Below are 57,671 nucleotides of genomic sequence, written 5' to 3'. Positions count from 1 at the left end.
AAAAAATTCCACTTATTATTAGTGGAACCATTACCGACAATAGCGGTCGTACCCTTTCAGGTCAGACCGTAGAAGCTTTTTGGATTTCCATAGCTCATGCCCAACCCTTGGCTGTAGGACTAAACTGTGCTCTTGGGGCCAAAGAAATGAGACCTCACCTCGAAAGTCTCGCCAAAATAGCGGATTGTTATATCAGTTCCTATCCCAACGCTGGATTGCCCAATGAAATGGGAGAATACGATCAAGATCCCGAAGAGATGAGAGAATACATTAGGGATTTTGCTCAAAATCATTTTGTGAATATCGTAGGGGGCTGTTGCGGAACCACACCAGATCATATCCGCGAAATAGCGACGGCGGTCAAAGATCTTCCACCGAGAAGAAGAAAAAAACCTCAAATATTAAGTCAAATTAGTGGTTTGGAACCCTTGGTCATACGGCCGGAATCAAATTTTATAAATGTTGGGGAAAGAACAAATGTTACCGGTTCCAAAAAATTTGCTCGACTTATTAAAAAAGGCTTGTATGAGGAAGCTCTAGAAGTAGCCAAACAACAAGTAGAAGGAGGTGCCCAAGTCATCGATGTCAATATGGATGAGGGATTATTGGATTCTGAAAAGGAAATGGAGGTCTTCCTTCATATGATGATGTCTGAACCAGATATCGCTCGATTACCCATAATGATCGATTCTTCTAAATTCTCTGTAATCGAGAAAGGATTAAAATGCGTTCAAGGAAAATGCATTGTCAATTCTATTTCTTTAAAAGAGGGTAAAGCGGCCTTTGTTGAACAAGCTAAAAAGGTAAAAAAATACGGTGCAGCTGCCGTAGTCATGGCCTTCGACGAAGATGGTCAAGCCGAAACTACAGAACGCAGAATAGAAATCTGTAGTCGCGCCTATCAAATACTTACCGAAGAAGTAGGTTTTCTACCTCAAGATATCATCTTCGACCCCAATATATTTGCCATTGCCACCGGGATCGAAGAACACAACAACTACGCCGTAAGTTTTATAGAGTCCGTAAAAGCTATTAAAGAAAAATTCCCATTGACCAAAATTAGCGGTGGAGTAAGTAATATTTCATTTTCTTTTAGAGGGAATAATACGATAAGAGAAGCTATGCACTCTGCCTTTCTCTATCATGCCGTCAAGGCTGGCATGGATATGGGCATAGTCAATGCCGGTATGATGGAAGTCTATGCCGATATTCCGGAGAAATTGTTGGTTCTCATAGAAAATGTATTGTTCAACAAAAATAGCAATGCGACGGAAGATCTAGTCACCTTTGCAGATACGGTAAAAAACAAAGGAAAAGTACAGGAAAGAGATCTCAGTTGGAGAGAAACTTCTGTTGAAAAAAGATTGGAATATTCATTGGTCAAAGGCATCACTGAGTTTATAGTTGCCGATGCCGATGAGGCCAGAATAAAATACAACTCGCCACTACAGGTTATCGAAGTAGCATTGATGAATGGGATGAATGTAGTCGGAGACTTATTTGGTGCTGGTAAAATGTTTTTGCCTCAGGTGGTCAAAAGTGCCCGTGTGATGAAAATGGCCGTCAATCATTTGACTCCATTTATTGAAGCGGAAAAATCTGGGGTAGTGCGAGCTAAGGGTAAAATCCTATTGGCTACAGTGAAGGGAGATGTCCACGATATAGGTAAAAATATTGTTGGGGTGGTGTTGGCTTGTAATAATTATGAAATCCTCGACTTAGGGGTCATGGTTCCTGCAGCCAAAATCCTTGAAACAGCTATTGCGGAAAAAGTTGATGTGATCGGACTTAGCGGGTTAATTACACCGTCATTAGATGAAATGGTCCATGTGGCCAAAGAGATGAAACGTCAAAATTTCTCTTTGCCTCTACTTATCGGTGGTGCCACCACTTCTAAAATACATACTGCAGTGAAAATAGCCCCACAATATGACGCCCCAGTGGTTCACGTATTGGATGCTTCTAAAAGTGTATCAACGGTATCTTCTCTCATAGGAAATACTGAGGAGAGCAGGGCTAAATTTCACCAAGATTTGCTTGAAGAGTATGAAGCGGTTCGCCTTCGTCGACAAAATGCCGGTAAAAAGAAAACCATTCCCATTATTCAAGCACACGCCAATAAACCAAAGATCGACTGGGAAACTTTTACTCCCTATGTACCTAAACAACTGGGAATCCAGGTTTTTAAAGATATTGACCTCAACGATATCAGACCCTTTATTGACTGGACACCCTACTTCCAAAGTTGGCAATTAAAAGGAAAATATCCAGAAATATTCAATGACCCAGTGGTAGGTCAAGAAGCCAAAAAAGTGTTTGATGATGCCCAAGAGATTTTAACCCAAATGATCGATCAATCTTGGGTCAAAGCCAATGCTGTCATAGGTATCTTCCCAGCACAGAGCAATGAAGATGAGGTTTGGATTTATGATGAAAATGACCCATCGGTAGTCAAAGAAAAATTGATCTTTTTACGTCAGCAATTAAAGAAAGCCAAAAATCTACCCAATAGAAGTTTAGCGGACTTTATTGCCCCAAAAGAAAGTGGCAAAATGGATTACATCGGTGGATTTGCTGTGACTGCAGGTATCGATATTGAAAAACAATTGCGGAAGTACAAAGAGGTCGACGATGACTACAGTAGTATAATATTCAAGGCCTTAGCAGATAGATTGGCCGAAGGTTTGGCCGAAATGATGCATCACAAAGTGAGAACAGAAATATGGGGATATAGCCAAGAACAGTTGTCCAATGAAGATTTAATTCAAGAGAAATATCAAGGAATTCGACCAGCACCTGGTTACCCAGCTTGTCCCGACCATACAGAGAAAACAAAATTATTTGACCTTTTAAATGTGGAGGAAAATACTGGGATTAAATTAACTGAATCTTTTGCTATGTATCCAGCTGCAGCGGTATCGGGTTGGTATTTTTCTCATCCAGAATCTACCTATTTTGGCTTGGGGAAAATAGAAAAAGATCAAGTAGTTCCCTATGCCCAACGAAAAGGATTTTCCTTAGAGGAAATGGAAAGATGGTTGAGCCCTGTTTTAGCCTATGATATTTAATTCATACCTAAACTAAAATTTCCTGGTATTTAGAAACCAGAAGTCATATTTAAGAATTTCTATCTAATGCCCATTCATTATAAAAACGTGAAAGGGCATTATTTTTTGGATTTATACCAAAGGTAATTCATATTATATGTTAAAATTTTTAAGGTCAATAAACGATATGTAGGTCTTCATTTTAATTTTCGTATTACTATATTGTGCGATATATATATGCCCAACAATGAATATCAAAGAAGGACATTGTAGACTAGGGCAAATTGTTAAAATAATATCATCAATGAATACAAAAATTTTAGTTTTTTTCGCTTGCTTTTACATGGTTACCAGTTGCAGCAGTCTCAAAACAACGAGTACCGATCCAGCTTTATTACCCCCATTGTCTCATCCTGGTGAAGGAGGTTATGTCAAAGGGGAATTGATCTATTCTTTAGACAACCGCCCCACACCACAAGTACATGCTTCAACCATTGTAGAGACACCGTCCGGCATGGTCAGCGCATTCTTTAGTGGTAGTCATGAAAAAAATCCCGATGTGGGAATCAGAGTTTCCCGATTGGAAAATGGGAAATGGACCTGGCCAGTTGAAGTCGCCAATGGTGTTGAAAGCAAAGACAAAAGATATCCTTGTTGGAATCCCGTGCTATTTTTACCCGAAAATGGGCCTTTAATGTTGTTCTACAAAGTAGGGCCTAGTCCAAAAACTTGGTGGGGTATGGTTATCACCTCCAACGACGATGGTAAAACCTGGTCAGAACCGGTAAAAATGGGTGAAGATCCCAAAATAGGCCATCTCTTAGGCCCGATTAAAAACAAACCCATTCAATTGGCCGATGGCAGTATTATCAGTCCTACCAGTATAGAATACGATGGCGATGACAATGAGTTATACTGGCAGGTTTACTTTGAAATAAGTCGTGATATGGGCAAAACTTGGGAAGTGGTAGGTCCTATAAACGACGGCGTAGAATTTGACGCTATTCAACCGAGTATCCTCACTTACCAAGATGGAAGCATGCAGGTCATCTGTAGAAGTAGACAAGATGTACTTACACAATCTTGGTCCAAAGATGGAGGTATGACATGGAGTAAGATGGAAGCAGTTTCTCTTCCCAATCCCAATTCTGGTACCGATGCGGTAACATTAGCTGACGGAAGACAATTGCTAATCTACAATCACAGTACCAAAAAAGGAGCAGAACCCAAGGGAAGAAATATTCTAAATCTTGCTATTTCTAAAAATGGTAAAAAATGGAAACCAGTCATGACCTTGGAAAATGTTCCCATCGATGACGGCTATGCTTATCCAGCCATTATTCAATCAAAAGATGGTTTGGTTCACATTACCTATACCTATAATCGAAGATCAGTGAAATATGTAGTCATTGATCCCGATAAATTATAATTTTACATATAATTAAAAAATAATAGCAAAATGATGAATTCATCGGTCAGAATTAAGTGGTATGCTCTAGGCTTATTTTTCATCCTAAGTGGAAAAACTAATCATGCTCAAAGTACATCATCTAATCTGCCCAATGTAATCATCATCTTAGCAGATGATATGGGGTATGGCGACGTATCTGGACTTAATCCCAGAGCCAAAACCTATACCCCAAACATCGATCTATTGATCCGACGAGGATTGACCTTTAGTACTGCTCATGCCAGTGCTTCAGTATGCACCCCTTCTCGATATGGGTTATTGACTGGTCGATATGGCTTCCGGTCAGATAAAGCGGCCAAAGGAATTAGTGGATTTCACGGTCCAGTAATCGAAAATTCAAGATCTACATTGGCCAATGTCTTTAGTAAAGCTGGTTATCAAACTGCCTGTATAGGAAAATGGCATTTGGGATTGGAATGGTCTACACTAGATGGCAATTCCATGGCTAGTTACGATAACAATACAGGCACCTCAAATATAGATTTTACAAAACCTGTGAAAAATGGTCCCAATCATCATGGATTCGATTATTCCTTTATTCACCCAGCCTCCTTGGATATGCCTCCCTATGTATTTTTGAGAAATGGCATGGCAACAGACCATAAGATATGGCTTACCAACCAAGTCTATCCATCTAGCCAAGAGGACACTGAAGTTTCTTGGGACAAAAAACATACCCAAGAAGGCGATGTTTATTGGAACAAGGGTGTATGGTGGCGTAAAGGTGAAATAGCAGCCTCATTTAAAGTTGAAAATTGCTTGTCGGAAATTAAGGAAGAAGGAATAAATTTTATAAAAAAACAAAACTTCATAAATCAAACGAAATCCGAAGACTCTCAACAGCCCTTTTTTCTATACCTGCCACTCACTGGCCCACATACCCCATGGTTGCCAGAAGATAAATACAAAGGCAAATCCGCTCTGGGAGACTATGGAGATTTTGTATTAAATATCGATGGAATAGTTGGAGAAATATATCAAACCTTAGTAGACTTAGATATCGATGAAGAAACTATAATCATTTTTACCAGTGACAATGGCGCTTATTGGCCTGAAGAAGAAATCATCGCCCAATCTCACGACTCCAATTGGGGCAGTAGAGGGCAGAAAGGCGATATTTGGGATGGTGGACATCGCATTCCATTAGTCATGCACTGGCCAAATCACATTGCCGAGGGTCAAACCTATGATGGACTGATCAGTTTAACCGACTTTTACGCTACTTTTAAAGAACTCACCAATCAAGCAATGGAAGTCAATGAAGGTGAAGACAGCTTTAGCTTCCTTTCTGTTCTATTCAATGGCCTCCCATCCAACCGCAGTTCTATGATTCACCATTCGTCCAAAGCCATGTTTGCCATTCGCGACCGCGGCTGGAAACTAATCGATGGACAGGGTTCAGGTGGTTTTACAGAGTCCTCATCTGAAGTGGGTGGAACTTCAGCACCGGGACAACTATATTGGATAGAATCGGATAATATAGAATCCAATAACTACTATCTTGAAAAACCGACTAGAGTGGCCGAATTAAAAACCAAACTTACCCAACAAATTGAAAGCGGTAGAAGTAATTAATTCTATATTCAATAATAACTATAATTGAATGGTTCTCGATGTGACAGAGAGGACGAAAAAGAATTGCATATTTCAAACCTATGCCTGAGATAGAATCTATCCAGTTTTTCCAGTGAATTGTCTCGTTGAAATTTAAAATTTACAGGAATTACCTATTGAATCAATCCACCAACCGGCAGGCCACTTGGAACTTCTTTGGGTATAGTTTTATCAAATGTCGTATCATTTAAAGTATTGAGAAAAGAAATAATTCTAGACATATCCTTAACTCTGATAGTACCGGACACTGCCAGACTATCGATACTACCTTGCGCCACATGATGATTTATACTTTTTTTAAAGGTAATATCCTCATAAAATTCCATGACTTCTTGCAATGTTTTTATACTTCCATTATGCATATACGGAGCCGTATACCTAAGATTGCGAAGAGTGGGCGTACGAAAAGCAAATTGCGACATCCATCCTGAATCCACTGTGTTCAGCTTACTATTCTCTGCTACTCCAAGGACATGAGGTTTAAAGTCAGACAGCATGGGGCCATGATGACAGTCAATACAGCCCACTTTGGTAAACAACTCTAAACCCTCCTTTTCTGACAAAGATATGGCCTCCTCATCCCCTCGCATATATTGATCAAATCTAGAATGATTAGTGACTAGACTGCGCTCAAATACAGCAATGGACTTTGTCACATTCTCCATTGTAATTCCCGTTTTGTCCTCAGGGAATGCCACCATAAATAAAGAATCATATTTAGGGATGGATTTCAATCTTTTCACAATTTCTACCATCAATTCACTCTTAGTAAAATTCTGTCCTCTCATTTCTTCCATAGCCATCATTGGCTCTAAGACCTGTGCCTCCAACCCCTCTGTCCTCATATCCCAAAACATAGGAGCAGAAGATGGTTGATATTTCACTCCTATTTCAATTCCGTTAAAAGCAGTATTGAGTATGGTTGGTGCATTTCGCTTAACCAGAGGAATGGTATTGGGCTGTCTAAATCTTCTACTATGACCCAATCCTCTACCATTGACCCCAATTGACAGATCCAAAAATTCCGCATATCCCGTACTGGGATGATGACAGGTAGCACAGGCTACGTCTTTGTTTCCCGATAGAATAGGATCATAAAAAAGTAATTTTCCGAGTTTCAATTTTTCCGGTGTAAATGGATTGTCCTCAGGATGGACTACTTTATTGGGCAAGGCCATCAACTTGGGTTTGGACAATGTTGACTTATTAACAATTTCGCGTTCAGAATGTGGAGAAGACTCACCATTACAAGAAGAAACAGCGAAAATTATTGCTGATACAAAAAGGTATAATATATAGTGAATCCCGTATCTCATAAATAAAAATAAAAAAAGACTAGCTTATTTCACTACATAATATAGCAGTAAATTATTGCAAACTTCATTGTTTTCCCCATTAGAACTTTGAGTAAAATCTTTTGGAACACATTTTAAAATTCCGAAAAGAAAAAGTGTATAGCCAGATATACTTCTATATAAGTTTTTTACTACACTGAATGTATAATTTAGTTATACCATATGCTTTTGGAATAATACAATCCCTACATCAGTCCCAATTTCTTATAGAGTGTATGGATGTTTACTTACCAATTGAATTCCTCCGACCCTTTAGGACTTATTCTCAGGAAGGCATTGAATTCATTGGGTTTCACCCTATTCCATTAGACTAGGTCCTTTCAGGACTTTCCTCTTCTGATACGACTTACTTTTTATAATGACTGAAAAGATTTTGAATAACCGAATGAAATTGCCCTTTGGGCAGCCTTCTTATTTAATTGTTCTGAATTCCACCAACTTGATCCAAAAACCCTCATCCGTCTATGCAGGAATTCTCAAATTAACTATGCATCATTGCGACCATAAACAAGTATCACAACATTAGTTGAAAGAGATATAGATGAATCCTAAGAAGACAGAATTACAATCTGAGATAAAATTCACCTTTATTTAATCTTCATTGATTTATATATGATGTAATGGAAAATTACTTTTTCTTGGATCCATACCCTATTACCACAACTTCTTCCTTGGAATTACTTTCCTCTTGAAGCGTGACTTTAATTTGGGTTTTGTCTGATATCGTAGTTTCTACGGTTTTGTAACCGGCATAAGAGATTTCTAATACATCACCCACCTTCAATTCCAATGTAAAATCACCAGTATAGTCGGTAGCAGCACCTATGTTTTTTCCTTTTACTATTACATTTACACCAGTTAAAGGCTCTCCTTTTTCATTTAACACCTTTCCTGAAATTTCAATACCAGGTGTTACTTCTTCCAAACCAAAGGACGAACCGCCATCGCTAGCATAAACTATACCGTTGAGTGAAGAAAGGGCAAAAATGCAGAGCAAAGTGAATATTGCTTTAGAAAAATTATATTTGGCAGAATTAATTAATTGAGTGAATTTTTGAATATTGCTAGAATTTAGTCTTCCTATTACCATCTTAATATCTTATTGAGTTCATATAATTGGACAAACAGTCTATGTTTATGCCTGCAATATTATTATTATTTCTATTTTATACAAAATATTAACTAATTAGTTTCAGGCTAAGATTTTTAGCCAATTTATATTTCAAATGCCTATATTTATTTTCAATTATTCACACTAATGTTTGTTAACATTTGTTGATATTAATTATCATTTCTATAACATATTGTGAACGATTCTCTTGAGATAAGGCTATTTAGCATTAGCTAGATATTCAAAATTGAATTTCACATAAGAGAAAATGTGAAAAATATTAAGTGGAGATAGATTGAATTATATTTTATTGGATAGCGGGGTATCGTCCGTCCCTGCACAATGATACAGACTCTTTATATCCAAACAATTTAGGATAAGTACCGCTACGCTTAAAACAATAGCCAATGGAAGAATTGAATAAAATTAAGGCTGAAGAAACATAAGTAAATCTTTTCCAGCTCTTTCTTCGGGATAATCAAATCCCAATATTTTGGCTATAGTTGCGGCTATTTGATTACTATACAATTGTTGAATAGTGTTTATTTCTCCTTTCGAAGCTATTTTTGGTCCTATGGCAGCAATCCAAACTTCATCCGATCGTGGTATGTTAGATTTGCCGTGATGCCTCCATTGATCAATAGGTTGTACGCCGCGTCCGTGATCGGTAGTGATCAATAGAGTAGTCTGATCCTTGTAGAATGGATCCGATTGCAATGTTTTCCAAAGCTGAGATAAAAGATCATCGGTACGTCGAGCAGCCTTAAGGTATTCATCGTATTTACCTTCGTGTGCAAAGTCATCCGTTTCTCCATAGGCAATATATAGCAATTTGGAACGGTGATTGACCAAATGAGACATTGCCAATTGATGGGTAAAACCATCCAATCGCACCGACTCCCATAATTTTGGGGTTTGATGTTGCAGTTGATTGATAAGTTTTTCCTCTTCAGTATAGGGATCTACCACATCTTCGTATCCTGCATTTACAGGAATTCCGCTTCTCATTTCATTAATTATATAAGGAAAAACATCCCAACTTGCAAATGCGGCTACTTTACCTTGAAATCCCGCTTGGTTATGTACATATTCAAGGACAGTAGTGTTTTCATTATTGATTTTATCGTTGCTGTTGATGCGATTATCATCGGCAAATCCACAAAGGATTTCACTGTAGCCCGGATAGGAAAACCACTGATTATTGGTCAAATTCACATGATTACCAAAGACGCGATTGCCATATAACTGTCCTTCCAACCCTATGGTTTTCCACATAAAAGGCATAAGAACCTGTCTTCTCGATTGAGGATTGTCCCTCCAAAACAAAGCCTTTAATTTGGCAGTATCACTCACATATTCGGTATGATTGATAAGGCTTGGGTCAGCTCCAGAAAACAATTCTTGCCATCGCAATCCATCCAATGTTACCAAAACCACCTTCGGATCAATAGAATCTTCGACAGATACTTCTTCTTTCGATGTACAGGCTTGGATGAGTACCAAACATAATATAGTAGCTATATATCGGAGATTACAATTACTTTTCATTGTCCTGGCAATTTGATGTAACTAAATATACCATTTTTTTACATGGCTGGGAAGCTATTTATGCTGTATTTATAAAGCCTGTTATAAGAATTGAAACTCACAAAAATCAAAATAACTAGAAAATGAAAAAATAAACCATTGATAAGAAACTAAGATTTCCCAATTTTATTTCAAATCAAAATACAACATTATAACTATCTATATATCATATTATTAGACCTGAGTCTGAATATAGCAATATAAATTTGTAACCTAAATCCTCTTAATCTGTAAACAATAACTCTGTCATTAAATGAAACGCTGTCAGTAAATAAGTTCTTGGAAACGAGAATTTGTATCAAATAAGAAGGGGTATTTGAGTCAAAAAATAGTAAACAAAAAGCATATCGCATGTCTATAATACAATGTAATGACTCAAATCACCACAGCCAGGACCACATACATCAAAACGGTGTAAAAGTCATAAGATATACCCTTATACGAATTACATTTATAATTAACGGTAATCTTTCGATTTATTAGAAGTTTTACTTCGTTTAAAATACTCGCCGTAGCTACGGCTATGCCTGTGTTTTTAGCCTCGTCAAACTTCAAATACTCTCGAAATCTTTTCCGTCATTATAAAATGTAATTCGTATTACTTGTTTCGATCCCTAAAAATAGACCGGATTAACCAAGGATGGGAGACAGACACCACTTATATACCTATGGCTAAAGGCTTTATGTATTTAACAACTGTTATTGATGTACGTTCTAGATATGTTGTAAACTGTTCATTATCAAACACTCTGGATAAAGAATGGGCAACATAAACCATTCAAGAATCAATAGAAAAACATGGTTGTCTAGGAATAATAAATACAAATCAAGGAATACCTCTGAATTATTCAGGTCAACAGTATTGTCTAATGGAAAAAATTGTCAAAGAATAAAAGAGTAAGAGCAACAGATAATGCATTTATAGTACGATTACGGAGAACGGTAAAATATGAAAAAGTCTATTTAAATCCATCATCAAATAGAAGAAAATTATACCATAAGTTAGACGAAAATTTTAAGTATTACAATGGAAATAGGTGACATTAAATGGTAGGGGATAAAAGACCGATAGTTCTTTTCTTAAAGAAACTTAAAGTAGCTGCTTAGCCATTTAGTTTACAACATTACAACAGCCTTAAAAAAATCTTGTGAGGGATATTTTGGTCATTGAAATGTGGAAAACTAATGCTATATTTTTATATTAGAATCTTAAATTTACTGTCTATGTCTTGGGGGAAGGAAGATATAACCAAAATTAAGGGAACGTTTAAGAAAGTTAATAAAAATGGTTTTAGACAGGAAAGGAATTAAACTGTTTTGGTTAGTTGAACAATTGGAAATGAGTTATAATATCTACCCTCATTTGCGCAAAATAAATAACTTATACAAGATTGCGGAAATTCTTAATGTGAGCGATAAGGAACTTCTAGTCTCTACAAACCTGAACAAGAAAACAAATGAAATCAAGCGAAATACAACAAAACGTTCAAAATGTAATCGACAACTTCTCGAAGGAGGATTTTGTATTTGATTTACTTATTGCCTACGGCATATCAAAAACCTCGGTTACTCGACTGAGAAAAGGCGATTACAACCTGTCAAAAGTTGATGGCGAAATTCTGTACAAAAAGAAAATCTACTTTAAAGTAGAAGCCACAGGACAACTACTCAATTGCATTGACGAAATTTCAAAAGAAGAACGCATCTTAAAACACAAACCAAGATTTGCGATTCTGACTGACCATAAACAACTTGTTGCAAAGGATTTGCGATTAGGCAAAAACTTAGACATTGAAATCAAAGAATTGCCCAATTATTTTGACTTCTTTTTACCATTAGCAGGTAGCGAGATTTATAATTCTGCAAATAACGATGAAGCAGACAGAAATGCATCATATAAAATGGCAGATTTATATGACTTGCTTGTCGAGAAAAACCCTGAAATCTATAACTCAAAAGAAAGTATTCATCATCTGAATATATTCTTATCGCGTTTGTTGTTTTGCTTCTTTGCAGAAGATACCGAAATATTTAGCGAAAACAGTATTTTCACCAACACGCTTGCTCAACACACAGCAGAAAATGGAAGCGATACACATTCTTTTTTAGATGATTTGTTCGACCGTTTGGACAGTGAAAGCGGAAAAGAATATCCATACTTTTTAGCCAAATTCCCTTATGTAAATGGTGGTTTGTTTGGACAAAAAATTAGTTCTCCACGATTTAGTGCAAAAGCACGAAAAACGCTTATTGACTTAGGCGAATTGCAATGGAAGGATATCAACCCTGATATTTTTGGCTCAATGATTCAAGCGGTGGTTGATAAAGATTACCGGAGTGATTTAGGAATGCACTACACTTCGGTAGAAAATATTCTGAAACTGATTAAACCATTGTTTTTAGATGAGTTGTATGAAGAATTTGAAAAAGCATCAACGGTAAAACAGCTTTATACACTCATTCAAAGAATCTCAAAAATCAAATTCTTTGACCCAGCGTGTGGTAGTGGAAATTTCTTGATTATTACCTACAAGGAAATCCGTTTGTTGGAAATTAAGATTCTACAAAAATTAACCGATTTAGAAACGCAACCTACATTTAAATGGACTTCTGTACAACTTTCTCAATTTTACGGTATTGAAATAGACGATTTTGCCCACGAAATAGCAATCCTTTCGCTTTGGCTGGCGGAACACCAAATGAACCAAGTATTTGAAAGCGATCTGGCCGGTTTAGGGCAATCTAAACCCATTTTACCATTGAAGGAAGCAGGACAAATAACACACGCTAATGCTATACGTATAGATTGGAAAACCGTTTGCCCGATTACTATAGAGGATGAGGTATACATCATTGGAAATCCACCTTTTTGGGGAGCTTCAAAACTAAGTGATATTCAAAAAAAAGATATAAAAATCTCAGGTTTAATACCTGGAAAAGTAGACTATGTTTCTGCTTGGTTTGCTAAAGCTGTGGAGTATATTAAAAATTATAACGCTAAAGTCGCTTTGGTTTCAACAAACTCAATATGTCAAGGAGAACAGGTTACTTTAATTTGGGAGAAGCTACTATCTAAAAGGATAGAAATAGATTTTGCATATCCATCATTTACTTGGAAAAATAATGCTAAAGGTAATGCGGGAGTTATTGTTGTAATAATAGGTTTAAGAAATGTATCTAATAAATCAAAGTATCTTTTTATAGATAATTTTCAACAAGAAGTTAAAAACATAAATGCATATTTAAGAGATGAAGCCAATACCATTGTAAAAAAATTAAGTAATTCAAATAAATTACTCAAATACCCTAGTCCGACAAGAGTTAGTTTTATTTCTAAAAGTGATGCACTTTTCTTTGATGAGACTCAAAAGAATAAAATAATAAATGACTTTAATAAAAAATTCATACGAGAGTTAATAGGTTCATATGAAATGTTACAAGGCAAAAAAAAGTATTGTCTTTATATTGAAGATTTCGAATTATTAGAAGCTAAACAAGATGATTTTATTAATGGTTGTTTATTAAAAGTAGAAAAAGACAGAAATTCGAAAAAAGATATTCATAGATTTTGTAAGAAAAAAATCAGTAATCAAATTGAGTATTTAGTAATACCTAGAATATCATCGAAAACAAGAAATTATGTCCCTGTTATAATACTAAAAGGGAGATATGCTTTCAATGACCAAGTAGTTATAATTGAAAATCCAGAACCTATCATTTTTGCAATTGTTTCATCCCGTATGCATATGACTTGGGTAAGGGCAGTAGGAGGCAAAATGAAAAATGATTATCGCTATTCATCAACTATATGCTACAACACTTTCCCATTTCCAGAAATCAGCAACAAACAGAAGCTAAATCTAAACGAATACGTTTTTGCCATATTAGATGAAAGAGCCAAACATCCCAGTAAAACTATGGCACAATTATACAATCCAGATACCATGCCCCAAGGTTTGTTGCAAGCCCATCAAGAATTAGACACAGCCATAGAGCAATGTTATCGTTTAAAACCTTTTAGAAACGATACCGAGCGGTTGGAGTATTTGTTCAAACAATATGAAAGAATGGTTAATGATTAATGAGAAAGTGGCGTTGTTTGCGAAGCAGAAGACCCTTAAAAAGAAAGTGAAATGATAGATGTACTTAACAATTTATTGTCGCTTACCACAGAAAACGAGGTAGTAGAGTTTAAAGAAGCAAAAAACCAATACGACAAAGATAAATTGGGCAGATACTTTTCTGCATTAAGCAATGAGGCTAATCTAAAAGGTAAGCCAAATGCTTGGTTGGTACTTGGTGTAAAGAATGATAAAAGTGTTGCAGGTACTTCTATCAATGACCATCAAATTAACGAGTACAAGGCAGAAATGGCTAACCATACCAGCCCAAAACTATCGTTTGCAGATGTGCATAAAGTGAATTATCAGGGTTTTAATGTTTTGCTATTTGAAATACCTGCTGCTCCACAAGGTATTCCCGTTTCGTGGAAAGGTCATCGTTACGGAAGGGATGGCGAAAGCCTTGGTGGGCTGAACGATTACGAACTAAAAAAAATACAATCACAGACTCAATATGCAGACTGGTCAGCACAAATCATTGAACACGCCAGTTTAGATGATTTATCATTAAAAGCGATCAGTATGGCGAAGAAACAATTTGCTGAAAAAAATACTAAATTAAGAGAAGAAATACCTACATGGGATAATGCTACCTTTTTAAACAAAGCGAAAGTTTGCATCAACGGAAAAATCACGAACACAGCTATACTCCTATTAGGCAAGCCTGAATCAGAACATTATATTTCACCTGCAACAGCAAAAATTTCATGGATTTTAAAAGATAGAGATAATATTGAAAAAGATTACGAGCATTTTACCTGTCCTTTGCTGTTGGAAGTACAAAATGTAAAAGCAAAAATTAGAAATCTAAAATACAGGTATATCAAAGATGGCACTTTATTTCCCGATGAAGTGGACCAATACGACCCATACATTGTTAGAGAGGCACTAAATAACTGTATCGCCCATCAAGATTACACTTTAGGAGGAAAAATTAATGTGGTGGAACATGAAGATGGTAAATTGACTTTTGTTAATTCAGGAACTTTTATTCCAGAAAGCATTGAAAAAGTAATTGAAGCAGACGCACCCGAAACCAATTACCGCAATCCTTTTCTGGCCAATGCAATGGTTAACCTAAACATGATAGACACCATTGGTAGTGGTATTAAAAAAATGTTTATAATTCAGAAAAACAAGTATTTCCCATTACCGGATTATGACTTTAGCAATGAAAAAATAACGGTTAAAATTACAGGGAAAGTGGTTGATGTTAATTACGCCCGCAAGTTAGCAGAGTTAAAAGAACTGAGTTTACAGGAGATAATGCTGTTGGATAAAGTGGCTAAAAGCAAATCTATTACTAAAGATGAGGTTAGGCAATTAAAATCAAAAAAGCTGATTGAAGGCAGAAAACCAAATTATCATATTTCATCTTCGGTAGCTAACGTAACAGGTGAAAAAGCAAAATACATCAAACAAAGAGGTATTGATGATGCTTATTGTCAAAAGATAATTCTTGATTATTTGAGTAAATTTAAAGCAGGAAGAAAATCGGATTTTGAAAAAATCTTGTTAGATAAACTTCCCGATGTTTTAGACATTGAGCAAAAGAAAAATAAGGTAAAGAATAATCTTCAAACGTTGAGAAAACAAGGGAAAATAGTTCCTGATGGCAAGGTTTGGAAAATGTCTAAACCAAAATAGCTTAGACATTTTTAGACGAACTTTTAGACATTTTTAGACAAACGAAACTGAATCTATGAATTAGCTAAAAAAATAAATTGAGAATAAAATTCTATAAAACACTGATTATCAGTATTTATCTTATTTTTTAAATATCGGAAAAGTGAAAACAAATTATGCCAAACTTAGTAGAAGTAACATACAGACAAACAGGAAAAAGTAAAAGTACCAATGCTCTCGGAATGCGGGAAATGCAAGAAAAGGCATACGAAGGCAGAACCGCACAATATTTATTAATTAAAGCACCACCAGCATCAGGTAAATCAAGAGCTTTAATGTTTATTGCATTAGATAAACTGAAAAATCAAGGCATCAAGAAAGTAATAGTTGCGGTTCCTGAAAAATCAATTGGTGCATCTTTTGGCACAACAGAATTAAAAAAGTTTGGGTTTTTTGAAGATTGGAATCCTAATCCAAAATACAATCTATGTACACCAGGAAAGGAAAAAAGTAAAGTAACGGTCTTCTTAGAGTTTTTAGAATCTGATGAACAAATATTGGTTTGTACTCACGCTACTTTTCGCTTTGCTTTTGATGGTTTAGACCCAAAAAAATTAAACGATATTTTAGTTGCTATTGATGAATTTCATCACGTTTCAGCCGAAGGCGATAATATTTTAGGTCAAGTACTAAAAAGCATTATGACTAATTCCTCGGCACATATTGTTGCGATGACAGGTTCCTATTTTAGGGGAGATAGCGTTCCTGTTTTAATGCCAGAAGATGAAGCAAAGTTTACCAAAGTTACTTACACCTATTATCAACAGTTAAATGGCTACGAATATTTAAAATCATTGGGCATTGGCTATCATTTTTATACCGGGAAATACTTTAAAAAGCATCCGGACAAAGAAATGTCTGCCTTAGCAGAAATTTTGGACGAAAAACAAAAGACGATTATTCATATTCCAAGCGTTAATTCTGCCGAATCTTCTAAAGAAAAATACGAAGAAGTCAATCATATTATTGACGTTTTGGGTGTTTTGGATTATCAAGATGAAGATACAGGCGTTTTATACATCAAAAGCCACAAAACAGGTAAAACATTAAAAGTCGCCGACTTAGTTAATGACAATCCAAAGTCAAGAGACAAAATAAGTGCTTATTTACGCAATGTAAATTCGGCAGATGATATCGATATTATCATCGCTTTGGGAATGGCAAAAGAAGGTTTTGATTGGCCGTATTGTCAACACGCTTTGACCATTGGTTATAGAGGTTCATTAACCGAAATTATCCAAATTATTGGTAGAGCCACAAGAGATAGCAATAACAAAACACATGCTCAGTTCACCAATCTTATTGCTCAACCAGATGCCGAAGATGAAGAAGTGAAGCTATCGGTTAACAATATGCTGAAAGCGATTACAGCATCTTTATTGATGGAACAAGTGTTGGCACCGAACTTCAAATTCAAACTCAAAAAAGATGAGGACGAAGAATTTACTGGGGATAAGGTACAAGAAGGTGAAGAGGATTATAACACTATAAAAATTAGAGGGTTCAAATTGCCAACATCACAAAGAGCAAAAGATATTATTGAAACGGACTTGAATGACTTGAAAGCTAAAATTCTTCAAGACCCACAAATGCTCAAGGCAATGCCAGGAAACATTGAACCAGAAGTTATAAATACAGTTTTGATTCCTAAAATCATTCGTGAGGTTTATCCTGATATTGACGAAGAAGACGTTGAAGCTGTGAGACAACACGTAGTTGTGGATTCAGTCATTAAAAATGGAACTATTGAGGAACAAGGCGATAAAAGGTTTATTAGAATGGCTGGTAGTTTTGTAAATATCGATGACATTCATATTGACTTAATCGACAAAGTTAATCCATTCCAAAAGGCATTTGAAATTCTGTCAAAATCAGTAACGACACAAGTTTTAAAATTGATAGATGAACATATACAATCTACCAAAATAGAAATGACCGAAGAAGAAGCCATTTTGCTTTGGCCAAAAATCAAGGAATGGGTTAAGAACAATAATGGAGAACAACCAAGTATTCAAGCTTTTGACCATAAAGAAAAACGAATGGCAGAAGCATTAGTGTTTTTGAGAGAACTGAAACGTAAAAGAATGATAAATGCTCAATGATTAATTATCAACGATAAATGGTGAATGCAATGAGAAAAAATTTAGTAAAGGAAAAGAGTTTTAAAATTGCAATAAGAATTGTTCGCTTATATCAGTTTCTGACAACTGAAAAGAAAGAGTATGTTTTATCTAAACAATTATTGCGTTCAGGAACGAGTGTTGGGGCATTGGTTAGAGAAGCAGAACACGCAGAAACCAAGAAAGATTTCATTCAAAAAATGGCTATAACCCAATAAGAAATCAAAGAAAATAATTATTGGTTAGAGTTATTAAAAGAAACAGATTACCTGAATGAATCAGAATTTAAGAGTCTCAATAATGATGCGACAGAAATTATCAAACTGATAACAAGTATCATCAAGTCAGCAAAAGCCAACATTAACCATGAATAATTCATCATTAAGCATTATGAAAAAAAAACTAACCATAGACGACATCTTTAACGATGATGATTTTGGATTGTTAGATTCTAAAGTCAAAACTTCAACTGTAAAAACAGATGAAGACAGGCTTATTGATTCTTTTGAGGAAATCAATGTGTTTATTGACAAAAATGAGCGTGAACCCAACAAATCAACTATGTCAGAATACGGTTTAATGGCTAAACTTAAAAATTTCAGAGAAAATGAAGCTCAAAAGAAAATCCTTAAACCTTACGATAGACACAATTTATTAGGTCACATAGAAATTGAAAAGCAATCCATTGATGATATCCTAAATGATGATGACGAGTTTGGTTTGTTGGATTCAGATAAAGATTTAGATATTTTCAAATTTAAGCATACGCCAAAACCAGAAGACCGAGTAGAAGCCGATTTTGTTGCCCAAAGAAAACCAATAAAAGAAAAAGAATTTGAGAAATACGAGAAACTATTTCTACAAGTTCACAAAGAAATTAAAGAAGGAAAACGAAAAATCAAACCATTCAAGAACATCGAAAAGAATTTACACGTAGGCGATTTCTATTTAATGAATGGCATTATGTTGTATTTAGAATCTGCAAACTTAAAGCAAACGGAATGGGAACAGAAGTCCGGTAACAGAGTTCGAATTGAGGGAAGAACGAGAACAGTTTTTGAAAACGGAACTTATAGTAATATGCTGTATCGTTCATTAGGGAAACAAATCCAAAAAGATGGAAAACTAATCACGAACACTTCTGACAAAATTGAGCAAGAATTATTTTTAAATTCAGGTCTTGTTGTAGAAGAAGATGTGCCATCGGGTTGGATTTACACTTTACAAACAAAATCTACTCATCCAGAACTTATATCAATTAAGGATCTTTACAAAATAGGTTTCTCGTCAATATCAGTTCTTGAAAGAATAAAAAACGCTAAAAACGAAGCGACCTATTTGTTTTCAGATGTTAAAAATTTAAAAGCTTGGAAAGTTTACAATCGAAATGCTGACAAACTTGAAAATTTATTACATCGCTTTTTCGCTAATGCTTGTTTAGATATTGACTTGTTCAATGAGAGAGGGCAACGACTAAATCCAAGAGAATGGTTTGTAGTTCCTTTTGAGGTAATTGAGGAGGCCATCCAATTGATTTTGAATGAAAATATAGTGAATTATGAATATGACACGGAATTAAAAAGAATAAAGTTGAAAAAATAAAAAAGTCAGTAAAATTGTCAATAAAAAATCTGTAACCTAAATCCTCTTAATCTGTAAACAATAACTCTGTCATTAAATGAAACGCTGTCAGGAATATCCCTGGATAGCTAATTTTCCAACAATCTATAGGATAATCTTCTTCCATACTGATCGACAACAATTACCTCACCGGGGAAACAAAAAACTTCTAGTATGAGGCGCTTCCCTTTATGAACAGCAAACCCATCCTCATATTTTGCGATATGATAAATCTGACTTAGTTTACTTAAGAACCCCGTTCTAAAAAATTCCATTTCAGTACTCGAAACCTTTTTGAATTGATGGTTATCTACTTCAATAATATCATCTCTCTTTACTATATTTTTCTTAAACAGTCCAGATATTTCATATTCTTGATCGCCAATGCGTCTTATAGTTTTATTGAAACCTCCATTCTGTTTAATAACATCTCCATCTGGAGAAAACTGAACTGAATACTTCGAAAGAAAACTTTCCTTTACATTTACACGATCTACTTCGTAGTCAATGGCAAACCGGGCTATATTAATTTTACTGTTGGGATTATGACCCTTATAGAATTTCTCTCCTCTTTTATAAAAATAATATACCTGCTTAAACAACCTAGATTCATCGGTTCTTTGGACCACAAAATTTCCTTCAACATCCACACTTAATAAGGCCAATATATCAAAACACAAATATCCATTGAGATCATAAAACAATCCATCACCTAAATCAAAACCCAAGACTTGATATTTGTCAGCGGGCTGGATGGTATCACAATCACTGTCGGGACAAAACACATCGGCCCTAATCAAGAATGGTTCCATTGTCGGCCGAAGATCAAATAACAATGCATCCTCTTGACTTTGATTGACCTGACCATAGACCAGATCCGACGCCAAGGAAACCAAGGACGATATCAAAATAAAAAGAACTAATTCCCTACCCATCTATATTGAATTTAAATAGAAAGTATAGTTATAACCATGATTCAGGCTAAAACGCTGCTATTTACTAGTGGTTTCTACATTTTTTTATAAGATCTGCAATAGTATTTACAACTATTCATCATAATTTACATGTATTTTCTCAGAAACAGGTAAACTCTGACAAGTCAATCGATAACCTTCTTCCACTTCACTATCTACTAAGGCGAAATTAGTCATCATATTCACTTCCCCTTCGATGAGTTTGGCTCTACATGTAGAACAAACACCTCCCTGGCAAGAATAAGGCACATCGATCCCTTGATTGATGGCGTGTTCAAGTATACTTCTATTGTCGTGTTTTACTTCAAATTCATGGGTTTCGCCCATAAGTGTCACTTTGAGTTGACTGATTTCAATCTCATCCTTCACCTCTGCATTCGGAGTTGGATTTTCAACCTTCTCTTCGATTTTCAACTTAGTATTGGGTTGGGTCGTAAACAATTCAAAATGTATCTTGTCCTTTGACACTCCTTCGGCTTTAAGTGCATCTTGAATAGTCATTATCATATCGTATGGACCACAAATCAAATATTCATCTGTATGATCTAAATCCAATAGGGGAATATCAATTAACTTTTTACATTTATCGGCATCGATTCTTCCCTTAAACAATCCTTCTTTTATGTTTTCTCTAGTAGAAAAGTGATACACATCTAGCCTATCGAAGTAATGTTTTTTAAGTGAAGCTAGGGCATCATTAAATATGGTAGAATTCAATGACTTATTAACGTAAAACAAAGATACCGTACTCGACTTTTCGTGATACAATACATCTTTGAGTAAAGAAATCACCGGAGTAATTCCACTTCCAGCAGCAAAAAAGGCGTAGTGTTTTTGATGGTTTGGATCTATATCCAATACAAAATTGCCATGAGGTGCCATCACTTCAATTTGATCTCCTACTTCAAAGGTTTCATGAGCTTTCGTAGAAAATACGCCTTCATCCACTCTTTTAATGGCTACCTGCCATTTGTTTTCATACGGAGCAGTACACAATGAATAGGCTCGCTGAATGTTTTTGCCTTCATCCTTAACTCTTAAAGTAAGGTATTGTCCTGATCTAAATGTTTTTAAATGTTCAGCATTGGCATCAAATTCGACAACAATAGCTTCGTCGGTTTCCTTAATTATTTTTGTAATAGTAGTCGGATAGAAAGTAGTATTCATAAATCAGTATTTCAATTTTACACAATATACAGTCTAAATGTCATATTTCCGGTGGTATACATCGATGTAAACCTTTATTTCACATTTGAAAGTACAGTAATTGAATGATAAAATATCACCAAAAACCAAGTCCATCTATTTGATACAAGTGTAATTTATCTCAAAAAGTTCATGCAATAAAAAACCCCAAACTATTTTCATAATTTGAGGTAAATAAATTAAATATAGAATAAATAACTATGGATTTTGCTCTATTTTATCGTTGGCATTGAGCTCTCTTCTAGGAAATAGCCATTGCCATTCTCTGTCGCCTGCCGCCACATCAAATTTCCCTGCCACCAAAGTATTGTCGTGATTGGCTCCATTTCTATCCAGAGCCTCATTGTTTCTTTTCAGATCAAAGAATCTAAATCCTTCTCCCCACAATTCTACTCTTCGCTGGATCGATATTTCATCTAACAATGCTTGACCGGTATTACTGGATAGAAGATAGGCGGTGTCTCTTGCCGATGCCAATTCGAACAATGCTTCTGCCGCCCCAGCATCATCACCCATTCTGGCCTTGGATTCCGCTTCAATCAATATCATCTCGGAAGCCCTCATATACATTAAATCTCCAATACTGCTCGATCCTCCTGCCGCCATAAATTTGCGATTCATATATGGTTTTGTAGTAAAGCTAGTCGATTGATCAAATCCAATCCCTTCAGGATCCCACAATCCTTTTCTATAATCCGTATCAGATATCTCATCATACAATAATGAGTTGATGGCCTTGGGATTGGAGCGAATATTGGTAGAGCTAAAGTTGTACGACATATAGGCAAAAAAGGAAGCAAAAAATGTATTGTGATCTGAGATTTGAATGCCTCCCCATATCCATTCAGGGTTGTCTATATTGTTGAAACCACTATAATACTCCTCTTCGTCCATTAAACTATATCCAGCCCTAGCTTCCGAAGACATTTGAGCCGCCAAACTATAATTTTGCATGGTGAGGGCGACCCTAGCTATTAAACCTTTGACTACATCGATATTGATATGGCTAATATTGAGACGTTCATCCGCTGTACTCAATAAATCCCTCGATGCGTTTAGGTCGGCTATAACTTGTGTATATACTTGCTCCACTGTTGATCTTGGTTGACCTTCTACTGTATTATCAATGAGAATAGGTACTCCTAAACCCGAATTACTACCGCTGGCATCATAACGCTGTCCAAAACTTTGAACCAACATAAAATGAGCCCACGCCCTATAAGCCAATGCTTGACCCTTGATACTGTTTTTCTCACTTTCATCCCCAGTGGCATTATCAATATTGTTGATGATCATGTTGGAATTGGAAATTATTTTATAGTAAAATTCGTACGTAAAATCTACCAAACTACTGGTTTCACTTCTCGATTCTATCCATTTATAAACACTATTGAACCATCCATTTCCGGAAGAAGTCATGACTAAATCTTCGCCCATCATGTCGTAATTGATCATCATGGCACCGAATCCGGCTTCATCTTGAGCATCCAATCTATAAAACATAAAACGATGAATACCATTGATAGCAGCTCTGGCATCTTTAACGGTTGCAAAAACAGAAGACTCCGACACGGATTCAGTGGGTGTGGTATCGAGATAATCTTTGTTACAAGAAGAAACTGAGAGAACGAAAATGATTATTATTGATTTTATAATTATATTTTTCATGGCTGTATAATTTTACATATTAATCTTTAATCCCAAAGAAATATTCCTCGCTGGTGCATACACATTACTGGTAGTTCCATTAAAATTTTGAACTAAATTCATACCCTTTCTTTTGGATAAAAAGGCTAGGTTTTCACCACTTAGATAAACTACAATGGATTGACCACCAATTCTTTCTAATATAGATTTTGGTAAGTTATAGGATAGAGATAGCGATCTTAAGTTCAAATAAGAAGCATCTTCTAACCAACGAGAAGAAGCCGCACCGAAGGTGGCAAGTTTATTGGCGTCCATACGAGGTACATCGGTCACATCACCAGGATTTTGCCAACGGTTTAAAATATCTACATGAATGGCATTGCCATAATCGCCAGAACTCATAAGGGATCCATATAGTCCATCATAGACTTTACCCCCTAATTGAAAGGAGAATAGGGAAGACAATTGAAAATTTTTGTAACGAAATCCTGCATTAAAACTTCCGTATACATCTGGGATAGCGGTTCCTGAATAATCATATTTGGCATTGTTTTGATCGATGGTATACTGAATGCCATTTATAGTCCGAATGTCATCTAATTCATTGCCATCGTCATCCATTATTTCTTCGGGAAAAAATAGGGCTGATCCATCAGATGGATCTACTCCTGACCATTGTCTCAACCAGTAATCATATATAGAATGACCAACACTCAACTTCTTAGTTCCTGTAATAATTTCCTCTTGAGGAAGTTTGGTGATATTATTCTTTATCGTAGTAATATTGATGCCCAAGTCAAGGCTAAAATCATTTTTGTCTATTAGTCTACCATTCAACTGGACCTCAATACCTGCATTGGACATTGTCCCTACATTTTGATCTTGGGTATTGATTCCACTTGAAACCGGCAATGGTACACTGAATAATAAATTGTCAGAAACTCGATAAAAATACTCTAATGAACCGGATAACCTATCGTCGAACATTACAAAATCAAAGCCTAAATCTAAACTGTTATTCGACTCCCAAACAAGACTAGTGTTGGACAAACTAGCCTGTAAAAATCCCGGTTCCAACGCATTGTTAAATCCCAAATCATAAAGGGCCTGCCAGGCATAATAAACCGTATTACCATCTGCATCTAATACACCATCATTTCCCGTTTCACCATAAGAGGCTCTAAACTTCAACATGTTTAGAAATCCTAGTCCATCCATAAACTTTTCTTCATCCAACCTCCATGCTCCACCCACGGACCAAAAATCACCCCATCGCGAGTCTTCATAAAACTTAGATGTTCCATCCCTTCGGTAGGAAGCCGAAAAAAAATACCTCGACAACAATGAGTACTCCAACCTCGACAAATAGCCTTCCGTTTTATACGTACGTTGATAAGAGGTTAAACTATTAATGGTAGTAAAATTAATAAGTTCAGTGTTGTTATCTACTATGAGGCCTTGTTTGAACCCGTATAGATAGTCCCTAGTAAAATTATAATTTTCATGACCCAGCAAAACATCAATGCTGTGAATGTCAAAGGACTTCTTATAGGTTAGCAATTGATTGAAATTAAAACTTTTTCTATTGATAGTCGATTTACTCGCTCTACCAGCTGGTGCTCCATCTCCTACTAAAGTATTGTCGTAATCAAAATTGAAATAAGAGTTTAAATCAGCACTTACATTGGCGGTAAAAGAAAAGTTTTGAAGAAAATCAAAAGTCAAATACCCTCTACCACCTAAAACATTTTGGGAAAACCCATCTTGATTTAATCTGGTCTCTGCGATCACATGTCGACCTGGACTAGCTCCACTAGGCCGGTTAGATAATCCAAGACTGGTAAGATTACCCAAATCGTATATTTTTTCTCCATTTTCATCATACAATAACTCCCCTGTATTGACATCGTGTGCATATACTGGGTAAATAGGCCCCATGTTGCGAGCAAAGAAAAATGGATTTACAAAAGAAGAACTACCTGTTGTTGAACCTTGATCTGACTTAGTTAAACTTCCAGATAAATTAATACCTGTCTTAAGCCATGTAAGGGGCTGAGAATTAACATTGATACGGCCATTGAATCGCTCATAATCAGAACGGATTAAATATCCTTTTTCATTTAAATACCCCAATGACACGTAATAGTCGCTTTCATCATTGCCTCCAAAATAACTCAATGAATAATTCTGTCTTTGTCCAGTGCGTTCTAATTCCTTGCCCCAGTCCAAATCATCGGCATACAATAGATTAGCTTGAGGATTAAATTCACCAGAAGTAGTTACCAATTGATCAGCCGACACATTAAAGGGGTTATAAACCAACAAATCCCCAATTCCATTTTCTCCATCTACCTGTCCTGAGGCTATGCGATTGGCCTCTTCCAACGGAATATCATCGGAATATGCCATACTATTTCTGTATGCCTCCCACATCAAAACATAATAGTCGTCTGGACCAACTCGATCGTATTCGGGAATAGCTCTATTGCTAAAACCTTGACTTACATGAAAAGACAGTTTACCTGTCCTTCCACTACCGCGTTTGGTATTAATAATAATTACTCCGTTGGCTGCCCTTGCTCCATAGAGAGCAGCAGAACTTGCATCTTTAAGAACCGATATAGATTCTATGTCATCGGCATTGATATTTGAGATATTACCATCAAATGGAACACCATCGACTACATATAGTGGAGAACTCGATGCATTGACAGATCCAAAACCTCGCACTCGTATATCGGGACCACTACCCGGTTGGCCACTGGTTGCATTATTTAACACTCCTGGAGCCAGTCCTTCTAATGCACCTATTGCATTGGTCAGAGGACGCAAAGCAATCTTATCGGATTTAATCTGCGCCACAGATCCTGTATAACTTCCCTTGGTCGACGACCCGTAAGCCGTGATCAATATTTCATCCAAACTCTGTGCACTCGGTTCCAAAGTTATCATATTGTTATTCAATTGACTGACCACCAATTCGTATGAAGAATAACCTATATAACTTACTACTAGGGTATCTCCTAGATTTCCATCCACTTCGAAATTTCCATCGAAGTCAGTAACCACACCTTTAAGGGTGTTTTTAACGAGAACTGACGCCCCAATCAAAACCGATTGATCTTTGGCATCAGATACATTTCCAGAAATAGTTTGACTCAATGCCAAAGTTGAAGTTCCCAGAATAAAATAAACAATCTGTAATAATCTTTTCATAAAAAACGATTTAATTGTTAATAATTACCGATACTTTACCTAATAATTATGCAATAGTCGATAAGGACACCATAATGCCATCATCATTATATTAACATAAGACGGAATTAATTAACATAAGTCACTTTAAATCAATAATTTATTTTATATAATAATGTGAATAAATGTTTAAAAAATTAGTCAATGCACTAAAAAGAAGCACGATCACACTAATACCTATGGAATAGGTACAACAAAAGGGGATGTAACGAGGATATATTTAATGAAATAAATTAAAATTTAAATTACTAAAAGGAAATCCCCTGTGTAATACCAAGTGATGATGAAGAAATCTCTATTTTAGGGTAAAGACGATCATTTAAGACCTTAGACTATGATAAATGGACTCCCACTGCCTACAGATTTGTTCCACACCAAATCTTCGATGAATACTGTCATGTAATTGGGAAGGTGAATACTGGTCTAAATTCTTGTAAACGAATATCATTGCTTCCGCTAGAGATGGTATATCATCCTGAGGAACAATCTGTCCACCGCCTTCTTCCAGTATTAGACGCGATCCGGCAGTGTCCGTAGCCACCACAGGTCGTCCACAAGACATAGCTTCCGCCATAGTCATGCCGAAACTTTCAAATTTTGATGCACTTACCAATACCGAGGATTGATGCAATAAATCGCGCACCTTCTCACGACTTACTTCACCGGTAAACACAATAGCACGTCCTAATTCTGATGGAATATCTAATTGGGCTTGAAAATCAGATAAATCATCGACCAAGTACAATCTAGCTTTAGGCAAGACTTTCAAGACACGATGAAATGCTGTTATTAAATTATCTAGACCTTTTATCTCAGCTGGTCTACCAATAGAAATAAATACTGGATGACTGTGTTGAAAGTCCATGGGATAGAAAACCTCATGATCTATATAGTTGGGAATATAGTGAAAGGGTTGTTCTAATATGGAAGACAACCGATGGGCAAACAATGGACTAACACCGCTGTTGTATTTAGATCCGAGGACTCCTTGTTTGGCCTTTTTAAGATATTGCTTAGATATCCGATTTTCCATAAATCCACCTAGGTGCTCGGTATATATATAGGGTATATTATGCACTTTTCCAAGGTGGCTGGCAGCTAACAGACCCAATATAGAATGTCCATGTATGAGGTCAGGTCGCCCATATTGAACTGTGTATTGTTTAAAAAGTATTTCATATTTCCACAACCAATATTTCCACAATATTCCCCTTTTCGGTGGACAACATTGTTTGAGTCCAAGGTAATTATAGGTAATATCATTATTATGGATAAAGTCAGTCGATCGATTCTTCCATTGAAAATCCCCGTATATCAATCCAATTTGCAAAGAAGTATGACTTTGCAAATCTTCGGCTAAATGATGAAACATTTTGGAAAATAAAGCCGAAAAATCCACATCGAACCAAGGTGGTATTATCAAGACATGTAGGTCAGATGTGGATTTATTTTTCAAAACAATATATTTCTAGACCAAAATCGGTTTATATTCCTTCATTTTATTTTGGGCCTCTATACACCACAACAATTCATTTACGAATTTCTTGGCTCTAGCATCTGACTTTTCTGCATCGCTAGCCTTTCCTTTCTCATCAAAAGTTTTTCCGACAAAAGGCACTGGGAATTGAGCTGGTATTACCCATGCTCCAATTTTCCACATCACAAATTCTAACCCCATTAATGCTTGACTCCCTCCAAACTGTCCTCCAGAAATAGCAACTATCCCAACAGGTTTCTTTCTCCATTCTGGATGGAGTAAATCGATGGCATTTTTTAAACTTGCAGGATAACCACCATTGTATTCAGGACACATAATAAGTACACCATCTGCTTTCTTTATCTTATCTGCATATTCTAAAATAGCTGGACTGGGTTCTGACATAAATGCCAACCTTTCTTCAAACAAGGGAAACTGATATTCATCTAGATCTAAAATCTCAACTTCAGCCACCCCATGGGTTTCTATAAACTGTTTAAAATATAAAGCTACTCGATGACTATTGCGTCCGGTCCTCACACTTGAGGATAAAATCTGGATTTTTGGCATATATTATCTGGTTTTGTAAATAATTCAAAATTACTATTTATTCTTCATTGGTATCGATATAAAACAAAATGTTTTCATCCTGAATCAATTCAACCAGTAATTTTATATATTTAAATTTTTTTTATAACTGAAATTTTCAATAACATGGAATCGAAACAAAAATGGGCTATATCCGATGACTGGGTTGTAGTTATACTAGGTTTTTTTATAATAACAGCCGTTATTTTAGGATTACAACTATCGTCGCCGAGTTACACTTGGGCCAACCTCAATGAATTTACCAACAATATACTTACTGGTGGAAATTTTGGTAAAATAGCCATGCAATTTATTGTTGGACTCATAGTTATCCTTATTGGAGGAGCTATTGCCAACAAACCTCTTTTCAATGTTGGAGCCACTTTTGCTGTTATCTTTTTTATCACTCAATTTGCTTTAATATTTGCTGGCAACAGTGCATTAAAATCCCTCAATCTAGAGGCGGTGATCTTTAGTTTAATTATAGGTATGCTCATCGGCAATATTTTCACCCTTCCAGATTGGATGAAATCGGTTTTGGATTCGGAATTCTATGTTAAAATTGGTTTAGTCTTATTAGGTACTGGCATTATCTTTAACGACATATTACAAGCAGGGGCCTTAGGTTTAATACAGGCGACCATAGTAGTAGTCAGTGTGTGGTACTTTTCTTTTTGGGTATGTAAACGATTGAAAGTAGAAAAGGATATGGCCATCATGTTGTCCAGTGCAGTATCTATATGTGGTGTTTCTGCCGCTATAGCTACAGCAGGGGCCATCAAAGGAGACTCCAAAAAATTGTCCTATGTTATATCTCTAGTCCTTATCATGGCCATCCCTATGATGATATTTTTGCCCTATATCGCTCAGGCCATAGGTTTATCTGAAATCCAAACAGGAGCTTGGCTAGGGGGCACGATTGATACAACTGGTGCAGTAGTTGCCTCTGGATCATTGGTAGGAGAGGAAGCGCTTAAAATAAGTTCTATTGTCAAGTTTTCTCAGAATGTAATGTTGGGAATAGCTGCACTACTAATATCCATCTACTGGTCGATGACCAATAAAGCCGATGTAGATGAAAAACCGACATTAAAAGTTATTTGGCACCGATTTCCAAAATTTGTAATTGGATTTATAGCTGCGTCTTTATTGTTTTCATTCTTTTTAAGTCCAGAAGTAGTCAGTGAAGCAAAATCAGATATTAAGGGGATGCGGACCATGTGGTTTGCCTTGGCATTTACCGGCATAGGATTAGAGACCAATATCAGTGATTTTTTAAATAAGAATAGGCTAAAACCATTTTATGCCTTTTCTATAGCTCAATTTTTCAATATCATTATTACATTGATCGTGGTATATATCTTATTTAAGTAAGGAGGGTTATACGAATTAGTTGTAAAATAAAAAAAGCTCAATGGATTTCATTGAGCTTTTTTTATTCTTTTTAATTATAATATCTGCTGTAGCTAAGAATTGGGAGCTTTGGTTTCTTTAAAATTATTTCCATCCCAGCATCCTAACCATTCAACATCTTTGCCTACCTTAAGATAATTATTAAAGGTGTTGACGGCAGTTTTCTTATCCTTCCTATAAATCGTAATCATCTGGTGCCCGCTCTTTACATTAAAGTAATAGTTGCCTTCAGCCATCGTGTAATTTTTCTTTCTCATTACATCTTTGATTTTGTTAAATAAATAAGTTGATACGCTTTATCAACGATTAAATTTGACCTTTTTTTTAAGCCGCTAAATAATACGAAAAAATATTTGGATAACCAAATTATTTATCATTATTTTAACGAGTTTGCAAAATTATCAGACAATTTATTAACATATTCTTGCTGAGACAGTTGATGTATTCGGGGCTGTGAGATAATTGGATAGTCAACGAGAATTTTATATAAATCTATATCCAGAGCAATATTTTTCTCTTTATCTGTCTCCATTATTAATGTTTGATCGATAGATATGGTTCTATATGCTTCATCTGAACCAGTGTGAAGAACAAAAGATTCTGATTCTCCACCATTTACCTTGAATTCACCCTCTATTTTTGCAAAAATATAACTCTGCCATGGTGTCCAATATTCACTGGTATAACTCAGAGGTTGCCCAGAACCATAATCAGTAGGAGATGTTCTATTCAGACTCGGACTTACCCCCAATCCAAAACGCAAACCTGAATACTGTTCCAAAGGAAGATTGCTAAATGGCAATATAATTTGATTGCTGTTGATTACGTCCCCCAATATTGTTTGCAAATAGGAAAGATGAATGATATCTGTAATCACTAAGTCTTCCACATCATTGGCCAAGGTAATATCTGACAAATAAAAACTAACTTTCGAAAATCTCAAATCAACACTATCAGACAAACTATACCAGTCTTGAGGAGAATTAACGGTACTTCCATCGTATTTAAGATTAAATAGAATATTTAATGAACCGAGTTCATCTTTACTGTCTTTGGAACAGCTCGCCAATAACAAAATTACAAATAAGCTTAAAATCCCTCTTATCATTATTATGATTTCATGTGTTTTAAAAAATACTATTGGGGCCATTCAAATGAATGCACCATGGTGTCCAGATCTCCTTTGATATATGATAGCATAGGAAATAGTGAATCGGGATTGGGTCTGGTATTAAAATATACAGAAGCTCTGAGGAAATGTTCTGTTGAATCCGTAATAAAAAATTGATAAGGACTGGCCACCGGACCGCTCAAATCGAATGCCATCCCTATGGGTTTACCTTCATTTGTTAACGGGATTTCCTCTATTCCAGTTGCCATCCCCGTGTGTTCGTAAGCCAGTTTAAAGGATTCATCAACCAAGCCCTCAAATGAATCATCGGCAGTAATGTCGTAATAAGTATAGTGAATAGTCACATCCCATATAGGATATTTGATATTAAACCAGCAGGGTTGTTCTATATCCTCATTAAAAAAAGTTGTTTTTTCAATCATTTGTGAAGCTTTCGATTTTTTAAAAGAAAAACCACAATCTTCTAATTTTACTCTTTCATACGATCTATCTGGAAATTCTACCTTTGGGTACATCCTCGGTCTTGGTGTGGTATAGACTTCCTCTTGACTACAACCCAATAAAAAACAACTAAATACGAACAACAGTAAGATGTTATTATGCATTATTTTTGGATACTTGTATTTTCTCAATCCTCTTCTTATTAACGGATATGACCTTAATTTTGTATTCATTAAACTGAAGTTCTTCATTTTTTTTAGGCATCCTACCTAAAACTTCTAGTACCATACCTGCAATAGAATCCGACTCTCCTTTATATAGATTAAAATAATCCAAGTCTATGTTCAAAACCCTACTTAAATCGTTAATCAAAAATTTACCATCAAACTCGTAAGTAGTTTTATCGATAATTTTATAATCTAAGGCAAGCTCTACATCAAACTCATCCTTAATATCACCGACTACCTCCTCCATAATATCTTCCAAAGTCACTACCCCTGCGCTGCCCCCATATTCATCTACCACAATAGCAAGGTGTTTTCTTTCGGATTGAAACTCTTTTAACAATTCACTAATCCGCTTTGTTTCTGGTACATACATGATTTCTTTGCGAATGATTTCCGACCATATAAAATTGTCATCATCCATAAATTGCAACAAATCTTTTACATATAGGATACCTTCTATCGTATCAAAATCTCCAGAATAAACCGGAATCCTAGAAAATCCACTATCTCTTACCGTATTATAGATCTCGTTAAAAGGTGCGGTAATATCTATGGCCGTGACATCTGTTCTGGAAGTCATAATTTGCTTTACCGATGTATCGCTAAATTTTACGATGCGCTTAAGCAATGAAATTTCTGCTTCTGCCTTATTACTGCGTTGTATGGTCAAATCAATGGCAGCATCAATGTCCTCTTTACTAGTAGAACTGCGAACCATTTTTCTATTGGCCATTTTCTTCTCCATACCCTGTGTCCACAAAACCAACTGATGACTAATGGGATATAAAATCTTGTTCACTATTATCAACGGTTTTGAAGTAAGACGTGCCAATCTAAGATTAAAACTATTGGCATAGATTTTTGGACATACCTCACCAAATAAAACCAATAATGATGTGACTCCAACAACGGTGATCACAAATTCAATAGACAGGGATATCGTTGCATAATTGTTACCAATAAATGGTATTGAATCACTAAGATATACCGACCAATGAAACAGGGTTTTGTCATTGAGTAGTATGCCTACCAAGTAATCAGACAATAAGACTATGGCAATATTGATAAAGTTGTTACTGATCAATATACTGGCCAATAAATGTCTAGGACTTTGTTTTAGCTTAATAATTCGATCGGAGGACTTTGATTTTTCATTTTGCAAAATCTCAATATCATTGGGACTTATCGAAAAATAAGCCACCTCACTTCCAGAAATTAAAGCGGAACAAATGAGTAGAAATATCAATGCTACTACTACAATAATCCACTCCCAATCCCAAACTAATGAAACCAGGGCAGAATGTGTAAAAGAATGAAGGAACAAATTACAATGCTCGATTTCCAAATTAGTGGATTTGCTTAATTAAAAGGGTAAATCGTCATCATCTGGAGCATCCGTATTCACCGAATTAGTCTTCGTTTGAGAAGGCGTTGTTGATCTTGATGGGCTTGACGGTTCATCACTTCGATCGGGAAATGAAGTCGATGGCCCGCTATCTCTACGCTCCAATAATCTAAAGGTAGCCGCAACCACTTCTGTGATATATCTATCTACTCCATCTTTATCTTGATACTTTCGATGAGTCAATTTCCCTTCAATATATACTTGGTTTCCCTTTTTCAGCTGGCGCTCTGCTCGTTCTGCTAAATTTCTCCACAAAACCACATCATGCCACTCGGTAATGGTCTGCCATTCATTTGATTTATCTAAATAACTCTCATTGGTAGCCACAGAAAATTTAGCGACTTTCGACCCATTCTCAAATACCTTTACTTCTGGGTCTCTTCCCAAGTTACCTATCAATATTACCTTGTTGATCATTATTTTCTTTTAGTCCTAAGTTACAAGAATTCTTATTTAGAAACAAACGCAATGGCCTAGGAAGTGCAAATTTCCTTAAATTTTCTGACTTTACTATTGTCCACCCTTGATTTTCTTCACAAAATAGACGGTTTTTATCAATTTTGTAAAAATACAAAGTTAGCTTTCGATGAGTCAAATTCCATTCCATAGTATCTAACAATTCATAGCTCTCGATATTTAGCTGTTGCTCAGCGGATAACATCGGAAAGGTATACAAACCCTTCCAAAACGACACAGAGTTCTCTTGGGTAATTACCCATTCTGTACCGTCGGTATACACAGCCATATGTATGCTCTTGGATTGTCTTTTTATTTTCTTGGCCTTGAATGGCAGGGTAGATACCATATTATTTTCAAAAGCAAAACAGTGATCTTGAAAAACACAATCGCCACATCCTGGATTGCGCGGAAGACAATGCATAGCACCAAAATCCATAATAGCTTGATTGAATGCAGAGGGAAGGACGTAGGATACCGCTTCGTGAACTAAGGTTTGGATTTCTTTTACCGTTGAGCTAGCATCAATATCATCGGTATAACCAAATATCCTAGCAACCACCCGCTTTACATTTCCATCTACTACTCCATAGGGAAATTCATATGCAAAAGAAGCGATAGCTGCAGCCGTATAGGGGCCCACACCTTTAAGCGATAGCAAATCTTTGTATGTTTTTGGGAAAACCCCTTTATAGCCATCCATGATTTGGATGGCTGCCTTTCTTAAATTCCTAGCTCTTGAATAATATCCCAGGCCTTCCCAAGCCCTCAAAACTTCGTCTTCGCTTGCAGCGGCTAGACTTTCTACATTGGGAAATCTCTCTATAAAAGATAAAAAATAAGGTAGGCCTTGATTGACTCTGGTCTGCTGTAAAATAATTTCAGAGATCCAAATCGAATAAGGATCTCTGAAATCTTTCCATGGTAAGGATCTATTGTTTTTTTTAGACCATTCCAACATTTTTTCCGAAAATGTCTGAATATCTAAATCGTTATTTTTGCGATACATCGGCGAAATATACGACTTTCGAAGCGGTCATGCAATCTACTTAGCCAACAGACTAAATCCATCGATATATCGCATTCTTTATATTTAGTTCTAACTAGCTCTAGATTCTAGTTCGTATATGTTACTGTACTGATGCTTAATCTTTTCCTTCAATTCTTTTCTCGCAAAATAAATTCTACTCTTCACCGTCCCCAAAGGCAAATCTAATTGCTCGGCAATTTCGTGATATTTGAAACCTTCATAATACAACTGAAATGGTTCCTTCAATGTATCAGGTAATTCACCGATAATATCCATCAACTCTTCCATAAATATATCTACTTCCCCTTTATTAAAGATATCGTCCTCACCGCTGTTGATATAATATAGATTATTGGTCTGATCTGATATAGTATTAAATCTCTTTTTACGACGGTAATTATTGATAAAAATATTTTTCATTATCGTCATCAACCAGGCTCTGAAATTTGTTCCCGGTTTAAACTTTTCTTTATTGCTAAAGGCTCTAAAAGCCGTCTCCTGAAATAGATCGTGCGCTGCTTCTTCATTTTTAGTTAATGAGAATGCAAAACTTCTTAAAACTTTGGTTTGTTCGTCAAACTTATTAGAAAATTCAAACTTAGACATAATTCCTCTTTTTTCTTGTGATAATACAAAGATACAAAACTGTTTAATTATTTTTCAACTTTTGTTAAACAAAATATCATTAAAAAATTTAACAAACTGCTTAATATTTACTTAACCTCTGTTATTCAATACTTTACGACATTTATAACGTTCATATTAAAATGAATATTGCCTAATATTATTCAAGAACTATTAAAATTTGGTTAACTTCTTTTGGACTTACAATCCAAATGGTGGTCACATTTAATCAAAGGATTAATTACTAGAAATCATTTTATCTTCCAATTCAACAAATTATCGTACCTTAATAATCGATATAAGTGAATTCTACCTTTAATACGAATTACAGTTTCAACACCATCTATTATGCAATTATGAATCAATATGAAGAAGGTCTGAAATTACTGGCATCTCAATTGTCTTGTCCTTCAGGCGATACGGGAATAGAAATAGGTCAGTTAATGCATGAATCCAATATCTTTATGACTTGGTCAACAGTTGAACAATTAAAAATTCAATCAAAGGACAAGGTATTAGAAATAGGTCCAGGCTTGGCATCTCATCTGGACAGAATTCTTGGAATTGCAGAAAATATAAAATACTACGGTTTAGATATTTCGCCTTTGATGATTGAAGAAGCCATTCGCATCAATCAAATCCATGTAAATCACCATCGAGCTTTCTTTCAATGGTATTCTGGAGAAAATATTCCCTATGATAACCATTACTTCCACAAAATATTTACAGTAAACACTTTGTACTTTTGGAAAGAACCACAGGTTTTTCTAGAAGAAATCTACAGGGTATTGAAACCTTTGGGAAGTTTAATCATCACCTTTGTACAAGCTTCCACTTTAGAAAAATTGCCTTTTACAAAGTACGGATTTAAAAAATACGATGATTCTTCCATTGAAGATCTAAGTTCACAATCTAAATTCAAAACCATATCCTTGGACAGTCATACAGAAATCATTAAATCCAAACTCGGGGAAGAAATGAAACGAGACTTCTACATATGGCACTTGCAAAAACCCAAAGAGTAGGATTAACCCTACAACACATTCGGTATTATTTCTGTGCTCGCCTAAATAAAATATAAGCGATAAAACCGAAGACAATATTGGGCATCCAAACACCCAAAGCTGGGGGCAAAACTGAAGAGTTGGCAAAGGTTATACTAAATTTGGATAACAAAATAAAGGTAGCTCCAATCAACATACCAGTGGCCAAATGCCAACCCAATCCTCCTCTCACCTTACGAGAAGCTACACAAACGGCTATAATGGCAAGGATAAAGGATGTTACCGCATCTGCCGACCGACGGTGGATTTCAATCCAAAATCTATCTACATTAGAAAAACCTTTTAGCTTTTGCTCTTCTATCTGATTTAAGAGATCTAAAGTGGTATAGGTCCGCTCAATCTCATCTATTTGAATAAAATCTGAAGGCTTAATATACAGTGTTGTATCCAACCATTTATTCTTAAATACCTCAATAGACTGTTCTTCCCCATCAAAGGTTCGAATGGAGTAATCATATATTTTCCAATGAAATGGGGCTTCTACAAACTCCATTTTATTGGCTTTTATGATTTCTACTAAGGCATTATCCTTCATCCTTTCCAATCGAATATTATATGCTGTAGTATCGTTGTGTCTGAAAGTCTTGATATATATCATAGACTCTGGAGTCAACATCTGTTGAATATTTGTCTCGCGAATATTTTTTTTGCTTTTAGCAATATATTCAGCTAAAAAAACAATTCTGGATTTTTCCCCATAGGGTATAATAATATGATTGGCCACTAAATGAATACCAGATACCAATAAACCACCTATAATATAGGGGAATAAAAACCTTTGAAAACTTGAACCCGCATTGAGAATACTCAAGATTTCACTGTTTTTCGCTAATCTCGAAGTAAAAAAAATAACGCTAATCAGTATAAATATAGGCCATATTGTACTGTCGATATACATGATAAATGGCAAAAAATAATCTACTAAGACCGTCCAAAAATCTAAACCAGAATTTAAAATCTTTTGACTCTTTTCACTTAAATCAAAAACCACCGATATCAACGAAGACAACAAGACAGTGAAGAAAAAAGTCTTCAAAAATATTCTCAGTATATATCGATCTATTATTTTCATAGTTATAATCTTTGACTATACTGGCGGATGGCTTGGTTCTTCCATTCCGCAAAATCTCCCAACAAAATATGCTTCCTAGCATTGCGAACCAATTGCAAATAAAAAGAGAGGTTTTGAATAGTAGCAATCTGCGGTCCCAACAATTCTTTACTTAAAAACAAATGCCGCAAAAATGCCTTGCTGTGAAATCTACTTGTATCCGCCGTACTTTCTTCATCGATGGCAGAGAAGTCTTCCATCCATTTTGCATTTTTAATATTGATTATACCTTCATGGGTATATATCAAGCCATGTCGTGCATTTCTTGTAGGTAGAACACAATCAAACATATCAATACCCAAAGCTATGTTTTCCAATAAATTTTCTGGTGTGCCCACACCCATTAGATAGCGGGGTTTTTCTTTCGGCAAAATGGATGTCACCACATCGGTCATGGCATACATATCCTCCTTGGGTTCACCAACTGACAATCCTCCTATAGCATTGATGGGTTGGTCTGTACCCGCAATATACTCAGCCGATATTTTTCGTAAATCTGTATATACGCTACCCTGTACAATAGGAGCCAATGTCTGAACCACTCCGTATTTCTCTTCAGTCTCATTAAACCTTTTTATACATCTTTCCAGCCAACGATGAGTTCGGTGCATTGAAGTATTGGCATATTTCCAATCGCATGGATAAGGTGTACATTCATCAAATGCCATGATAATATCAGCTCCGATTGAACGCTGAATATCCATTACAGATTCAGGGGTAAATATGTGTTTTGATCCATCGATATGACTCCTAAACTCTACTCCTTTTTCAAAAATCTTTCTACTTTGGCCTAAAGAATAAACCTGGTATCCTCCTGAATCGGTAAGCATAGGCTTTTCCCACCCACCAAACCGGTGTACTCCTTTTGCCTTTTCAATTAATGGAATACCTGGCCTAATATATAAATGATAAGTGTTGGCCAAAATAATTTCAGCCGCTATAGTCTCTTCTAATTCAGCCATGTGAACCCCCTTAACGGTGGCTGCAGTGCCAACCGGCATAAATATAGGTGTATTTATTACCCCTCTTCCGGTATGAAGCCTACCTGCTCTCGCCTGGCTTTTTTCATCCGATTTATCAATATCAAATTCAAACATGGAGTAGATTAGTATTCTTTACTTGAAATATTTAGAAACACTGCAAACATAAGGGAAAATCCTAACAAGGCAGAACCTCCATAAGAAATAAAAGGCAGCGGTATTCCAATGACTGGAACAAGACCAATAGTCATTCCAATATTAATAAAAACATGGAAAAATAATATACCTGCAAATCCATATCCAAAATTGGAAACAAATCTAATATTTGATTTCTCCGCTATATAAATTATCCGAAATATCATGATAAAAAAGATAGATAGAATCACCATTGACCCTATAAATCCCTGTTCTTCACCAACGATACAGAAAATAAAATCCGTGGTATGTTCTGGTACATAATTGAGCTTGGTCAATGTTCCCTCCATATATCCTTTGCCATTCATACCACCAGAACTAATAGCCATTTTAGATAAAATCACATTGTATAAACTTCCTCTTGGATCACAAAGCTCTGGATGTAACCAAGCGTTTAATCTATCTTGCTGATGGGGTTTTAAAACATTAAAAAACACAAAAGATGTGGCATAAGACAGGCCTGAAAACAAAACAAATATCGAAGATATAATGGATACCAATTTGAGCTGACCTTCTCTAATCGACAAGAATATAAACATTATGGCAATGCAAGCATCAAAAATCAATATTAGCACTTCCAATTCATTGTAAAAACAAACAATATTGGCAATGGTCAAAATAGATATACTCAAAAGCCAATATTTAAAAAACTTGTTTTGCGAACCCAATACCAGCATTAGAGTAATCATCAAGAAAGCCAAAGTGCTGTATACACTAAAGGATAATGTCATTATAAAGACTGCCCCCAATAATATAATAGCAATGAATGGCCAAATCGAAATACCATTTCTAAACAGGACAAAACTAAATGCAAAAAATACCAAAGCCGATCCCATATCTGGTTGTAATAAGATTAACAAGATCGGAGCGGAAATTATAATTAAGGATATAAATATAGACCGAAAATTATCCAGCTTCACGGAGGGATTCGCCAAAAAGTTACTCAAGGATAGACAGGTTGCAAATTTGGCTAATTCTGAAGGTTGTAAAGAAAATCCTCCCAAACTAATCCATGACTTAGCTCCGTTAATCTCCGAACCGAAGACCAAGACCAGTAATAGCAATAATAGACTCAGTCCATAAATGGGCAGAGAAAATATATTCCAGAATTTTTTTTCAATCAACAAGACCGACAAAAAAACCAAAATACAGGCAATGGTCCAATAAGTTTGCATACCTACTGTTGACCTTATATTGAAAATTTCTACATCGTAAAATGATGTAGCCGGTGTGGCAGCAACTTTAATAAACCAACCAACAATCAAGATACTGAAGAATACTCCACATAGAACCCAATCAAATGAATGTTTTCTAATCTTATTCAATATTACTGAATTTTTAATCTACTCTCATACACATTTTCCTTAGTCACTTTTGCATTGACCAATACGGCTGCAGGAAAATCTTCCCTCAATTGTGAAAGTAAATTCATCGCCTTATATTTGGACAGAAATGACCCCGCATAAAGGTTGTAATAAGGTTGATCGTGAACCCAATCATGAGGTATAAAGTCAAATTTTTCCACAAATCTTTTTTCCACCTCTTCCATTTCACGACGATCATTCGTGAAAAAATACAATATTCTATACCCCGACAATTCGGTTGTATTTTGCATAGCATTTATATAATTTTCCATGGCGCGATCCACCTTAGGAGATTCCTGAAATGAAACCTGCTGTGCATCCAATTTTGAAACCATTAAAAAAATGGCCAAAAATCCTATTTGAAAAATTGATATCTTCATTTTGGCTTTTATATTAATGAACTCGTTCCTATACGACTCGCTCCATTCTCAATCATCGCTATCGCTTCTTCTTTTGTAGATATTCCACCTGCTGCCTTTATCAACAAATCATCACCACATAATCTTTTTAATGAACGTATAAATTCTAGACTTGTTTTACCATTAACTCCGGTTGCTGTCTTTATAAAATCTACATTGTGTTTAATGCATAGTTTAACGATTTGATCTAATTCCTCTTCTGTCACCAATTGGTTCTCAACTATCAATTTTAACTTGGCATTTTTTAAACGACAAATAGAAGTCAAACTATCAATTTCGTTTTCCACATAATTCCACTTATTGTTTTTTACTGCACTTAAGTTCAATACTGCATCCATTTCTTTGGCTCCATTGGATACGGCTTCTTTAATTTCTTCCACCTTTCCTTTATACGACTCAAATCCATTGGGAAATCCAATCACCGTCGTTATAACTAAGTCCTTTTCATCGACTGCCCTCTTTACGCGGTCAATGAAATAAGGGGGGATGCAGATAGAATAATATTTATTTATAATGGCCTCAAAAACAACCTTATCTATTTGTTCAAAGGTCAGATCTGGTTTTAGTAAAGTATAATCAATATAAGTTTTTACATTCATGGGATATAATTTAATCCCAAAATAACACAATTATACTTTTCCATGACATTGTTTATATTTTTTTCCACTTCCACAAGGACAAGGATCATTCCTACCGACCTTCTTTTCTTCCCTCACAAATGTCTCCACCTTCTGAGGACTTCTACCCGCATTACTCGCAGCCTTTCTTGCAGCCAACTCTTCGGCTGATCTATTGGTACTTGTTCCACTCAAATCTGTACGCTCAACTCTCGCTTCTTTAACATCTCTAGGTGCGTCTATTAAAATCTTACCTCCTAATATCCACCCAGATACTTCTCGATTAATTTTATATATTAATTCTTCAAATAGATTATAGGCTTCCATCTTATATATCACCAATGGATCTTTTTGTTCGAAGGCTGCAGCTTGCACTGATTCCTTCAATTCGTCCATATAGCGCAAGTGTTCTTTCCAGTTTTCATCAATCAGCGCTAAGGTCACCGTCTTTTCGAGATCCCTCATTATGGACACACCTTCTGTTTTAACCGCTTGTTCTAAATCTGCTGTTAAATTTAAAGTTTTCGATGTTCCATCCGAATAGGGTAGCGCTATTCGCTTATACTTATTGCCTTCATTTTGATAAATGTTGGTAATTGTAGGCAAAAGAATTTTAATGATATAGGCTTCTTTTTCCTCGTAAAACTTCCATATTTCAGCTCTAAAAGTATTGGATACTTCATCTATAGATGTCGTATTAAAATACTCTTTATCCATTTGTGGATCATAACCTACTTCTCTGATTGATGCTTCTCTAAACGTTGAGTAATCACCCTCTGATTTATGTTCGTACACCAAACTTTCGATAAAGCCGTCCACCATATTTCTAAGATCGACTTCTAGCCTTTCGCCTTTTAGTGCATTCTCACGTTTTTTGTAAATGGCTTCACGTTGGATATTCATTACATCATCGTATTCCAACAATCTTTTACGGATACCAAAGTTGTTTTCTTCTACTTTCTTTTGAGCTCCTTCGATGGATTTGGTCATCATTCCATTCTGAATGACTTCCCCTTCCTTAAGACCCATTCTATCCATAATCTTAATCGATCGTTCATTCATAAACAAACGCATAAGATTGTCCTCCAAGGATACAAAAAATTGGGAGCTACCTGGATCTCCCTGTCGTCCTGCTCTACCACGCAACTGTCTATCTACCCTTCTAGAATCATGACGCTCAGTACCAATGATACCCAATCCTCCAGCTTTTTTAACCTCTTCCGATATCTTGATATCGGTACCCCTACCAGCCATATTGGTCGCAATAGTGACCTTGGATGGATATCCAGCTTCCGCTACGATTTCTGCCTCTCTTTGATGTTGTTTGGCATTTAATACATTGTGTGGAATACCGGCAATGTTCAACATCCTACTCAGTTTTTCTGATGTTTCTACCGAAGTAGTACCGACCAAGACCGGTCGACCTACTTTAGTCATTTCTGCTATTTCTTGAATTACAGCATTGTATTTTTCTCGTTGGGTTTTAAACAAGAAATCATTTCTATCGTCTCTTATTATAGGCTTATTGGTAGGAACTACCACCACATCCAATTCGTATATTTCCCAAAGTTCGTTGGCTTCTGTTTCCGCTGTACCAGTCATACCAGACAACTTGTGATACATTCGGAAATAGTTTTGCAAGGTAACCGTGGCATAAGTCTGGGTAAGATCACCAACTTTTACATTTTCTTTGGCTTCTAATGCTTGGTGCAGACCATCGGAATATCTTCTACCTTCCATCATCCGACCAGTTTGCTCATCGACTATCTTTACTTGACCGTCCATGACCACATATTCTGCATCCTTTTCAAATAATGCATATGCTTTCAACAATTGGCTAATCGAGTGAAGTCTCTTAGATTTTTCTGAATAATCTTGAATAAGTTCTTGTTTCTTCTCCCTGACTTCTCGAGGATCAGTATTTTCCTGTTCTATCTTTAATAATTCAGTTGCCAAATCAGGCATAACAAAGAAATCTGGATTTTCCTCGTACTTGGATAAAAATTCAACCCCTCTCTCCGTTACTTCAACATTTCTATTTTTTTCGTCTATGGTAAAATACAAAGGCTCATCTACTACATGCATATGCTTTGATTGTTCTTGCATATAGTGATTCTCCGCTTTTTGCAAAATAGCTTTTATACCATCCTCACTCAGATATTTAATCAATGGTCTGTTTTTGGGAAATGCCCGATAAGATCTCAACAGAGCCATACCTCCTTCATCTTCACCATAACCCAAAGAACCTGATTCAATCAGTTTTTTGGCATCGGTTAAATATTTTGTTGCCAATTTTTTCTGTTCCCCTACCAACTTACCCACTTTGGGATTTAATTCCACATATTCTTGTTGATCGGCATCTTTAGGTATAGGTCCAGAAATAATTAACGGTGTTCTCGCATCGTCAATTAATACCGAATCCACCTCATCCACAATGGTATAGTGATGTTTGCGCTGAACTTGCTCGCCTTTGGATCGAACCATATTGTCTCTCAAATAATCGAAGCCAAACTCATTGTTGGTACCAAAGGTTATATCACATAAATACGCCGCATCTCTATCTGGGGAATGCGGTTTGTATTTGTCTATACAATCTACAGTCAAAAACAAGAATTGATATATCGGCCCTACCCATTCGGAATCCCGTTTGGCCAAGTAATCGTTCACGGTTACCACATGGACACCTCTACCTGCCAATCCGTTTAAGTATGCTGGAAGTGTAGCCACTAAAGTTTTACCTTCACCAGTAGCCATCTCAGCTATCTTGCCATCGTGCAATACCATTCCCCCTATCAACTGTACATCGTAATGGATCATATTCCACTTAACTTCAGCTCCTCCTGCCAACCAACGGTTTTTCCAAATAGCTTGGTCTCCCTGAATGGTCACAAAATCCTTTTTGGCAGCCAAATTCCTATCCATGTCGGTAGCGGTAACCTTTATCTCCTCTTGAGTAGAGAATCGTCTCGCCGTTTCTTTTATAACTGCGAAAGCCTCTGGCAATATCTCCATAAGGATTTCTTCCAGATAAGTATTTCTATCATTTTCGAGTGCATCCACTTGATTGAAAAGCTCTTCTTTCTCTGCAAAATCTTTGATCGCTATTGCTTCCTCTCTTCTCTTTACAATCTCACTGTCAATATCCTCTAAATAGGTAGTTATTCTTTCTCTAAACTCCAAGGTCTTATTCCTCAATTCGTCATTGGTCAATGATTGATAAGCCTCAAAATGTTCATTGATCAATTCTACTTTTGGCAAATAATTTTTAACATCTCTGTCGTGTTTTGTACCAAAAATATTCTTTAGAAATTTTAACATTATAGTAGTGTTTATATTATAGTATGATGTTGACACAAAGTTAAGCAAGATATAACCTTCCAAAGAATAAGTTTTCAATAAAGATACAACTGCTTCTTATTCGTTTACTCCGCAAAAACATCCATTAAAGATCAAATCACGTCCTCATTATGTAACATATTCTATGGCATAACTATTATCCATTTTCTCCTTTATGAGGTCAATACTTGATAAGATTATCAATAATTATGCTATTCTATGTTTACATAACACAGGATTAACTTTCGGCAATGAATGAAATAGTATGTATTTCAACCCAAACACAGTATTTACAACACCTACATGGTGGGTAACTACTAAAATAAGGTAGAATAATTAATTTGTTTATAAATGGGTAAATGACGAATAGACAATAATTCAATGACATTCTGTCATTATAACACATTGTTTTTGACAATATCAAAACAAAGTTCTTTCACCTTATTCAATGGGTTTTACCTTGTTTTTCTTTATTTTATTCACTACATAACGGCTAGATAGGGTAGCTGCCGCAAATGAAAATATTTCTCCAAGTATATAACTTAAGAATCCAATATTTAACAACAAAAATCCTAGATCAAAAAGAATAGGTAAATACTCACCAGTTACTGGTCGTACTATTAGCAAATTTACTCCATATACCAAAGCGGCAACAATAACCAGTATTACACATATCCATTTGATATGTTGAAAACGATTTTCATTCCTCTTATAATATATTTTGCCCAACATGGCTTTGTATAGAGTAACGTTTGGATTTATTTTTATCAATTCTAAGATCACATATAGTGACTCATCTATAAATCCCGAGTGAAATAGGGCAGAAGCCTTTTTAAAAAGTAAGGATTCAAATACATTTTGTCTTTCTATATAGACTATGTTTTTATCTATTATCTCTTCAATTGTCTCATCCACAACCCTTAAAAAAATACCATAACTACCTACATTAAACAATGCCTCCAAATAAATATATTCCAATTGCAGCCTTTGCTCCAAGGCCATAATTTTTATTAATTCTTTATTGTTTTGATATTCGTGGATAATAAACTCGACATCCTGCCTATCGATAGACAAAAAATTTGAATAAAAATTTGATATATCTACATTGGTTAGAAATCGCATGTCTTTCAGTATATCATAAGAGACTAAAAACGTTTATTGCTATTAAAAATATAACTATTTCTATAAAGTATTGAAATTTTATAAACTTCAACACTTCTTTATCAATACAACTAGATTATAATTAAGAAAGTTTTATTTTTCTTAACTTTTTGTGTTTCTCAAATCTTTTCCCCACATCAATTTATTGCGCAAGGTTTTGAAATAAGATAAGTGTTCGAGTGAAACCAATTTAATTTTAAAATCTGCCTTCTTTACCTCAATACTGTGATGAGCCGTCATCACTTCATACCTTGAATCCAAAGTACAAAGAAAGTTTTCAGCTCTTCCTTCTACTTCAAATCGAAGAGTAACATCTTTGGACAAAACTACTGGACGCACATTGAGATTGTGTGGTGCCACAGGAGTTATTATAAAATTATTACTTCCCGGAGCCAAAATAGGACCTCCACAACTCAAAGAATATCCAGTGGAACCTGTTTGAGTGCTAACAATTAAGCCATCTGCCCAATAGGTATTTAGAAACTCTTCATTGACGTAGGTGTGCACGATAATCATCGAAGAATTATCTCTTTTGTGAATGGTAAAATCGTTTAAAGCATAATTCTCATCCTTAAACAACACTGGATTTGAATCCATCTGCAAAATCGTCCTTTCGTCTAGTAAAAAAGATCCTTGTATCAAATCATCGATGGCCTCTGAAATTTTAGATTTTTCAATACTGGACAAATACCCCAATCTACCTAGATTTATACCCAAAATTGGAGTATCAATATCTCTTACCAACAATGTGGCATTCAATATAGTACCATCTCCTCCCAAAGACAATAAATAGTCATATGGGTCTTCTCTCAATTGGTAGTAATCGTGAATTATATCAAAATCATCAGAAAATTCACCCCGGGTATGGATAAAATGATTTCTAATATCTTTATAAATACCGATCAATATATGATGGCGTTGTAGTTTCTCAATCAATTGAAAATAATATTGCTCATTTTCCTTCGATAGCACATTTGCATAGATCAGTATCTTCATTATAATGTATCATTAATGTGAAAAAATATTCCAAAATTATTTTCCCTATCCATACTTGCTTCAAAAATAATACCCAATTGATGATACAGTAAAAAATTAATGCCTAATCCACCTCCATATAGTGGTTTATTCACCCATTCACTGGTATAATAATAATTATCCCATACATAGCCGTAATCAAAATTTAAACTGAGATAAATTTTTGTATCCATCGATTTATAATTTACAAATGGCATTAGTTTACCTAAATTTATCGGCCTGTCTATTATTTTCTTCATCATAGAGGTTTTTCCTATGACCAAAGAACTCCCTTCTATTTGATAGTTTTCATAACCTCTAACATACTCTGCTTCTCCCCCCAAACGGTTCAAATTGTAATAGGGATACTTATCCCTCGGTAGTAAAGCTCTTACTATTAAACTCTTATTCCAGGTCCATCCCTTACCCAAATAATCGTGGACGTGTAAATCACCTTTTACATTCCAAGCTTGATAATCATCTTCGCCAAACAATCCATTTTTCTGTACTTTTATTTTGGAAAACCAACCCTGAGTTGCCAGATACTTATTGTTTCTTTGTTCAATACTATAACTTAATTCAATATCACTATATCGTTGATATTTTTTACCAGCCAAAAAAGTAGGTATAGTCTCCAATAGTTCTGAACTAATACCCTGGTAATTAAAACCCAATTTCACACTAAATGTATTGATATAATTGGGTCGATAATTCAATGAAAATCCTGATTCAAAACGATGGTGGAGATATTTATTATTATTGGATGCAAAAGTAGGTATTCCATCATCACCTATATAGGATACCTCCTTGTTGGAGTTGAGTAAACTGGTAAATTGAAAATTCCATTTCCTTTCCCTATCAAAATATGGACTTATATAATTCACAGAAAATTTTCTATCAAATCCGCCTTGAGCCAGTAAATTTAATTGATCCGCATTTCCTGTTAAGTTCTTTAATTTTAGATACAATCCAAGATTTAGAAATTTAATGTGACTATCGTACTCATTTATCCATACATTAAAATTTCTCGCCGCCAATTCAATGATAGGAATAGGGATGACAAACAATCCTTCTTTTACTGAAATGATAATACTTACATTTTTATAATTTTCTTCGTCAAAATATAAATTGGTAACTACATCGGTAAATAGTCCAGTATTTATGATCCTGTTTTTGGATAATTTAAGTTTTTTTTGAATACTGGTCAATGTGAGGGAATCACCTACATTAATTTCCATTTCCCTTAGTATTCTTTGCGGTTTAGTTTTTATGTTGCCCTCAAAACTAATTTGCCTAACCAATATTTTTTGTTGGCTTTGTTGTTGTGCCCATGCTTGTGAATAAGTAAAACACATACTTACCAATACCAAGAAACAAATCTTTACAATATTATATTTATTGATATTTATCTTCACTTAGTGGTTTTCTTATCTTTTGAAAGTTTAACTATTTTCATACCTCTGTTTTCTAACGATTGAAGAAATAGATTTTTTAATTCTCCAATAAGTTCTTAATATACTGATCTTCTTTAAGTAAAGAACGATTTTAAAATCATAATAATTCTTAATAAAATCATTTCAAAAGATAAGATCCATTCAATTGAGTCATTTATTATGGGTATTTATATTATTACTATCCCCCTTTATTAAGGAGGTTTATTTCCTTATGAATAGCCTTTATTTACTATAAAAATAAAGTATAAACGCATAAAATAACATACTAGTATACAGCTATTTATTATACTATTACAGTTAATTTTTATGAATAAGGTATGCTAAATTTAGAAAGGTATTTATATATTCCTATTAGAATGCTAGTAAGGTCTAATCGTTCTATTTTTTTTATTTTATTTATAGCCCAGCATTTCCCCCAATAGAATATGATTTCTAGTATTTTAATGTAATAACTAATTTTGTATTTTTAAATTAAACATTTAGATAAGACATCAAAGATTCATATCTATCTTTTAATTGATGGGAGTATTGGTCATTTTCAAAGTATGCTTTCACCTTATAAGAATATCTTTCCAATGTTTGCAAAATTGAATTTATGTCCTTGATATCTGTTTTTAAGGTTATTTCAATGAGGGGAAGGTAATTGAGGGAAACCAGAACAGAAAATAGATGAACATTTTCCAACTCCAATATTCTTATTAATTCAGACAATTGAAAATCTTGCTGTTGCATCTCAATGATCAATAGACTTCCTTCAGTGTTTAAACCAAATTTTGAAACAATTTCATTAAATAAATCTTCTACTTTTATCAGGCCTAAATAAGATTGATCCTGAGCCAAAACAGGTACAATAGACAATTCATTATCTACCATAACTTTTGCAGCTTCTAATATGTGGTCTGTATCGTTTACAAATTTTTTCTCCCCTTTGTTTACCAATTCCCTCATAATGGTGGATGGCGTTGTATTCTTCAAGGTAGTTTCATCGATTATGCCCATAAATGCCTTACTTTTTAGTAAAGGTATATGTCTAATCTTGTGATTATTTAAAAGATCCATGGCTTCCCCTACGGTATTGGTCATGGATACCTTTATATTGCTGTTTGCCATTATATCTACTGAAAGCATAGTTCTTCTTTTAATAATAAACCAAAAAATTAGGATAAGAGTTTTCTCCGCTGCAATTCAAATTCACTATCTGAGATAAGTCCCTTTTCTCTCTGTTCTTTTAATAGTTTCAAATTTTCAAACAGTGAATCACTATTGGGCTTTTCCTCATTGAAGGAATTAACTCCATTATCCACTTCAGTAATTCCTTCACTATTTGTATTTTCCAATGGATTGGTTTCTTCTTCATTTTCAATTTCTAATTGAAATCCATTGGCTTCAAAGCTTTCCCATTCCTTTTGTATCCTAGTCAGTGATAATTTTTCGTGTTTTTTTATTTTATCAAAATCTTTAAACCCATTTTTGACCGCTTTATCCAAATGAAAAATTGCCTTTGTAGTGTCTTCTATCTGAGAATATGCACAAGCTATATTGAAATGCGCGGCTACATTGCCAGAATCCAATTCCAAAACCTTGTTAAAATTAGCTATAGATTCTTCAAAGTCGTATTCTTTAAAATAAGCAATTCCAGCTGCCTTATACTTTTCAACCTTGGCCAACAATTCCTTGTAAGCTTCTTTTGGTTTATCTTCAGTTTTAGTTTTTTCAACCTTTGTGGTCTTAATTCTTCTACTCCTACCGGACTGCCTAAAATCCCTATGTTGACTTCTTTGAAAATCTGGTTTTTCTGATCTTATTTTCCTTCTGCGCTTTGTCTTATAATATGCAGCATCTGTTCTTCTTCTATTTTCTTCCTTGTTGTATTTAAGATCGAATATTTCATCATCCATGGTAAAAAATACAATGCTGTCAATTAATCCTATTAACGATGACAACATACCAAATGTAAATACCGATAGAAGTATCATAAATACACCTGTCTTTGTTTGTCCTAAATAAAATCTATGAAGGCCTGCTATACCACCAATAAAAGCCAATAGGGCCGCCAATGATTTATCTTTTCTTTGAGTCATAATATTTTATGTAATTCCGTTCGGCTTTATTTTACATAATAAAACAGTGATATCATCTAGTATTGGCTCATTTTCTTTAAAATTTTCGATAAACCCCTCTATTTTATCTCTTATCGCATCTATATTACCAAAACTAATATCTTGAAGGTTTTCTAAAATTTTGTCGTGGCCCATCATTTTTCCTTCACCATTTCTCAATTCTTCCAAGCCATCAGTATATGATAATATAACGGTTTCTTTATTGATTTCTTCTTTGCCCACGACGATTTCTGGTAGATCTCTAATTACACCTAGAGGAATAGTCCCTTCTTTTAAAAATTTAGTATATCCTTCTTCTTGTTGTAAAATAGGATAGTTATGTCCAGCATTGATATACAACAATTCATTTTTCATTACATCGTAGGCAGCTAAAAATATGGTCACTACCCTATCTCCCTCAGTGGTATCATAAACAGCTTCATTCAATCCGCGAATTAAGGAAACAATATCTGTAAAATTAATACTCAGTCTACGCAAACTAGCCTGTAAATTCGCCATAAGTATAGCCGCTGGAATTCCTTTACCAGCAACATCTGCTATACAAAAAATACTAATATTACTGTTTTCAATGTGGAAAAAGTCGAAGTAATCCCCACTTATTTCACTATGTGGGATGTATAGGGTCTCAAACTCCAGTTCCCTAGTATCCGACAGTTTTTTGGGCATTAATGACAATTGAATTTTCCTGGCCAAAGACAATTGGGTTTTGTAATGTTCCTTTTCCCTTTTCTCTTTAGACAATCTCTTATTCTCAATAGCAATGGCAATAAAATTGGTAATCGTCTTCAAAAACCTTATTTCTTCCTTGCTTTCTGGAAATAACTTATAAAAATGAGCCAAGGCTATCAACTGTTGCTTGTGGTAAACAGGGATATATATATCTCCGTAATCAGAAGTGTGTAAATTGTTTTTGCCTTTTGAGTAATAACTAAATTGATGTGAATAATCAATTGATTTTGCATTATCAATCGTACTATAAGTAAGCCATTCTTTATTTTCTTGAACACATAGAGTGATGCCTTCAGGACTGTAATGTTTTTGAATAGACTTTCGAAAAATATCAAAGAGATCTGTTACTGAAGCATTGTGATTGATGGCTTCCGTTATTTGCATTAAGCAGTGGATCTGTTGATCTCTTTTTTCTAGTTCCCTAGTAAATTTTTCTTGACTTATTGGTATATTCACGTAAAATCCTATCTTTTACACATTTATCTATTTAATTTATCATTTTTTTGGTGTCTTTCACTATCTCGCTGCGTTTTTTTTTGAATATTTTTATTTATAATATTTGTAATATCAATATCCATTTGATTGCATAAACATGTCAAAACAAAAAAGATATCAGCCATTTCATCTTCTATAGATGATTTGTCGGCAGTCATTCCCTGTTTAAAAGATTGCTCACCATATATTCTAGCTATTAAACGAGACAACTCTCCTACTTCTTCCATAAGAAGCAACATATTTGTTTTTTCATCAAAATATCGAACACCGTATTTTTGTATCCATTGATCCACTAATTGTTGATAAGCCTTGATTTCCATACTTATGACTTGAAATTATTTTATTCTCTGGCGTTAGAATCTATCATTATGGTTACTGGTCCATCATTGGTTAATGAAACTTTCATATCTCCTCCAAATTCTCCCGTCTTTATTTTGTTGGGATAAAGAGATTCCATAAAATCTATAAATTCCAAGTAAGTTTTTTCAGCAAGCTCAGGATTTTCCGATCCAATAAACGATGGTCTGTTTCCCTTTTTGGTACTGGCAAATAAAGTAAATTGACTAATGACTAGTATTTCACCAAATACATCTTGTACGGAAAGATTCATTTTACCTTCTTCATCTGAAAATATCCTCAATTGAAGAATCTTTTTTATCAACCAAGGAATATCTTCTTTATTATGATGTTTTTCAATACCCAAAAGACAAACAAGACCCTGACCTATCTCCGATTTGATTTTGCCATCTATTTTAACATGTGCTTTTGAAACACGTTGAATTAATGCACGCATATTATCTTATACTAAAATTATGTCGTGTAAAATTTCTACATCCACCTTCTTTTTTAAAAAATAATTTAATTCATTAATAATCTTAGTATCCTTTTTCAACCATGTAGCTATATCTTCTCTTGATGTTATAAACAAAGGGATTCTCCTGATTTTACTTGAATATTCTTCCGTTACATCTTTGGTAATAATAGCAAAACCAAGACTACCATCTTCATTCTCCTTCCATATACCTGCCATATAAAGAATATTGTTTTCCTTAGACCTAATTACTAACTCAGGTTTATATTCATCTTTGTTTTGCATGAGTTGGTTGACAGGTATTAGAATTCGATTGTTAACCAACAATTTTTTTAAACTGCTTTGTTTTTCAAACGACTTAAAATAAATCTGAGTCAGTGTTAATGACTGATTGTAATTGTCAATTCCCCATGACATCATGTATACCTTAGAGGTATGAGATTGTACAATTGCAGGAAAATATTCTCCTTTCGCAATGTTGAAATCCCTTAATAAATAAGGGGAAAAGTGAATACCATTTTCCAATAGTTCCACAATAGTTTTTTTGTCTGATTGATAATTTAATAGATCGCCCATGTTCATTTTGTTTAATTGCAAACAAATTAAGAAAAATTATAATATGTTTTAATTGTTACAAACATAACTTTTTATAATAATCTTTAAAAAACTAATATATAATGATTTATAAAAATGAAAAAATCTATGTTTTGTGGAGAGAAATGTGAATAACTTATGGCTTATTCACAATTTTGCCCTTTAGCAAATGAATGAACAATGAAAATGTGTAAAGAGGATGATCTCTTAAGTGCTTATCAACTTTTTTTCAATTCTTATTGATTCACTTTTTTCAATTTTTCTACCTTACCAACAGTTAACATCATTTTGTTGAAAAAGTCATAGAATAGGGTTGTTCAATTAATTCCCTATTATATTTGTGTTAATAATGGTGTTCAAAATTGTTAGTAGGTAAACAACAAAGTAATTTTCTAATTTTATACCAACATACTAACAGTACTAATGATGATATCAAATCTTTTTATTTTTTTTTTAGATCAATAATAAAAGAATGAATGTTCAAAAAGTAAATAGATCTGTCCTGGTTTGGTTATGGATTGGTTTTGGAATGATAGTAATTCAAATTTTAATTGGTGGAGTTACTAGATTAACGGGAAGTGGATTGTCTATTACCAAGTGGGACATCATTACAGGGACTATACCACCATTAAATGCTTCTGAATGGTCAGTAGCTTACGAATTGTATAAAGAGACTCCACAGTATCATAAAATCAATCATGGGATGTCTTTAGGCGAATTTAAATTTATATATTTCTGGGAATACTTTCACAGATTATGGGCGCGATTAATGGGCTTGGTATTTATAATTCCTTTTGCATTTTTTCTTTTTAAAAAATGGATTAATAAAACCCTGTTGAAAAGATTAATAACCGTACTGGTTTTGGCAGCTATTGTTGCTTCTTTCGGCTGGATAATGGTGGCCAGTGGGTTAGTCGATAGACCCTGGGTTAGTGCTTATAAGCTCAGCTTCCATTTAATTTTAGCTGTTATTCTTTTAGCCTATTTATTTTGGACCATTATGTGGGTTCAAAATAGAAATTATACCGTAGATAAAAAGGGCTTTTACCTATCTAGGATTTTGTCAATGTTATTATTTCTTCAAATTTTTATTGGTGGAATGGTTAGTGGAATGAAGGCAGCTTTACTTTATCCAAGTTTTCCACTTATGAAAGGGGAGTGGATACCTAGTATTGTTTTTAATACTTCGCTGTGGAATGTTGATAACTTTATTAACTATGAAAAATCAGTTTTATTTCCAACCTTAATTCATACTCTACATCGCTATTTAGCTCTGATTTTAGTAATTGTTTTGATTTATATATTTGTACGTTTTAAACATGTATGGTTGAGAACTATCCTAACTTTTACACATAGATTGTTTATAACTTTGTTTTTATTTCAAATAGCTTTGGGAATATTAACGGTAATTAATAGTGTAGGTATGGTACCTGTTGGTTGGGGTGTAGCCCATCAAATTAACGGTATTTTACTATTTATTGTGAGCCTTATGTATAGTTATACCTTTAAGAAAGTATAATTTAAATATATTTGAGGAATAATTGTGAATTATGAGTGTTTTCGAGAAAAAGAAGTTAGATAAATTTGAGTTTGTTGATGTAGGTCCAAAGGATGGGGAAGTACTATTGCTTTTACACGGACTTTTCGGCACAGCTAGTAATTTTGATGATACTATTACGGCATTTCAAGATAGGTATAGGATATTACTACCTATTCTGCCTATTTTTGAAATGAATGTTAGAAAGTTGTCAGTTTATAGTTTGACAGAATTCGTAAAGGAATTTACTGATTACCTAAAGCTAGATGAATTTCATATTATAGGAAATTCTCTGGGTGGCCATTTATCCCTGTTGTATGTATTGAACTTTGGCGATAAAGTTAAGTCTATGACACTTACCGGTAGTTCTGGTTTATATGAAAGTGCTTTTGGAAATTCTTTTCCTAGAAGAGGGGATAAGGTTTTTTTAAGAAGTAAAATAGATCTTACTTTTTATGATAAAAGTGTGGTTACCGATGAAATGGTTGAAGAGGTGTTAGATATAACTTCAGATAATATGAAATGCCTCAAAATGGTAAAAACAGCCAAGAGTGCTATTCGTCATAATGTTGGTGAAGATCTTCATAAGATTAAAATTCCAACTCTATTGGTTTGGGGGAATCAGGATACTATTACGCCTCCATTTGTAGCTAAAGAGTTTAATGAAAAAATTATAAATTCTAAACTGGTCTTTCTCGACAAATGTGGGCATGCACCTATGCTTGAATTACCTGAACAGTTTAATGCTGAATTAGATATTTTCTTAAAGGAAATTTAGTAAACTATATGTTTCACGTGGAACATATAGGATTGAAAGAATAATTGCAGTGTTTTGAATATATCCTAGGACTAAGTCAAAGTTAACTTTGATCTTTAGTCTAGATGTTGCAGTTATTCTTTCGAATTATATTGGTGTATATTTTCTTATTTTATATTAAATTTTTAATTCCTCATTTATTTCTTTTCTACCTATACTTCTTTAGATATTTTTCTATGTCTAATCTCGGGTTACTATAAATTACTAATTAATCCTTCATTGCCATTCTTTTTGTATTGATATATTCTCACTATAAAATAGGGTAGACTAAAGATTTTTGTTGACTTAGATTTATACTTTATATGGTTTTGTTTGAGTCTACTTTTATATTTGACCCTGTACCTGTTCTTTTTGTCATATTATTATTTTAGTTGCACTTTATAGAATTTCTTCGCAGTACATGAGCTAAGCCAGCCTAAATAGGAGGTCCACGCACCCGAAACACGGTGGTTTAGGTTTCCTCAATGCGATTATCTCTTATTGTAATATGAAATTTTAAACTTGTTAATTTTAATGCTGATTTGTCGCAGCACAGTGGCTCTGTGCTTCACTCCCCGTAGACCGATTAACGGTCAACGATGCTTTACACTTTGATCGTTCATATTAAGGGCATTTATTAGTCTTTTAGACTATTTCATTCGGTCGTGTTTCTACAAAAAGACGTGACCGTAACGTTGATCGTTAGGTATTAGAACGATGTTATTCGGCTTGGTATTAATATAATGACTGACTATAGACGCAAAATCTTGCGTCTCTACAAAATGGCGAGACTGTATTGTAAAACCATAGCGAATTAAAGAGGATTGATCTTGTTAATATATTTTAAAGACGTAGAGACGCAATGCCTTGCGTCTCCTAACACCACCTATTTCAGACGCAAGATCTTGCGTCTCTACGTCGAAGCGTGACTGCCCTGTATATCGTTAGATATTTAATTTATTATGTTGTCCCTTCAGGACTTATTTTCAATGCTACAATCAATTCATAGGGTTAATACCCTCTGCTGATACATGTCGTCCTTTCAGGACTTTTTTTATTGTGATTTTTGCATGACTGCAACGTAATTCGATAGTCAAATTCCACTCCAATGGAGGGGTGTCAGTTTACTGACGGGGTGGTTTGAGAATTCTGTAGGTATTATTAAAATTAAATTTTTTTCAATCAAGCAACCCGTCTGACAAGTTAAATACCTCTCCTTAGGAGGTGTATTTCGCCACTCTGCTCCGGCATGGTATTAATATAATCAACGTCGTGAGATCCAATATCTTACTCTCTACAAAAAGACCTGGTCGCAACGTATATCGACAGCGAATTTAAGAGGAATGATTTTGTTAATATATTTTAAAGACGTAGAGACATTACTGAATGATGCTCACGACCGAATGTAGTTCGAAGAACCGTAGACCTTATTTTGGTCTACGATGAGGGAGCCACGACCATAGTGTTGTGGGTGGGCGGGGAAAGACCGTAAATCGGTCAGTGATAAAGGAACCGAGGCTAGATGCCGAGGGTGGGTTGGCCTTGCGTCTCAAATAGGGGGTGTTAATAGACGCAAGACCAACCCACCCACGACACGGAGGTCGTGGTTCCCTCATCCAATCGACGTTAAGTCGATTGGGTACTTTGTACTTCATTCGGTCGTGTCTCTACGTCGAAGCGTGACTGCCCTGTATATCGTTAGATATTTAATTTATTATGTCGTCCCTTCAGGACTTATTTTCAATGCTACAATCAATTCATAGGGTTAATACCCTATGCTGATACATGTCGTCCTATCAGGACTTTTTTTATTGTGATTTTTGCATGACTGCAACGTAATTCGATAGTCAAATTCCCCTCCAATGGAGGGGTGTCAGTTTACTGACGGGGTGGTTTGTAAATTCTGTAGGTATTATTAAAATTAAATTTTTTTCAATCAAGCAACCCGTCTGACAAGTTAAATACCTCTCCTTAGGAGATGTATTTCGCCACTCTGCTCCGGCATGGTATTTATATAATCAACGTCGGGAGATCCAATATCTTACTCTCTACAAAAAGACCTGACCGCAATGTAAATCGGTAGCTATTTTGCCAATCTCCGGTGACTTGATTTTAATATAATCCATGACTGGATACGCAAAGCCAATCAATCCGAAACACGAAGGTTTGGGCTTCCTTAGCAGCTTCATTAATTATATAAACTGTTTTGATGTCATTATAGGCTAATATGTATTTGCTAAGTCTATATTTAAAATACTGTGGTATGG

The 57,671-nt window shown here is 35.0% G+C and carries 43 protein-coding genes and 1 pseudogene (1 of these 44 only partly in view); 13 read left to right on the top strand and 31 right to left on the bottom strand.

The genetic code is table 11. The features are described from left to right. The 3 genes from metH to LVD51_RS00405 form a co-directional block, all read left to right on the top strand. Positions 1–3,068, top strand: partial view of a methionine synthase gene (gene metH / locus LVD51_RS00415; RefSeq protein ID WP_236969187.1) — the 3' portion only. 601 nt of this gene lie to the left of the window's left edge; 3,068 of the gene's 3,669 nt are visible here — the last part of the coding sequence; the start codon falls outside the window, past its left edge; it ends in the stop codon at positions 3,066–3,068. A gap of 322 nt (positions 3,069–3,390) precedes the next feature. Then, positions 3,391–4,476: a sialidase family protein gene (locus LVD51_RS00410; protein WP_394803138.1), complete on the top strand. Its 1,086-nt coding sequence runs from the start codon at positions 3,391–3,393 to the stop codon at positions 4,474–4,476. Positions 4,477–4,506: 30 nt separating this feature from the next. Beyond that, complete coding sequence (locus LVD51_RS00405) at positions 4,507–6,093, top strand: sulfatase family protein (protein ID WP_236969185.1); 1,587 nt, start codon at positions 4,507–4,509, stop codon at positions 6,091–6,093. A gap of 152 nt (positions 6,094–6,245) precedes the next feature. On the opposite strand, the gene LVD51_RS00400 is transcribed toward LVD51_RS00405, so the two are convergent. From LVD51_RS00400 to LVD51_RS00390, 3 genes are all read right to left on the bottom strand, one after another. Further along, positions 6,246–7,448 carry a cytochrome-c peroxidase gene (locus LVD51_RS00400; RefSeq protein ID WP_236969184.1) on the bottom strand — a complete coding sequence of 401 codons (1,203 nt, stop codon included), beginning with the start codon at positions 7,446–7,448 and terminating at the stop codon, positions 6,246–6,248. 667 nt (positions 7,449–8,115) lie between these two features. Then, a complete protein-coding gene (locus tag LVD51_RS00395) occupies positions 8,116–8,577 on the bottom strand; it encodes a carboxypeptidase-like regulatory domain-containing protein (protein ID WP_236969183.1) in 462 nt (153 codons plus the stop codon). A gap of 447 nt (positions 8,578–9,024) precedes the next feature. Further along, positions 9,025–10,146 carry an alkaline phosphatase family protein gene (locus LVD51_RS00390; RefSeq protein ID WP_236969182.1) on the bottom strand — a complete coding sequence of 374 codons (1,122 nt, stop codon included), beginning with the start codon at positions 10,144–10,146 and terminating at the stop codon, positions 9,025–9,027. A 641-nt stretch (positions 10,147–10,787) separates the two neighbouring features. Here LVD51_RS00390 and LVD51_RS20175 point away from each other — a divergent pair. The 6 genes and pseudogenes from LVD51_RS20175 to LVD51_RS00365 all read left to right on the top strand — a co-directional run bounded on the left by LVD51_RS20175 (position 10,788) and on the right by LVD51_RS00365 (position 19,714). After that, positions 10,788–10,958 carry a DDE-type integrase/transposase/recombinase gene (locus tag LVD51_RS20175; protein WP_394803137.1) on the top strand — a complete coding sequence of 57 codons (171 nt, stop codon included), beginning with the start codon at positions 10,788–10,790 and terminating at the stop codon, positions 10,956–10,958. A 684-nt stretch (positions 10,959–11,642) separates the two neighbouring features. Continuing rightward, a complete protein-coding gene (locus LVD51_RS00385) occupies positions 11,643–14,267 on the top strand; it encodes a DNA methyltransferase (RefSeq protein ID WP_236969181.1) in 2,625 nt (874 codons plus the stop codon). A gap of 51 nt (positions 14,268–14,318) precedes the next feature. Next, entirely contained in the window at positions 14,319–15,953 is a 1,635-nt protein-coding gene (locus tag LVD51_RS00380) for an RNA-binding domain-containing protein (protein ID WP_236969180.1), read from the top strand. Positions 15,954–16,108: 155 nt separating this feature from the next. Next, positions 16,109–18,094: a DEAD/DEAH box helicase gene (locus tag LVD51_RS00375; protein ID WP_236969179.1), complete on the top strand. Its 1,986-nt coding sequence runs from the start codon at positions 16,109–16,111 to the stop codon at positions 18,092–18,094. Between the two features lie 29 nt (positions 18,095–18,123). Continuing rightward, positions 18,124–18,486: pseudogene (locus tag LVD51_RS00370) on the top strand (four helix bundle protein). Between the two features lie 16 nt (positions 18,487–18,502). Continuing rightward, positions 18,503–19,714 carry a GIY-YIG nuclease family protein gene (locus tag LVD51_RS00365; protein WP_236969178.1) on the top strand — a complete coding sequence of 404 codons (1,212 nt, stop codon included), beginning with the start codon at positions 18,503–18,505 and terminating at the stop codon, positions 19,712–19,714. Between the two features lie 107 nt (positions 19,715–19,821). Here LVD51_RS00365 and LVD51_RS00360 read toward each other — a convergent pair whose 3' ends face one another. From LVD51_RS00360 to LVD51_RS00335, 6 genes are all read right to left on the bottom strand, one after another. Next, positions 19,822–20,667 carry a hypothetical protein gene (locus LVD51_RS00360; RefSeq protein WP_236969177.1) on the bottom strand — a complete coding sequence of 282 codons (846 nt, stop codon included), beginning with the start codon at positions 20,665–20,667 and terminating at the stop codon, positions 19,822–19,824. A gap of 111 nt (positions 20,668–20,778) precedes the next feature. Then, positions 20,779–21,873, bottom strand: coding sequence for a 2Fe-2S iron-sulfur cluster-binding protein (locus LVD51_RS00355; RefSeq protein ID WP_236969176.1), 1,095 nt, complete (start codon positions 21,871–21,873; stop codon positions 20,779–20,781). Positions 21,874–22,110: 237 nt separating this feature from the next. Then, positions 22,111–23,580 carry a RagB/SusD family nutrient uptake outer membrane protein gene (locus LVD51_RS00350; RefSeq protein WP_236969175.1) on the bottom strand — a complete coding sequence of 490 codons (1,470 nt, stop codon included), beginning with the start codon at positions 23,578–23,580 and terminating at the stop codon, positions 22,111–22,113. Between the two features lie 12 nt (positions 23,581–23,592). Beyond that, positions 23,593–26,775: a SusC/RagA family TonB-linked outer membrane protein gene (locus tag LVD51_RS00345; protein ID WP_236969174.1), complete on the bottom strand. Its 3,183-nt coding sequence runs from the start codon at positions 26,773–26,775 to the stop codon at positions 23,593–23,595. 358 nt (positions 26,776–27,133) lie between these two features. After that, positions 27,134–28,270: a glycosyltransferase family 4 protein gene (locus LVD51_RS00340; protein WP_236969173.1), complete on the bottom strand. Its 1,137-nt coding sequence runs from the start codon at positions 28,268–28,270 to the stop codon at positions 27,134–27,136. A gap of 12 nt (positions 28,271–28,282) precedes the next feature. Next, positions 28,283–28,861 carry an NADPH-dependent FMN reductase gene (locus LVD51_RS00335; protein WP_236969172.1) on the bottom strand — a complete coding sequence of 193 codons (579 nt, stop codon included), beginning with the start codon at positions 28,859–28,861 and terminating at the stop codon, positions 28,283–28,285. Between the two features lie 144 nt (positions 28,862–29,005). Here LVD51_RS00335 and LVD51_RS00330 point away from each other — a divergent pair, with 144 nt between their 5' ends. Beyond that, positions 29,006–30,253, top strand: a complete 1,248-nt coding sequence (locus tag LVD51_RS00330; protein ID WP_236969171.1) for a YeiH family protein — start codon at positions 29,006–29,008, stop codon at positions 30,251–30,253. 92 nt (positions 30,254–30,345) lie between these two features. Here LVD51_RS00330 and LVD51_RS00325 read toward each other — a convergent pair whose 3' ends face one another. The 7 genes from LVD51_RS00325 to LVD51_RS00295 form a co-directional block, all read right to left on the bottom strand. After that, positions 30,346–30,549 (bottom strand): hypothetical protein, encoded by a 204-nt coding sequence (locus LVD51_RS00325; protein WP_236969170.1) that lies wholly within the window; start codon positions 30,547–30,549, stop codon positions 30,346–30,348. A gap of 119 nt (positions 30,550–30,668) precedes the next feature. Further along, on the bottom strand, positions 30,669–31,400 hold the full coding sequence (locus tag LVD51_RS00320) for an MbnP family protein (protein WP_236969169.1): 732 nt from the start codon (positions 31,398–31,400) through the stop codon (positions 30,669–30,671). Positions 31,401–31,429: 29 nt separating this feature from the next. Next, on the bottom strand, positions 31,430–32,029 hold the full coding sequence (gene gldD / locus LVD51_RS00315) for a gliding motility lipoprotein GldD (protein ID WP_236969168.1): 600 nt from the start codon (positions 32,027–32,029) through the stop codon (positions 31,430–31,432). Beyond that, positions 32,022–33,437, bottom strand: coding sequence for a gliding motility-associated protein GldE (gene gldE / locus LVD51_RS00310; protein ID WP_236969167.1), 1,416 nt, complete (start codon positions 33,435–33,437; stop codon positions 32,022–32,024). The genes gldD and gldE overlap by 8 nt, the downstream gene beginning before the upstream one ends. A gap of 18 nt (positions 33,438–33,455) precedes the next feature. Beyond that, complete coding sequence (locus LVD51_RS00305; RefSeq protein ID WP_236969166.1) at positions 33,456–33,914, bottom strand: single-stranded DNA-binding protein; 459 nt, start codon at positions 33,912–33,914, stop codon at positions 33,456–33,458. After that, a complete protein-coding gene (gene mutY / locus LVD51_RS00300; RefSeq protein WP_236969165.1) occupies positions 33,886–34,962 on the bottom strand; it encodes an A/G-specific adenine glycosylase in 1,077 nt (358 codons plus the stop codon). The genes LVD51_RS00305 and mutY overlap by 29 nt, the downstream gene beginning before the upstream one ends. 90 nt (positions 34,963–35,052) lie before the next feature. Next, positions 35,053–35,589 carry an RNA polymerase sigma factor gene (locus tag LVD51_RS00295; protein WP_236969164.1) on the bottom strand — a complete coding sequence of 179 codons (537 nt, stop codon included), beginning with the start codon at positions 35,587–35,589 and terminating at the stop codon, positions 35,053–35,055. A gap of 320 nt (positions 35,590–35,909) precedes the next feature. Here LVD51_RS00295 and LVD51_RS00290 point away from each other — a divergent pair, with 320 nt between their 5' ends. Then, complete coding sequence (locus LVD51_RS00290) at positions 35,910–36,632, top strand: class I SAM-dependent methyltransferase (RefSeq protein ID WP_236969163.1); 723 nt, start codon at positions 35,910–35,912, stop codon at positions 36,630–36,632. 25 nt (positions 36,633–36,657) lie between these two features. Here the strand turns inward: LVD51_RS00290 and LVD51_RS00285 are convergent, their stop codons facing one another. From LVD51_RS00285 to LVD51_RS00215, 15 genes are all read right to left on the bottom strand, one after another. Beyond that, complete coding sequence (locus LVD51_RS00285; RefSeq protein ID WP_236969162.1) at positions 36,658–37,743, bottom strand: LptF/LptG family permease; 1,086 nt, start codon at positions 37,741–37,743, stop codon at positions 36,658–36,660. A 2-nt stretch (positions 37,744–37,745) separates the two neighbouring features. Then, a complete protein-coding gene (tgt, locus tag LVD51_RS00280; protein WP_236969161.1) occupies positions 37,746–38,879 on the bottom strand; it encodes a tRNA guanosine(34) transglycosylase Tgt in 1,134 nt (377 codons plus the stop codon). A gap of 8 nt (positions 38,880–38,887) precedes the next feature. Continuing rightward, entirely contained in the window at positions 38,888–40,282 is a 1,395-nt protein-coding gene (rodA, locus tag LVD51_RS00275) for a rod shape-determining protein RodA (protein ID WP_236969160.1), read from the bottom strand. A gap of 2 nt (positions 40,283–40,284) precedes the next feature. After that, entirely contained in the window at positions 40,285–40,701 is a 417-nt protein-coding gene (locus LVD51_RS00270) for a hypothetical protein (protein WP_236969159.1), read from the bottom strand. A gap of 8 nt (positions 40,702–40,709) precedes the next feature. After that, complete coding sequence (deoC, locus tag LVD51_RS00265) at positions 40,710–41,339, bottom strand: deoxyribose-phosphate aldolase (RefSeq protein WP_236969158.1); 630 nt, start codon at positions 41,337–41,339, stop codon at positions 40,710–40,712. 30 nt (positions 41,340–41,369) lie between these two features. Further along, the gene (gene secA / locus LVD51_RS00260; protein ID WP_236969157.1) at positions 41,370–44,675 is read right to left on the bottom strand and encodes a preprotein translocase subunit SecA; all 3,306 of its coding nucleotides are present in this window, start codon (positions 44,673–44,675) and stop codon (positions 41,370–41,372) included. A 459-nt stretch (positions 44,676–45,134) separates the two neighbouring features. Further along, positions 45,135–45,815 (bottom strand): hypothetical protein, encoded by a 681-nt coding sequence (locus LVD51_RS00255; RefSeq protein WP_236969156.1) that lies wholly within the window; start codon positions 45,813–45,815, stop codon positions 45,135–45,137. 141 nt (positions 45,816–45,956) lie between these two features. Next, positions 45,957–46,850 (bottom strand): NAD kinase, encoded by an 894-nt coding sequence (locus LVD51_RS00250; protein WP_236969155.1) that lies wholly within the window; start codon positions 46,848–46,850, stop codon positions 45,957–45,959. Next, positions 46,850–48,283, bottom strand: coding sequence for a BamA/TamA family outer membrane protein (locus LVD51_RS00245; protein ID WP_236969154.1), 1,434 nt, complete (start codon positions 48,281–48,283; stop codon positions 46,850–46,852). The genes LVD51_RS00250 and LVD51_RS00245 overlap by 1 nt, the downstream gene beginning before the upstream one ends. A 510-nt stretch (positions 48,284–48,793) precedes the next feature. Beyond that, complete coding sequence (locus tag LVD51_RS00240) at positions 48,794–49,450, bottom strand: CBS domain-containing protein (RefSeq protein WP_236969153.1); 657 nt, start codon at positions 49,448–49,450, stop codon at positions 48,794–48,796. A 29-nt stretch (positions 49,451–49,479) separates the two neighbouring features. Next, positions 49,480–50,403 carry a TM2 domain-containing protein gene (locus LVD51_RS00235; RefSeq protein ID WP_236969152.1) on the bottom strand — a complete coding sequence of 308 codons (924 nt, stop codon included), beginning with the start codon at positions 50,401–50,403 and terminating at the stop codon, positions 49,480–49,482. A gap of 6 nt (positions 50,404–50,409) precedes the next feature. Continuing rightward, positions 50,410–51,627, bottom strand: coding sequence for a PP2C family protein-serine/threonine phosphatase (locus LVD51_RS20080; RefSeq protein ID WP_236969151.1), 1,218 nt, complete (start codon positions 51,625–51,627; stop codon positions 50,410–50,412). Positions 51,628–51,650: 23 nt separating this feature from the next. Beyond that, complete coding sequence (locus tag LVD51_RS00225) at positions 51,651–51,986, bottom strand: nucleotide pyrophosphohydrolase (RefSeq protein WP_236969150.1); 336 nt, start codon at positions 51,984–51,986, stop codon at positions 51,651–51,653. 20 nt (positions 51,987–52,006) lie between these two features. After that, positions 52,007–52,459 carry a D-aminoacyl-tRNA deacylase gene (dtd, locus tag LVD51_RS00220; RefSeq protein ID WP_236969149.1) on the bottom strand — a complete coding sequence of 151 codons (453 nt, stop codon included), beginning with the start codon at positions 52,457–52,459 and terminating at the stop codon, positions 52,007–52,009. Positions 52,460–52,465: 6 nt separating this feature from the next. Further along, complete coding sequence (locus tag LVD51_RS00215; RefSeq protein WP_236969148.1) at positions 52,466–53,053, bottom strand: SOS response-associated peptidase family protein; 588 nt, start codon at positions 53,051–53,053, stop codon at positions 52,466–52,468. Positions 53,054–53,543: 490 nt separating this feature from the next. Here LVD51_RS00215 and LVD51_RS00210 point away from each other — a divergent pair, with 490 nt between their 5' ends. Next, positions 53,544–54,590, top strand: coding sequence for a COX15/CtaA family protein (locus tag LVD51_RS00210; RefSeq protein WP_236969147.1), 1,047 nt, complete (start codon positions 53,544–53,546; stop codon positions 54,588–54,590). Between the two features lie 31 nt (positions 54,591–54,621). Beyond that, a complete protein-coding gene (locus LVD51_RS00205; protein ID WP_236969146.1) occupies positions 54,622–55,386 on the top strand; it encodes an alpha/beta fold hydrolase in 765 nt (254 codons plus the stop codon). Positions 55,387–57,671: the final 2,285 nt, after the last annotated feature.

Source organism: Membranihabitans marinus, assembly GCF_021729155.1.
Taxonomy (GTDB): domain Bacteria; phylum Bacteroidota; class Bacteroidia; order Chitinophagales; family Saprospiraceae; genus Membranihabitans; species Membranihabitans marinus.
The sequence above is the reverse complement of the archived record's forward strand: the minus strand, read 5'-3'. Positions and strand labels throughout refer to the sequence as shown.

What these genes read in the sequence shown, in the direction of transcription:
- LVD51_RS00345 (WP_236969174.1), bottom strand. Translation starts at nt 26,775, where the DNA reads ATGAAAAGATTATTACAGATTGTTTATTTTATTCTGGGAACTTCAACT.
- LVD51_RS00255 (WP_236969156.1), bottom strand. Translation starts at nt 45,815, where the DNA reads ATGCGATTTCTAACCAATGTAGATATATCAAATTTTTATTCAAATTTT.
- LVD51_RS00240 (WP_236969153.1), bottom strand. Translation starts at nt 49,450, where the DNA reads ATGCTTTCAGTAGATATAATGGCAAACAGCAATATAAAGGTATCCATG.
- LVD51_RS00385 (WP_236969181.1), top strand. Translation starts at nt 11,643, where the DNA reads ATGAAATCAAGCGAAATACAACAAAACGTTCAAAATGTAATCGACAAC.
- LVD51_RS00305 (WP_236969166.1), bottom strand. Translation starts at nt 33,914, where the DNA reads ATGATCAACAAGGTAATATTGATAGGTAACTTGGGAAGAGACCCAGAA.
- LVD51_RS00235 (WP_236969152.1), bottom strand. Translation starts at nt 50,403, where the DNA reads ATGACTCAAAGAAAAGATAAATCATTGGCGGCCCTATTGGCTTTTATT.
- LVD51_RS00355 (WP_236969176.1), bottom strand. Translation starts at nt 21,873, where the DNA reads ATGAATACTACTTTCTATCCGACTACTATTACAAAAATAATTAAGGAA.
- tgt (WP_236969161.1), bottom strand. Translation starts at nt 38,879, where the DNA reads ATGTTTGAATTTGATATTGATAAATCGGATGAAAAAAGCCAGGCGAGA.
- LVD51_RS00325 (WP_236969170.1), bottom strand. Translation starts at nt 30,549, where the DNA reads ATGAGAAAGAAAAATTACACGATGGCTGAAGGCAACTATTACTTTAAT.
- LVD51_RS00330 (WP_236969171.1), top strand. Translation starts at nt 29,006, where the DNA reads ATGGAATCGAAACAAAAATGGGCTATATCCGATGACTGGGTTGTAGTT.
- deoC (WP_236969158.1), bottom strand. Translation starts at nt 41,339, where the DNA reads ATGAATGTAAAAACTTATATTGATTATACTTTACTAAAACCAGATCTG.
- LVD51_RS00400 (WP_236969184.1), bottom strand. Translation starts at nt 7,448, where the DNA reads ATGAGATACGGGATTCACTATATATTATACCTTTTTGTATCAGCAATA.
- LVD51_RS00250 (WP_236969155.1), bottom strand. Translation starts at nt 46,850, where the DNA reads ATGAAGATACTGATCTATGCAAATGTGCTATCGAAGGAAAATGAGCAA.
- secA (WP_236969157.1), bottom strand. Translation starts at nt 44,675, where the DNA reads ATGTTAAAATTTCTAAAGAATATTTTTGGTACAAAACACGACAGAGAT.
- LVD51_RS00295 (WP_236969164.1), bottom strand. Translation starts at nt 35,589, where the DNA reads ATGTCTAAGTTTGAATTTTCTAATAAGTTTGACGAACAAACCAAAGTT.
- gldD (WP_236969168.1), bottom strand. Translation starts at nt 32,029, where the DNA reads ATGCATAATAACATCTTACTGTTGTTCGTATTTAGTTGTTTTTTATTG.
- dtd (WP_236969149.1), bottom strand. Translation starts at nt 52,459, where the DNA reads ATGCGTGCATTAATTCAACGTGTTTCAAAAGCACATGTTAAAATAGAT.
- LVD51_RS00395 (WP_236969183.1), bottom strand. Translation starts at nt 8,577, where the DNA reads ATGGTAATAGGAAGACTAAATTCTAGCAATATTCAAAAATTCACTCAA.
- LVD51_RS00350 (WP_236969175.1), bottom strand. Translation starts at nt 23,580, where the DNA reads ATGAAAAATATAATTATAAAATCAATAATAATCATTTTCGTTCTCTCA.
- LVD51_RS00210 (WP_236969147.1), top strand. Translation starts at nt 53,544, where the DNA reads ATGAATGTTCAAAAAGTAAATAGATCTGTCCTGGTTTGGTTATGGATT.
- LVD51_RS00270 (WP_236969159.1), bottom strand. Translation starts at nt 40,701, where the DNA reads ATGAAGATATCAATTTTTCAAATAGGATTTTTGGCCATTTTTTTAATG.
- LVD51_RS00380 (WP_236969180.1), top strand. Translation starts at nt 14,319, where the DNA reads ATGATAGATGTACTTAACAATTTATTGTCGCTTACCACAGAAAACGAG.
- LVD51_RS00360 (WP_236969177.1), bottom strand. Translation starts at nt 20,667, where the DNA reads ATGGGTAGGGAATTAGTTCTTTTTATTTTGATATCGTCCTTGGTTTCC.
- mutY (WP_236969165.1), bottom strand. Translation starts at nt 34,962, where the DNA reads ATGTATCGCAAAAATAACGATTTAGATATTCAGACATTTTCGGAAAAA.
- LVD51_RS00320 (WP_236969169.1), bottom strand. Translation starts at nt 31,400, where the DNA reads ATGATAAGAGGGATTTTAAGCTTATTTGTAATTTTGTTATTGGCGAGC.
- LVD51_RS00225 (WP_236969150.1), bottom strand. Translation starts at nt 51,986, where the DNA reads ATGGAAATCAAGGCTTATCAACAATTAGTGGATCAATGGATACAAAAA.
- LVD51_RS00410 (WP_394803138.1), top strand. Translation starts at nt 3,391, where the DNA reads ATGGTTACCAGTTGCAGCAGTCTCAAAACAACGAGTACCGATCCAGCT.
- LVD51_RS00365 (WP_236969178.1), top strand. Translation starts at nt 18,503, where the DNA reads ATGAAAAAAAAACTAACCATAGACGACATCTTTAACGATGATGATTTT.
- LVD51_RS00335 (WP_236969172.1), bottom strand. Translation starts at nt 28,861, where the DNA reads ATGCCAAAAATCCAGATTTTATCCTCAAGTGTGAGGACCGGACGCAAT.
- LVD51_RS00405 (WP_236969185.1), top strand. Translation starts at nt 4,507, where the DNA reads ATGATGAATTCATCGGTCAGAATTAAGTGGTATGCTCTAGGCTTATTT.
- LVD51_RS00285 (WP_236969162.1), bottom strand. Translation starts at nt 37,743, where the DNA reads ATGAAAATAATAGATCGATATATACTGAGAATATTTTTGAAGACTTTT.
- LVD51_RS00205 (WP_236969146.1), top strand. Translation starts at nt 54,622, where the DNA reads ATGAGTGTTTTCGAGAAAAAGAAGTTAGATAAATTTGAGTTTGTTGAT.
- LVD51_RS00375 (WP_236969179.1), top strand. Translation starts at nt 16,109, where the DNA reads ATGCCAAACTTAGTAGAAGTAACATACAGACAAACAGGAAAAAGTAAA.
- LVD51_RS00215 (WP_236969148.1), bottom strand. Translation starts at nt 53,053, where the DNA reads ATGGGCGATCTATTAAATTATCAATCAGACAAAAAAACTATTGTGGAA.
- LVD51_RS00390 (WP_236969182.1), bottom strand. Translation starts at nt 10,146, where the DNA reads ATGAAAAGTAATTGTAATCTCCGATATATAGCTACTATATTATGTTTG.